Here is a 56,762-nt window from a genome sequence, read left to right as displayed (position 1 = left end):
TCCTCCGCGGACTCAAGTCGGCAGTCCCCGACGCGGACATCACGGTCATCGGCAACACCGGTGACGACATTCACCTGTTCGGGCTCAAGGTGTGCCCCGATCTGGACACGGTGATGTACACCCTCGGCGGTGGCATCAACGAGGACCAGGGCTGGGGCCGTACCGGCGAGTCCTTCACCGTCAAGGAGGAACTCGCGGCCTACGGGGTCGGACCCACCTGGTTCGGCCTCGGCGACCGCGACTTCGCCACGCACATCGTCCGTACGCAGATGATCGGCGCCGGCTACCCCCTGAGCGCCGTCACCGAGGCCCTCTGCGACCGCTGGCAGCCCGGAGTGCGCCTGCTGCCCATGACCGACGACCGGGTCGAGACCCACGTCGCGATCACCGACGCCGAAACGGGCGAGCGCCGCGTCGTCCACTTCCAGGAGTACTGGGTCCGGCTGCGCGCCTCGGTCGACGCGGAGGCCGTCGTCCCCGTCGGGGCCGAACAGGCCAAGCCCGCGCCCGGCGTGCTCGAGGCCATCGCCGCAGCCGACGTGATCCTCTTCCCGCCGTCCAACCCGGTGGTCTCGGTCGGCACGATCCTCGCCGTCCCCGGCATCCGGGAGGCCGTGGCCTCCGCCCCCGCCCCCGTCGTGGGCCTCTCCCCCATCGTCGGGGGCGCGCCCGTGCGCGGAATGGCCGACAAGGTACTGGCCGCGGTCGGCGTCGAGTCCACGGCCGCCGCCGTCGCCCTGCACTACGGGGCCGGGCTGCTCGACGGCTGGCTCGTGGACTCCGCCGATACCGACGCGGTCGCCGGGGTGGAGGCCGCCGGGATCACCTGCCGCGCGGTGCCGCTGATGATGACCGACCTGGAGGCCACCGCGGAGATGGCCCGCGCCGCGCTGGAGCTGGCCGAGGCCTCCCGGTGACGGCCCCCTCGTACGAGGTCCGCGCCGTCGCCGGGATCCCGGAGGTCGGGCCCGGCGACGACCTGGCGGAGCTGATCGCGGCGGCCGCCCCGGACCTGCGGGACGGGGACGTCCTGCTCGTCACCTCGAAGATCGTCTCCAAGTCCGAGGGCCGCATCGTGGAGGCGGACTCCCGCGAGGATGCGATAGACGCGGAGACCGTACGGGTCGTGGCGCGCCGCGGCACCCTGCGCATCGTCGAGAACCGGCAGGGCCTGGTGATGGCCGCGGCCGGGGTCGACGCCTCCAACACGGCCCCCGGAACCGTGCTGCTGCTCCCCGAGGACCCGGACGCCTCGGCCGCCGCGATCCGCGCGGGGATCCGCGACGCCCTCTCCGTGGACGTGGGCGTCGTCGTGACGGACACCTTCGGACGGCCGTGGCGGGCCGGGCTCACGGACGTCGCGATCGGCTCGGCCGGCGTACGGGTCCTGGACGACCTGCGCGGGGGCACCGACGCCCACGGCAATCCGCTGAGCGCGACGGTGGTCGCGACGGCGGACGAGCTGGCCGCCGCGGGCGACCTCGTCAAGGGCAAGGCGGCCGGCCTCCCGGTGGCCGTCGTCCGCGGGCTGGGCCACGTACTGGGCGAGGGCTCCTCGGCCCGGGACCTGGTGCGCCCCCCGGCCGACGACATGTTCCGCCTGGGCACCTCCGAGGCCGTACGGGAAGCCGTGACCCAGCGCCGGACGGTGCGGGCCTTCACCGACGAGCCGGTGGACCCGGGCGCGGTCCGCCGCGCCGTGGCCGCAGCGGTGACCGCCCCGGCTCCGCACCACACCACGCCGTGGCGGTTCGTACTGCTGGAGTCCGCGGAGTCCCGGCTCGAACTGCTGGACGCGATGCGGGACGCGTGGATCGCGGACCTGCGCCGGGACGGCAAGTCCGAGGAGTCCATCGCCAAGCGGGTCCGGCGCGGGGACGTCCTGCGCAAGGCCCCCTACCTGGTGGTGCCGTGCCTGGTGACGGACGGCGCGCACGACTACGGGCACGCGCGGCGGGACGCGGCCGAGCGGGAGATGTTCGTCGTCGCGATGGGCGCGGGCGTGCAGAACCTGCTGGTCGCGCTGGCCGGGGAGCGGCTGGGGTCGGCGTGGGTGTCCTCGACGATGTTCTGCCGGGACGTGGTGCGCAAGGTGCTGGGGCTGCCGGAGGACTGGGACCCGATGGGAGCGGTGGCCGTCGGCCACGCCGCGGCGCCCCCGGCGGTGCGGGCCGGCCGGGACCCGGAGGACTTCATCGAGGTCCGCTGAGGGCGGCTGCTACAGCCGCCCGATGTCGCCGCGGGGCATCTTCGGGGTGCGGCGGGGCGGGGTGTGCCCCGCGAGGAGGATCAGGCGGGCCGCGCGGTGGCGCTGGCCCGCGTACGGGGCGAGGAGCTCCAGCATGACGGCGTCGTCGGCGTCGCGGTCGCCCGCGAGGGCGTAGCCGACGATGCCGGGGAGGTGGAGGTCGCCGGTGGTGACGGCGTCGGGATCGCCGTTGCTGCGCTGGAGCGTCTCGGCAGAGGTCCAGGGGCCGATGCCCGGGACGGCCTCCAGCCGGGCGGCGGCCTGCGGGAGCTCCATGGCGGCGGCCTCCTCCAGGCGGGGCGCGACGCGGGTGGCGCGCAGGACGGTCGAGGAGCGCTTCTGGTCGACCCCGGCCCTGTGCCAGTCCCAGGAGGGGATCCGGGCCCAGATGCGGGCGGGCGGCATGACGTACAGGTCCAGCGCCGCCACGGCCTGCGGGCCGGGGGCGGGCTCGCCGTACTGCCGTACGAGGCGGCGCCAGGCGCGGTAGGCCTCGTCGGTGGTGACCTTCTGCTCCAGGATCACCGGGATCAGCGACTCCAGGACCATGCCGGTGCGGGTCAGGCGCAGGCCCGGGCGGCGGCGGTGGCTGGCGTGCACGAGGCGGTGCCGGGGGACGAACGCGGCCGGGTCGTCGCCGGCGCCGAGGAGCGCGGGCAGCTGTTCGAGCATCCAGTCGGCGCCGGGGCCCCAGGCCTCGGCGTGGATCGCTCCGTCCGCTGCCGCGACCCTGAGGGTGGCGGGGCCCTGCGGGGTCTGGGCGCCCTTCCAGACGGAGCCGTCGGGGGTGGTGCGGAAGGTGGGGTCGGCGGGGCCGCGCCTGAGGGGGCCGAGGGTGAGGCCGAGGTCCACGGGTCCCTCGGGGGTCCACACCCGGGCCTTGGCCGCCCCGGACCCCACCGTCCGGCCCTGCCCTGCGGGGACGTGGGTGCGGCCGCCGCGGACGGCGGTGCGGGTGAGGGGGTCGAAGCGGCCGGCCATGCCTCTGAGCGTAGCCCGCCGCACCGCCGGGGTCGGTCCCCCGCAGCCCGCGCTGACCCCGCCGGGGCCGGGCGCTGTCCCTGCGGGGTCGGGGTGGTGCTGGCGCGTCCCGCGGCCCGCGCTGACCCCGCCGGGGCCGGGTGTGCGGCGGGGTGCCCCCGCAGGGCGTCGAACGCAACCGCCCTCCGCCCTCCGCCCTCCGGCCCCGTGGAAACGTCCGACGGCCGAGGAGGTGCCCCGCCGCGCGCCCGGCCCCGGCGGCCCCTGTGCGTGCGGGCCGCTGCGCGGGGCCTTCCCCCACCCCGCCCCTTCCCGGCGTACCGAATCTGCGGCTCCGCCGCGTGGGGGGCTCCGCCCCCAGACCCCGGTCCTCAAACGCCGGACGGGCTGGAGGGTGCGGCGGGGCTGCGGTCGACCGCCGGGGGCTACGGGCGGCCCTGGAGTTTGGCCGAGGTTGTGCGGGTCGGGGGGAGTTGGTCGTACAGCCGCTTGCCCGGGCATTCCGTGGCGAAGCCGTCCCGGTGGCCCGAGATGACGTTCAGCCTGACCGACTGGCCCTTCGGGAAGCGGTTGCCGCCGCCGGACTTCAGGGTCGTCTTCGCCCGCGGGTCCGCGCCGAAGAGGCCCAGCTTCCAGGCCGTGAGGCCGGCCACCGCGTCGAGGGCGGCCTTCGGCGGGCTCGTGGAGGTGAACGTGCCGATGACGGCGATGCCCATGCTGTCGGTGTTGAAGCCCATGGTGTGCGCGCCCATCACCGGCTTGGACACCCCGCCCGCGCGGCCCTCGTACACCGTGCCGCACTTGTCGACGGCGAAGTTGTAGCCGATGTCGCGCCAGCCGCTGCTGACCACGTGGTAGCGGTACAGGCTGCGCAGCACCGCCGGAGCGTCCTTGCAGGCGTAGTTGTTGCCGGAGGCGCTGTGGTGGACGAAGGCCGCCTTGACGGTGTTCGTGTAGACGAAGCCGGGCTCGCGCAGGCTCTCGTCCGCTCCCCATCCCCTGCGGGTGACGATCCGCGGGCGCGGGCCGACGTAGGCCGCGGCGGCCTCGGACAGGTCGCCGTCGCTGGCGAAGACCGCGTCGGCGGTGGAGTCGGCCTTGTTCAGGGCGGAGATCTCGTTCGCGCCGAGCGGGGCGTGCGGGACGTTCGCGGCGGAGGACTCGGCCATCTCCATCGTCATGCCCGGCACCACCACCTCGCCCTTGTCGTCGCCGGCGGGGCGGCCGTTCTTGCCGTCGGGGCCCGTGCCGGGTGCGGACAGGCCCGGGTCGACCAGTTCGATGCGCAGGCCCGAGGGCAGCCGGGCGCCGGGGGCGCGGGTGGTGGTCCCGGCGCCCGGTTCCGCCTGGACGCGCACCTCCACGCCGTCGGACTCGCCGACCCACAGGGGGGCGGTGGCGCCGCGGATGCGGCCGGATCCGCGCTCGACCGCGTCGGGGTCGGCGGCGTGTTCGCCGTTGTGGGTCTCGACGTCCTGCCAGTCGGACCAGGCAGCGGTGGCCGTGGAGCGGGTGCGGACCTGGACCCGGCCGTGGAGCTGGGTGGTGACGTCGTCCCACACGACGCCGACCAGCGAGAACGTCTTGACGTCGCGTGCGGCCAGGCCACGGGTCTCGGGGAGGCGGGGCGAGGCGCTCATGCCGGGGACACCGGGGCTGCGGTCCGAGGCGGCCGGCCCGATGGGCGCGAGCGGCAGCGACTGGGTGGACCCGGCGGGGGTGACGGGTGCGGCGGCCGCGTCCGGGGACACGGCCGCCAGGGCCGGAGTGGGGAGCACGAGGGGCAGGGCCAGGGCGGCTGCCGTCGCGACGCCGATCGAGGAAGCAAGGAATCCACGCATGAAAAGGATGTTGGGCACGCTCACCATCCGGCGCCATCCGAGAACTGACGCCCCGTCCGATGGGGCTCGTACGGCACTCCCTCGTACGGTGGATCGGGGAACGGCCGTACGGGGGAAGGCCCCGCGTACGCTTCGGTGCGTGAACTCCACTGACCGCACCCCTGCCGACCTGCTGCGATCTGCGCTCGCCGCCGATCCGGGCCGCCCGCTCGTCACGTTCTACGACGACGCCACGGGCGAGCGCGTCGAATTGTCCGTGGCCACCTTCGCCAATTGGGTGGCCAAGACCTCGAATCTGCTCCAGGGCGACCTGGGCGCCGAGCCCGGCGACCGCCTGGCGCTGCTGCTCCCGGCGCACTGGCAGAGCGCCGTGTGGCTGCTCGCCTGTGCGTCGGTCGGTGTCGTCGCCGAGGTCGGGGGCGATCCGGCCGGCGCCGACCTGGTGGTGAGCGGGCCCGACTCGCTGGAGGAGGCGCGGGCCTGTTCCGGCGAGCGCGTGGCCCTGGCGCTGCGGCCGCTGGGCGGGAGGTTCCCGCAGCCGCCGGCCGGGTTCGCCGACTACGCGGTGGAGGTGCCGGGGCAGGGCGACCGGTTCGCGCCGTTCGCCCCCGTCGACGCGGACGGCCCGGGCCTGGTCGTCGGCGGCGAGGAGCTCTCGTACGCGGAGCTGACCGCGCGGGCCCGCGAGGACGCGGTGAAGCTCGGCCTCGGTACGGGTTCGCGGGTGCTGACCGGGCTCGGCTACGACACCTGGGACGGGCTGTCGGCCGGGCTGTACGCGGCGCTGGCCTCGGGCGGGTCCGTGGTGCTGTGCCGGAACCTGGACCGGCTGTCCGAGCAGGCGCTGGCCCAGCGGGTCGAGAGCGAGCGCGTCACCCACACGCTGTAGGCCGTCACCCGCAGGGCGGGACGGCGGCCCCGGGCGATCTGTCACCCACATGGCCCTAGACACGCCCCTGCCCCCAGGCTGCCGAGGCGGCCCGGGGGCAGGATCGGCAGTGGCCGTGCTCACCCGTACGGCTGGTTGTCGCAACGGCGAGGGGACGGACGCCCGTGACGGACAGCGCAGGCATACCGGGCGGGACCGGAGCTTCCGGGAACGGCCCGGAGGCTCCGCAGGGCCGGGGTGCGGGCCGCGGCCCGGGCCGCGGTCGCAGGCGCCGGCTGCTCCGCTGGGCGGGTCTCGGGCTGGTGCTCCTGGTGCTGGCGGGCACGGCCACCGGCTGGTGGCTCTACAACAAGCTCGACGGGAACATCACCGAGGACACCTCGGCCGCCGCCGAGCTGCGGCGCTACGAGCGCGAGCGTCCGGCGCACCTGACGACCGGCTCCCAGAACATCCTGCTGATCGGCTCCGACTCGCGCTCGGGCAAGGACAACGCCCGCTACGGACAGGACCAGGGCACCCAGCGCTCGGACACCACGATCCTGCTGCACCTGCCCGCGGACCGGAAGAGCGCGACCGCGGTGTCGATACCCCGGGACCTGATGACGGACATCCCCGCCTGCCTGACGGCGGACGGCACCCGCACCAGTGAGCAGTTCGCGCAGTTCAACTGGGCCTTCCAATGGGGCGGGGCCGCCTGCACGATCCGTACGGTGGAGAAGCTGACCGGGATCCGCGTCGACCACCACATGGTGATCGACTTCGGCGGGTTCAAGCAGATGGTCGACGCGATCGGCGGGGTGGAGGTCTGCCTCAAGCGCCCGATGGACGACGCCGAGGCCCATCTGAAGCTGCCCGCCGGGCGGCAGACCCTGCGGGGCGAGAAGGCGCTCGGCTACGTCAGGGCCCGCTACAGCCTGGGCAACGGCAGCGACACGGAACGGATGGAGCGGCAGCAGCAGTTCCTCGGCTCGCTGGTCAAGAAGGTGCAGAGCAACGGGGTCCTGCTCAATCCGGCCCGGCTGTACCCGCTGCTGGACGCGGCGACCTCCTCGGTGACCACGGACCCGGGGCTGGCCTCGCTCCGCGGACTGTACGAACTCGTACGGGGCGTACGGGACATACCGACCGATCAGGTCAAGTTCCTGACCGTGCCCCGCCGTCCGTACGCGGCCGATCCGAACCGGGACGAGCTCATCCAGACGGACGCCGCCCGGCTGTTCCAGCAGCTGCGCGCGGACCAGCCGGTGACGATCACCCCTCCGAAGCCGGAGGCCACGGCGGGCACCGGGGACGGGACCGGGAGCAGGGACGGGAACGAGCCTGCGGATGCCGCCGGAAGCCGGTCGGCCACGGAGCCGGCCGACGAGGGAACCGGGGCCGCGCCCACACCCGTCCCCACCTTCACGGGGACGACGGCGGGCACCGCCGACTGCCGGTAAAGCAATCCCAAAAGCCGGTGACCGAACCGAGCGGGATGGGGTTTTCGCCCCGTTATAAGGGCAGTGGAATTCATCACCAGCATGGTTTGCAGTCGAACCTGACGGATAAGGTGAGCGATCCGGTGCCCCGGCCGGACCAGAGGCCGGGCACCTGCAGCCGGACGTTGACCGGGCGCCTTGGGGGAGGCGCCTCGCGAGGCACCGACGGAGGATTCGAGCAACCGTGGATGCGCAAAGCCGTGGGCGGGCCGACGAGATCGACCCCGCAGACCAGTGGGTACTGAACCCCCGCACCGGCCACTACGAACTGCGACCGGGCGACTCCGCACCGCAGCAGCGGACCGGAATCTCCGCCCCCCGCAGATCCCGCACGGCCCCGGCACGCCCCGAGCCCGGCACCTCCCCCTCGGTACCGCAGCCCCGGCGCGGCGACGCTCCCCCCGGGGGCCGGCGCGGCGGCCGCTCCCGCAAGGGAGGCGGCGGAGGCGCTCGCCGCAAGAAGGCCCTGCTCATCACGAGCGGGACGCTGGCGCTGCTGCTGGTCGGCGGCGCCACGGCGGGCTACCTGTACTACAACCACCTGAACGGCAACCTCAACGTCACCGACATCGCGGGTGCCGGCACGGGCGGCTTCAAGAAGGACCAGGCGATCAACATCCTGGTCATCGGCACCGACAAGCGCAGCGGCGCCGGCAACGAGGGCTACGGGGACAAGGACAGCGTCGGCCACGCCGACACCACGATCCTGTTCCACATCGCCAAGGACCGCAGCAACGCCACCGCGCTGTCCATCCCGCGCGACCTGATCACCGACATCCCGAACTGCCCGACGAAGCAGCCCGACGGGACGACCAAGGAGATCCGCGGCACGAAGGGCACGCGCTTCAACACCAGCCTGGGCCAGGAGGGCCGCGACGCGGGCTGCACGATGCGCACGGTGAAGGACCTCACCGGCATAGAGGTCGACAACTTCATGATGGTCGACTTCAACGCCGTGAAGACGCTGAGCACGGCGGTCGGCGGGGTGCCCGTCTGCGTGGAGAAGGCCGTCGACGACAAGGACTCCAAGCTGAAGCTCGACAAGGGCGAGCACCGGCTGCAGGGCGAGGAGGCGCTGGCCTTCGTACGGACCCGGCACGCCTTCGGCAACGAGAGCGACCTGGACCGCATCAAGACCCAGCAGCAGTTCCTCGGCTCGATGATGCGCGAGATGAAGTCGAAGGAAACGCTGACCAGTCCGAAGAAGTTCTTCTCCCTCGCGGAGGCGGCCACCAAGTCGCTGACCGTGGACCAGGGTTTGGGGTCCATCAAGAAACTCACCGACCTCGCGGGCGAGTTGAAGGACATCGACCTCAAGAACATCACCTTCACCACCCTGCCCGTGCTGGACAACCCGGCCGAGAAGGTCAAGGCGACCGTCGTCGTCAACCCGGCCCTGGCCGACCCGTTGTTGCAGATGATCCGGGGGGACGTCTCGCTCACCGAGGTCGAGAAGAAGGAGCAGGCCTCGAAGGAGGCCGCCGACGCGGAGGCGAAGGCCAAGCAGGACGCACTGCTCCAAGGGAACCGGTCGACCGCCGGTGACATCAGAGTGGATGTGTACAACGGTGGCGGACCCAAGGGCGCAGCGTCCACGACGCTGAACTGGCTGCAGAACACGAAGGGCGTGGTCAAGGCGAGCAACGTGGGCAACGCGCCCGCGAAGGTCGGCGCCACGCAGTTGGAGTACGCCCCCAACCAGGCCGACCAGGCCCGGGCGCTGGCGGACATGATGGGGCTGCCCGCCACCGCCATGAAGATGGGCACGGCCGACGCGTCCGCCAGGACGCCGATGAAGCTGACCCTGGGGCCGGACTTCCAGCAGCCGGGCGCACCGCTGGCGCCCGCCGCTCCGCAGCAGCTGCCGGAAGACGTGCAGCAGGCACAGGCCGACAAGGCCGTCTGCGCCAAATAGCGGGCGGTAGCAGGTAGTACCGGCACAACGCCGAGCAATCAGGATCTTCTAGGGGGAACACGTGAGGCAGAGCAGCGTGCGGGGGGAGGGGGCGGCCGCCCAGTCCGCCGGTGACATATCCGGCGGAGGGGCGGGCCCGTCCGGCACGGTGCCCCCACCACGGGGCGGCTCGCGCAGAAACCGCCGTGCGGCCGGCGGCATGGGCTCCAGGCGGGGCCGCCGGCGCGTGCTGCGCTGGGTCTCCTCCGTGCTCGCCTTCCTCATACTCGGGACGGCGGCGGCCGGATACCTGTACTACCGCCACCTCAACGGCAGCATCAGGACCGATGCGCTGAACCTCGGTGAGAACAAGCTGGGCGGCTCCAAGCCGAACGCCTTCGGGCAGACCCCGCTGAACATCCTCCTCATCGGCTCGGACGCCCGCAACGACGAGGCGAACCAGGCCCTCGGCGGGGCCACGGAAACCTTCGGCGGCCCGCCCCTCGCGGACGTGCAGATGCTGCTGCACCTGTCCGCGGACCGCAGCAACATGTCCGTGGTGTCGATGCCGCGCGACACCCTGCTGAAGATGCCCAAGTGCACCGAGCCGAACGGCAAGGTGCACCCGGAGAGCAAGGGGCTCGTCCAGACGAACGAGTCCCTCGGCCGCGGCGGCCCGGGCTGCACCGTCGCAGCCTGGACCGAGCTGACGAAGATACCCATCGATCACTTCATGATGATCGACTTCAAGGGCGTGGTCTCGATGGCCGACGCCATCGGCGGCGTCCCGGTCTGCGTCGAGCAGAACGTGCACTCCCGGACCCGTGACGGCAAGGGATCCGGCCTGAAGCTGCCGAAGGGCACGACGCGGATCCAGGGCGAGCAGGCCCTGCAGTGGCTGCGCACCCGCTACGGGTTCGAGGACGGCACCGACATCGGCCGCACCCACGCCCAGCACCAGTACATGAGCTCGCTGTCCCGGGAGTTCCGCAAGAACGCCAAGCTCAGCAACCCGCTGATGCTCAACAGCCTGGCGAAGGCCGCGATCGACGCCATGATCGTGGACCCGAGCCTGAACAAGATCGACAGACTGTACGACCTCAGCATGGAGCTCAAGAAGGTTCCCCCGAACCGGATCACCATGACCACCATGCCGTGGGTGTACAGCACCCGCGAGGAGGGCCGGGTCGAGCCCGAGCCGGGCGCGGCCGAGGCCGTGTTCAAGATGGTCCGCGACGACGTACCGCTCGACTTCAAGGGCTCCGACGCCCCGGCGGCCGGCGCCGCCCCCTCGCCGGGCGCCTCCGCGGCCCCGACCGCACCCGCCGCCGCGACCACGGCCCCTGCCTCGGCCTCGGCACCCGCGAAGATCGCGGTCTCCGTCCGCAACGCCACCAACGGCAAGGACGGCGCCCAGGCCAAGGTGAAGAACCGGGCGGGCGAGGTCGCCTCGCTGCTGATCCGCAAGGGCTTCACCAAGACCTCCTCCGACACCGCGGCCTCGACCTCGGGCGAGGACACCACCGTGGTCCGCTTCGCCGACGACGCCCAGGCGGCCGACGCCGCAGTCGTCGCCACGGCGCTGGGCCTGCCGGCCTCCTCGGTGGAGAAGTCCGACCAGGTCTCCGGCATCACCCTGTTCGTCGGCAAGGACTGGCGGACCGGTGACGCCCCGGCCCCGCCGCCGCCCGCACCGACCGCACTGCCGACCTCGGCCCACGCCCTCAACGGCGACAACGAGGGCGCCTGCATGCCGATCCAGCCGGGCTTCACCTGGTAGGTCCGTACGCATGGAGAAGGGGGCCGGTGCTGTCGCACCGGACCCCCTCTTCGTGTGCCGGACCGCGCGGACCGCGCCTCAGACCTGCGAGGAGTCCCGCCGGACCGCCGGACGGCGGCTCGCGATGACCTTGTTCGCCAGCGAGCGGGGGCTCGTCAGGAAGCCGAAGCCCCAGCACAGGTGCATCGTCGCCAGGGCGACGGGGATCTGCGCCCGGGCCTTCAGCGACAGGCCCTTGCCCGCCGGGATCGAGCCCGCGACGATCGCCGCGAGGTAGCCGGCGGGCACGGCGAAGCCCAGCGGGTTGACCGCCACGCCCACGACCACGCCCGCGGCCAGGGCGCAGACCAGGGTCGGCGGGGCCAGGTAGCGCGGGTTGATGGAGCCGGCGTGGTACCGGGCCACGACGTGGCGCCAGCGCCCGTAGTCCTTGTACTGCTTGGCCAGCGCCTTGACGGAGCGCCGCGGGCGGTACTGGACCTTCAGCTCCGGGGAGAACCAGATCAGACCCCCGGCCTCGCGGATGCGGAAGTTCAGCTCCCAGTCCTGGGCGCGGATGAACTCCTCGTTGTATCCGCCCTGCTGCTCCAGCGCCTCGCGGCGGAAGACACCCAGGTAGACGGTCTCGGCAGGGCCCGCCTGGCCGCCCGTGTGGAACGGCGCGTTGCCCACGCCGATCTTCGAGGTCATCGCGGCGGCGACGGCGTCTTCCCAGCCGTTCTGGCCCTCGGCGTGCATGATGCCGCCGACGTTCTGCGCACCGGTCTCCTCCAGGAGGCGGACCGCGGTGGCGATGTAGTTCGGCGAGAGCATGCCGTGGCCGTCGACGCGTACCACGATCGGGTGGCGCGAGGCCTTGATGGCGGCGTTGAGCGCCGCCGGGGTCCGTCCGGTGGGGTTGGGGACGGTGTGGACTCGGGGATCCTCGGCGACGAGTTCGGCGGCGATCTCGTCGGTGCGGTCCGTGGACGGCCCGAGGGCGATCACCACCTCCATCTCGCCCGCGTACTCCTGTTCCAGGATGTGGCGGACGGAATCGCGGAGGTAGTGCTCCTCGTTGAGCACCGGCATGATCACCGAGACTGCGGGCTGCTGGGCGGGCATGTGGTCCTTCAAGGTCGGGTATCGGTGTCACGTTACCGCGTACGGGGGAACCGGGTGCGCGCCGAGTGAGCGGTACGGACAGAGGCTGATCGTATGGGCCTACTGTTCTGGCGGATCAGCCGAAGCTTCGACGCCCTAGCCGACCGTTCTCCTGCTGCCTCGCGGAGGTGTCCACCGTGCCCCACCCGCACCGTCCCCCCCGTCCCGCCGGGCCGCGCCCGGCGCAGCGCGCACGGCGCCGGGGCGGCGACCGGCCCCGGTGGGGGGTGCGGGTCGCGGCCGGGCTGGCGGTGGTCGTGCTGGGCTCCGGAGCCGTCGGGCACGCCGTGATGACCGGCCTGGACACCGGGATCGAGCGCGTGGACCCGTTCAAGGACATGAAGAACCGCCCGCAGGCCGGGCACGGCCTGAACTTCCTCCTGGTGGGCACCGACGGCCGGGACAAGATCACCCCCGAGGAGAAGCGCGAGTACCACCTGGGCGGGGCGCCCTGCCACTGCACGGACACGATCATGCTCGTGCACCTCTCGGCGGACCGGGAGCGGGCCAGCGTGATCAGCCTGCCCCGCGACAGCTACGCGGAGGTGCCCGCGCACCGGGACCTGAACAGCGGCAACGACCACAAGGCCCACCCCGTGAAGCTGAACGCGGCCTACGCGGAGGGCGGGCCCCAGCTGACCGTGCGGACCGTCGAGGCCATGACCCGGGTGAAGATCGACCACTACCTGGAGGTCGACTTCACCAGCTTCATGAAGACCGTCGACGCGATGGGCGGCGTGGAGATCTGCACCGCCAAGACCATGCGCGACCCGAACACCGGCCTGGAGCTGCTCCCCGGCACCCACCGGCTCACCGGCGGACAGGCCCTGCAGTACGTGCGCTCGCGCCATGTGGACGGGGCCTCCGACCTCGGCCGGATGCAGCGCCAGCAGCGGTTCATCGCGGCGCTGATCAAGCAGGCGACCGGCGGCGGGGTGCTGCTGAACCCGGTGAAGTTCAAGGAGGTCAGCTCGACCCTGCTCGGCTCCGTCCGGGCCGACAAGGGCTTCGGCTCGGAGCAGATGCTCGCGCTCGGGCAGGCGATGCGGGACTTCACCCCTTCCTCCTCGGAGTTCGCCTCGGTGCCGATCGGCGACGCCTCCTTCCCCGTCAAGGGGATCGGCTCCACCGTGAAGTGGGACGAGCCGAAGGCGGCCAAGCTCTTCGAGGCGCTGCGCGAGGACCGGGCCCTGGCGCCGGCCCGGCCCGGGAAGGCCGCGGGCGCAGGCGCGGCCGCCGCCGACCGGCCGACGACGGTTCCGGTGGACGTGCCGCCGCAGCAGATCCGGGTCCAGGTGGAGAACGGGACCCGGATCGACGGACTGGGCGGACGGGTCGACGCCGCACTGCGCGCCACCGGCTTCGACACCACCGGGGCCCCGGTGGGCGGCGCCAGCCGCGAGGTCCGGCGCACGGTGGTCACGTACGACCCGCGCTGGGACCGCTCCGCCCGGTCGGTCTCCACGGCGCTGCCCGGCAGCGAGCTGCGGGCGGTGCCGGGCCAGGGGCGGACGGTGCTGGTCATCGCGGGCGCGGACTACCGCAAGGTGGTGCCGGTGCGGGCGGAGGACCCGTACCAGGGCGGCGCGGCCGGGGTGGTCACCGGGGACCAGGTGGTCTGCGGGCGATAGCGCGGGGCCGGCGGCCCGGCCCGGTCTCCCGGCCGTGCGGCCGGCCGGGGCCGGTCCGGTCGGCCTCCCGGCCCGGCGGTCAGTCGTCGAAGCCCTGGGCGGCCCGCTCCTCGCGCAGTGCCCGGATCGCCTGGCGGCGGGCCAGCCGGTGGGTGCGGCGGATCTGGGCCTCCTGGTAGCGCCGCTCGTCCTGCTCCGTCTCCGGCAGGACGGGCGGGACCGGCCGGGGCTTGCCCTCGGCGTCCACGGCCGCGAAGACGAGGTAGGCGGTGCCCACCTGGGTGGCGGGGGTGGACTCGTTCCACCGCTCCGCGAGGACCCGTACGCCGATCTCCATGGAGGAGCGGCCGGTCCAGTTGCACTGGGCCTTCACGTGGACGAGGTCGCCGACGCGCACGGGCGCGAGGAAGACCATCTCGTCCATGGAGGCGGTGACGGCCGGCCCGCCGGAGTGGCGGCCGGCCACGGCACCCGCAGCGTCGTCCACCAGCTTCATGATCACTCCACCGTGCACCGTGCCCAGGAGGTTGGTGTCGTTGGCGGTCATGATGTGGCTGAGGGTCGTACGGGAGGCCGCGGTCGGCTTCCCGGGCAGCTCGCCCGGTATCTGAGTCATACGGACACCTTAGATCCGTACCGGAGGCATCAGCTCTGCAACAGCACCGGTACGGAAGGTCCCCCGGGCTGTTGGACGACCCGCCCGAGCAGGCATTCTTGGGCGCATGAATGACTGGCCAGAAGGTCGTGACGGCGGGTACGGACGCGGCAGCGAGCAGCCGCAGCCCGAGGGTGCCCAGCGGATGCGCCACATCCAGCGGCAGCAGCCGCAGCAGCCGCCCCAGCCTCAGCGACCCCCGCAGAGCCCCCCGGCGCCCCGGCGCCCCGCGCAGCCCGTACGTCCCTCCGTGCCCCCGCAGGGGGCGCAGAGCCACGACACGTACGACGGCTACGACAGCGGCTACAACACCGGCCAGGTCTACGGCACCCCTGCGGGCGGCGGCCAGGGCGACTCAGGACGCCCGGGCGGCCCCGGAGGCCCCGGCGGCCCCGGCGGCCCGGGACAGCGGCCTGCGGGTCCCGCGCCGGACTGGCGCAAGCGGATCAAGGTCGGCTCGATCGTGCTGGTCTCCGCTCTGCTGGTGACCGGCGTCTCCACGTACTTCTGGGCCGACTCCAAGGTGCGCCGCGAGGTGGACCTCTCCAAGGTCATCGAGCGCCCCAAGGAGGGCGACTGCACGACCTACCTGATCGTGGGCTCCGACAGCCGCGAGGGCATGTCCGACGAGGAGAAGAAGAAGCTCCACACGGGCTCCGCCGAAGGCAAGCGCACGGACTCGATGATGATCCTGGCGAAGTGCTCCAGCGGGAACACGATGGTCTCGCTGCCCCGCGACTCGGACGTGGAGATCCCCTCCTTCGTCGGCTCGCAGTCCGGCAAGAAGTACGCGGGCACGGGCAAGCGCACCAAGCTGAACGCGGCGTACGCGGAGGACGGACCCGAGCTGCTCGTGCGGACCGTGGAGTTCAACACCGGCCTGCGCATCGACCACTACGCGGAGATCGGCTTCGCCGGCTTCGCGAACATCGTGGACTCGCTCGGCGGCGTCGAGCTCGACATCGAGCAGGGCTTCAAGGACGAGAAGTCGGGCGCCGACTTCAAGGCGGGCAAGCAGACGCTGAACGGCGAGCAGTCCCTGGCCTTCGTCCGGACCCGGTACGCCTTCGCGGAGTCGGACCTCCAGCGGACGAAGAACCAGCAGAAGTTCCTGTCGGCGCTCGCCAACCAGGCGGCGACCCCGACCACGGTCCTCAACCCGTTCAAGCTCTACCCGCTGATGGGCGCGGGCCTGGACACGCTGATCGTGGACAAGGACATGGGCCTGTACGACATGGGCCAGATGTTCTTCGCGATGAAGGGCGTCAACGGCGGCGACGGCGTGTCGATGAACATGCCGATCTCCGGCCAGCGCGGCGGCAACCTCGTCTGGGACAAGGCGAAGGTGCAGCAGCTGGTCAAGCAGATCCAGAACGACGAGAAGGTCACCGTCCGCGGGAACTGAGCGGGCGGCGAGCAGGCGGGCGGGCGGGCGGGCCACTGGCCGGCCCGCCCGCTGCCGTCAGGCGTCCGGGGAGAAGCGGATCGCGGCCGCGGGCAGCCGGGCCCCGCACCACACGCGGGCGCCGGTGCGCAGCTCGTTGTCCGCGCCCACGAGGGCGTCGTCGCCGACGACGGTGCCCTCCAGCACGGTCCGCGCGCCCACGCCGGCGCGGGCGCCGATGAGGCTGGCGTGCACCTGGGCGTCCGCCTCGATGACGGCGCCGTCGAGCACGATGCACCCGTCGACGACCGCGCCGGCCTCGATGCGGGCGCCGGCGCCGACGACGGTGCCTCCCGACAGCTTGGCTCCGGCCGCCACCTGGGCGCCGGGAAGCACGAGGGACTCGCCGCGGCGGCCGGGGACGGCCGGGGAGGGGACGACGCCGCGGACCAGGTCGGCGGAGGCCTGGATGATCGACTCGGGCTTGCCGAGGTCCATCCAGTACGAGTTCTCCGTGACGCCGTGCAGCCTGCTGCCGGAGGCGAGCAGACCGGGGAAGGTCTCGCGCTCGACGGAGACCGGCCGGCCGGCCGGGATGGAGTCGATCACGCTGCGGCGGAAGACGTAGCAGCCGGCGTTGATCTGGTCGGTGATGATCTCTTCGGGCGTCTGCGGCTTCTCGGTGAAGGCCAGCACCCGCCCGTCGGCGTCGGTGGGGACCAGGCCGAAGGCACGGGGGTCCTCCACCCGCACCAGGTGCAGGGAGACGTCGGCGTCGGCCGCCTTGTGCGATTCGACGAGTCCGGCGATGTCCAGGCCCGTGAGGATGTCCCCGTTGAAGACGAGGACGGAGGAGTCCGGGCCGCCCGTGAGCAGCTGCGCCGCGTTGCGGATGGCGCCGCCCGTGCCGAGGGGCTCGTCCTCGACGACGTACTCCAGGTGGATGCCGAAGTCGGATCCGTCGCCGAAGTAGGGCTCGAAGACCTCTGCCAGGTAGCAGGTGGCCATCACGATGTGGGTGACACCGGCGGCGGCAGCCCTGGCTATCTGGTGGGCGAGGAAGGGGACGCCCGCCGTGGGGACCATCGGCTTCGGCGTGTTGACCGTCACCGGGCGCAGCCGCGTCCCCTGCCCCCCGACCAGCAGGATCGCTTCCGTCATTACGTTCTCCCCACCCGATTACTACGTACGAAGGCCCAAATTTAGCCCATCCGAGTCGCACGTCGGTGCGGGAGGAGGGCGGGTCGCGGGAGCGCCTCCACCCGGACAGCCCCCGTGCCCGGCGTGTCATGAAATGGCGGGGCAACCCAGTCGATCTTGGCTCCTACGATCCTTGGCGCGGGTCCGCGGACGCTCTGCGCCGGGGAAGGACCGCCACCACCCTCCGGCACCACGAGAAGGAGTCGTCCGCATGCTCGCTCCGATCGCCTCCCCCCGAAGTCCGCGAAGTCTGCCAGGACTGCAGAGTCTGCGGAGTCTGCGCAGAAGGCTCCGGCCGGCCTGTACGGCGACGGCCGCCGCAGTGGCGCTCGTGGTCGCCGGACCTGGCATGGCCCTGGGGGCACCGGGCGATCTGGACCCGACGTTCGGCGGGGGCGACGGGAAGGTCATCACCGACCTCCCCTACTACGAGGACAGCCCGGACATGGTCCTCCAGCCCGACGGCAAGATCCTCACCGTCGGGACCCTGACACCGGCCGAGGGCGGCGACCCCGCCTTCTCGCTGGTCCGCTACAACCCCGACGGCTCCCCGGACACCGCCTTCGGCGACGGCGGCGCGGTGGCGACGACCATCAGCTCCGGTGACTCGGGGCAGGCGGTGGCCCTCCAGGCCGACGGGAAGATCGTCGTGGCCGGGTCCACCCTCGTCGAGCAGAACGGCACCGCCTGGAGCCAGTTCACGCTGCTGCGCTACCTCCCGAACGGCGCCCTGGACACGGCCTTCGGCAACGCCGGCCGGGTGTTCCCCGACTTCGGCCAGGGCTCCTCGGGGAGCGCGGTGCGGGTGCTGTCCAACGGCAGGATCCTCGCCGCCGGAGCGGGTCAGGGCGGCTTCGCACTGGCGCGCCTGCTGCCCGACGGCAGCCCGGACAACACCTTCGGCGGCGGGGACGGCCGGGTGGCGACCCCGTTCCCGCTCGGCGCATCGGTCCAGGACCTGGCGCTGCAGTCCGACGGGAGGATCGTCGCCGTGGGCACGGCCTCGTACGCGTCCCCCGCCTTCAGCACCGACGTGGCGCTGGCCCGCTACACCCCGGACGGCAGCCCCGACACCAGCTTCGACGGCGACGGGCAGCTGCTCCTCGACTGGGGAACCTCCATCGACGCCGCGAACGGCGTGGTGCTGCAGGCGGACAACAAGATCGTCGTGTCCGGCTACAGCTCGGAGGGGTTCACGACGGCCCGCTTCAACACCAACGGCACCCCGGACACCGCCTTCGGCGGTGACGGCCGGGTGGGCGTCTCCTTCGAGGCGGGCACCGGCATCGCCAACGACGTGGCGCTCCAGCCGGACGGCAGGATCGTCGCCGCGGGAGGCGGGGCCGGGACCGGTGACCCGCACGACTTCGCGGTGGTCCGGTACAACACCGACGGCAGCCTGGACACCACCTTCAGCGGCGACGGCAAGGTGACCACCGACGTGGGCCCCTTCTACGAGGACGACTGGGAGCAGGGCCAGGCCCTCGCCGTCCAGCCGGACGGCAAGCTGGTCGTGGCCGGCGTCACGGAGGACGGCACGGCGCGCGGTGTGGTCCGTTACGAGGTCTCCGGAAGCACCCCGCCCCCGCCCGTGTCGGCGGACCTGTCGGTGACGAAGACGGGCTCCCCCGCCACGGTCGCCCTCGGCGACTCCGCGACGTACACGGTCCGCGTGACCAACAACAGCACCACGACCACCGCGACCGGAGTGCAGCTGACCGACGCCCTCACCGGAACCGGCAACGGCACGGTCCTCTCCGCCACCGCGGGCCAGGGCAGCTGCACCACCACCCCGTCCCAGGCCGTCTGCGCCCTCGGCAGCCTCGCTCCCGGCGCCACGGCCACGGTGACGGTCACCGCCGAACCCTCACGCGTCGGCAGCCTCACCGACACGGCGACGGCGAGCGCCACCACGACCGACCCGAACACCGCGAACAACACGGCGAGCGCCACCACGACCGTCACCAACACGCGGGGCTGCACGATCGTCGGCACCAGCGGCAACGACACCCTGAACGGCGGCTACGGGAACGACGTCATCTGCGCCCTCAGCGGCAACGACACCGTCAACGCCTCCTTCGGCAACGACACCGTCCACGCGGGCCCCGGCAACGACCGCGTCGACGGCGGCTACGGCGACGACAACCTGATCGGCGGCCCCGGCAGCGACAGCCTGACCGGCAACTTCGGCGCCGACCGCCTGAACACCGTCGACGGCGTCTCCGGCAACGACACCGCCAACGGCGGCTACAACACCGACGTCTGCACCACGGACACGGGCGACGTCCGCATCAGCTGCCCCTGACGGGCTCCCGCACGCGCACAGGACCCCCGGCGCCGTGCCGGGGGTCCTGTGCGCGTGCGTTACACCGGACCGTCAGGCCGCGAACGGGTTCGCGTGGCCGGGCAGCTGCTGGCCCGGGCGCAGGAACCGTGCGCGGCCGTGCTCGTCGCGGACCGGGACGAACCCGGCATCGGTCAGCCTCCGCGCGATCCGCTGCCGCCGTACGGCCCCGATCTTGAAGCCCCCGAACACGAACGCGGCCATCGCGGCGCCGCCGTACAGCGCGCCGAGCGGCATTCCGGCGATGAGGAGGACGACCGGCAGGGCCGCGCAGTACCCGGCCGCCATCAGCTGCTGCTTCTTGCCGGCGACCTGGGACATGGCGTCGAACTGGATGCGGTCCTTGGCCCGGGCGACTGCCTCCTCGGCCTCGGGAAGGGGCTTGAGGGAACCGGGCTGCATGCCCGGCACCGCCCCGCCGTTGCCTGCCTGCGGGTGGGCGGCGAGGGTGGCGGCCTCCCGGGCGCGCGCCTCGGGGCGCGGGTCGCGGTACATGAGGACCAGGACGAGCGCGTTCTTGTGCCCGGTCCGGCGCGTTTCGCCGTACTCGTAGCCGTACCGCTCTGCGACGTGGACCAGGGCGGCCGCGCGGCCGACGGAGGTCTCCGGGCCGATCCGGACCACGTCCTGACGGGCGATCTGCCCGAGGGTCTGCGCGACCGATCGTTCTGCGGACATCTTCTCTACCGCCCTGCACCACCGCTCCGACAATCCGACGGCGCACACACTAGCCATGCCGCCGCAACGCCGGAAGGCCCCGGCCGAAGCCGGGGCCTTCCTTATCCGTGCAGGTCAGAGCACGTACCGCCCGTTACGGGAGGTTGCGGGCCATGACGATCCGCTGGACCTGGTTCGTGCCTTCATAAATCTGCGTGATCTTCGCGTCGCGCATCATGCGCTCCACCGGGTAGTCACGGGTGTAGCCGTAGCCGCCGAGGAGCTGGACGGCGTCCGTGGTGACCTCCATGGCCACGTCGGAGGCGAAGCACTTGGCCGCGGCGCCGAGGTAGGTGAGGTCGGCGTCGCCGCGCTCCGAGGCTGCCGCGGCCTGGTAGGTCAGGGCGCGGGCGGCGGAGATCTTCATGGCCATGTCCGCGAGCATGAACTGGATGCCCTGGAAGTCGCCGATCGGCTTGCCGAACTGCTTGCGCTCCCGGACGTAGCCCTTGGCGTAGTCCAGGGCGCCCTGGGCGATGCCGAGGGCCTGGGCGGCGATGGTGATGCGGGTGTGGTCGAGGGTCTTCATCGCGGTGGCGAAGCCGGTGCCCTCGGCGCCGATCATGCGGTCGGCGGGGATGCGGACGTTGTCGAGGTAGACCTCGCGCGTCGGGGAGCCCTTGATGCCGAGCTTCTTCTCCGGGGCGCCGAAGGAGACGCCCTCGTCCGACTTCTCGACGACGAAGGCGCTGATGCCCTTCGAGCGCTTCTCCGGGTCGGTGACGGCCATGACCGTGTAGTACTCGGAGACGCCCGCGTTGGTGATCCAGCGCTTGACGCCGTTGAGGACCCAGAAGTCGCCGTCGCGGACCGCGCGGGTCTTCATGCCGGCCGCGTCCGAGCCGGCGTCCGGCTCGGAGAGGGCGTACGAGAACATCCCGTCGCCCTTGGCCAGCGGGCCGAGGTACTTCTTCTTCAGCTCCTCGGAGCCGGAGAGGATCACCGGCAGCGAGCCGAGCTTGTTGACGGCCGGGATCAGGGAGGAGGACGCGCACACGCGGGCGACCTCTTCGATGACGATCACGGTCGCGAGCGCGTCGGCACCGGCGCCGCCGTAGCTCTCCGGGACGTGGACGGCGTGCAGGTCGTTGGCGACCAGCGCGTCGTGGGCCTCCTGCGGGAAGCGGGACTCCTCGTCGACCGCGGCCGCGAACGGGAGGATCTTCGCCTCGGCGAGCGAGCGGACGGACTCGCGGAGCATGTCGTGCTCCTCGGCCGGACGGTACAGGTCGAAGTCGGCAGAACCCGCCAAGATCTCTCACTCCCCAAGGGTGACGCGTTACGCGGTGCGTGACGTGATGCGTTCGGTATGCGATTCGGTGATGCGATTCGCGATGCTAACTACCGTTAAGTAACCCAAGTTTAGTCGCCGCCGGCGGGGCAGCGGTATGGACGGCCCGCGTGAGCTGCGTGACAGCGGAGGGCCCACTGGGGACCGTCCCCCGCGGCGGGCCCGACTATGCTCAGTGGCCGCACACGGCCCCGCACCTCTGGAGCACCCATGGCCCCCCTCAGGATCACTGTGATCGGCACCGGTTACCTCGGCGCGACCCACGCCGCGGCGATGGCGGAGCTGGGGTTCGAAGTGCTGGGGCTCGACGTGGTGCCCGAGAAGATCGAGATGCTCGCGTCCGGCCGGGTGCCGATGTACGAACCCGGGCTGGAGGAACTGCTCGCCAAGCACGTGGCCGGGCTGCCGGGATCCACCGGGCGGCTGCGGTTCACGACCTCCTGGGAGGAGGTCGGGGAGTTCGGCGACGTCCACTTCGTGTGCGTGAACACCCCGCAGAAGCACGGGGAGTACGCGTGCGACATGTCGTACGTGGACGCGGCGATGGGCTCGCTCGCCCCGCACCTGACGCGGCCCGTGCTGGTGGTCGGCAAGTCGACCGTGCCGGTGGGCTCGGCGCAGCGGCTGGCGGAGAAGCTCGTGGAGCTGGCCCCGGCGGGCGCGGACGTGGAGCTGGCCTGGAACCCGGAGTTCCTGCGGGAGGGCTTCGCCGTGCAGGACACCCTGCACCCCGACCGGATCGTGATCGGCGTACAGGGCGAGCGCGGCGAGAAGGTGCTGCGCGAGGTGTACGCGACGCCCATGGGCGAGGGCAGCCCGCTGGTCGTCACCGACTTCCCGACCGCGGAGCTGGTCAAGACCGCCGCCAATTCCTTCCTCGCGACCAAGATCTCGTTCATCAACGCCATGGCCGAGGTGTGCGAGGCGGCCGGCGGTGACGTGGTCAAGCTGGCGGAGGCCATCGGCTACGACGAGCGGATCGGCGCGAAGTTCCTGCGGGCCGGCATCGGCTTCGGCGGCGGCTGCCTGCCGAAGGACATCCGCGCCTTCATGGCGCGGGCCGGCGAGCTGGGCGCCGACCAGGCGCTGACCTTCCTCCGGGAGGTCGACTCGATCAACATGCGCCGCCGCGGGCACATGGTCGAGCTGGCGCGGGAGGCCGTGGGCGGCTCGTTCCTGGGCAAGCGGGTGGCCGTGCTCGGCGCCACCTTCAAGCCGGACTCGGACGACGTACGGGACTCGCCCGCGCTCAACGTGGCCGGGCAGATCCACCTCCAGGGCGGGCAGGTGACCGTGTACGACCCCAAGGGGATGGAGAACGCCCGCCGCGTGTTCCCGACGCTCGGGTACGCGGACTCCGCGCTGGAGGCGGCGCGCGGGGCGGAGGTCGTACTGCACCTCACGGAGTGGCGCGAGTTCCGCGACCTCGACCCCGCGGAGCTGGGCGGCGTCGTCACGGACCGGCTGATCCTGGACGGCCGCAACGCGCTGGCCCCCGAGCGGTGGCGGGCGGCCGGGTGGACGTACCGGGCGATGGGACGCCCCCGAGCCTGACGCCCTGCGGGCGTGCCCCGCTTGGGTGCGCGCGTGCGGCGCCGTTGCCCTGCGGGCGTGCCCCGCTTGGGTGCGCGCGTGCGGCGCCGTTGCCCTGCGGGCATGCCCCGGGCCCCGCTCCTCAATCGCCGGAGGGGCTGGGGATGCCGCCCGTGGGGGTGGGGGTGCCGCCGGTGGGGGTGGGGGTGCCGCCGGGTTTGCCGGGTGGGGGGTTCGGGTCGCGGGCGCGGTACTTGCGCATTTTTTCGCGGCTGCCGCAGATCGACATCGAGCACCAGCGGCCGCGGCCCGCGGGGCTGCGGTCGTAGTACGCCCAGCGGCAGTCGTCCGCCGCGCAGGCCTTGAGGCGTGCCCAGGTGCCCGCGGCGGCTCCTTCCGCCAGGGCCTCGGCCGTCCGGGCCAGCAGGGTCGGGGCGCCCGTCGGCGCGAGGGACACGGCGCCCGAGGCGTCGATGCGCACGGCCAGCGGGGCCGCGGCGAGGAGGCGGTTCAGGCGGTCCTCGGCCCCGGGTCGCAGTTCGTGTCCCGCGTGCGCCAGCAGCGCGTCGCGCAGGGCCTCCCGCAGTTCCACCGCCTCGGCGAGGGCTTCCCCGGACAGGCCGAACTCTGCCGCGAGGCGGTCGTCGCCCGTGTCCACGCTCAGCGTGTTGACGAGGCTCTCCACCAGCGCGAGACCGCCGGGTGCCGGTGCGCGTCCACTCATGTCCTCGACGTTACCTCTTGGAAGGGAGCAGAGGTAACGCGTAGGCTTGCCGTTACCCGTACAAGGCGTTAACCGGTAACCGCTAGGAGAGACCCATGGCCTTCGCCAAGCTCGGCACCGTCGTCCTCGACTGTCCCGACCCGCTCGCCCTCGCCGCCTTCTACGCCGGCCTGCTCGGCGGCAGCCCCAGCGCCGAGGAGGACGGGAGCTGGGTCGACCTGGAAGGCCACGGGGGCACGCCGCTCGCGTTCCAGCTGGCGCCGGGGCACGTCGCGCCGGCCTGGCCCTCTGCCGAGGGCTCGCAGCAGTTCCACCTGGACCTGACCGTCGAGGACCTCGACGCCGCGGAGGAGCAGATCCTCGCCCTCGGGGCCAAGCCCCTGGACACGGAGGACCGGGGCCGCTCCTGGCGGGTCTACGCCGACCCGGCCGGGCACCCGGTCTGCCTCTGCGCCGGGTAGCTCTCGAGAAGACGGCCTAGTTGCGGCGGTGCTGGGCGGCCCGGGCCGTGAACTCCGCGTCGCGCAGGACCCGCTGGGCGTTGCCCCAGGTCAGCGCCGCGAGGTCGGCTTCCGACCAGCCCCGCTGGAGGAGCTCCGTAAGCAGTTTGGGGTAGCCCGAGGGGTCGGTGAGGCCGGTCGGGCGGGGGCTGCCCGGTTCGGAGCCGAAGCCGGCGCCGAGTCCGACACCGCCCGGGCCGGCGACGGCCCGTACGTGGTCGATGTGGTCGGCCACCGCGTGCAGGGAGTCCCCCGTGCGGGCGGTGTCGAAGGTGACCATGGCCAGGCCGTCGGCCTCCCGCAGGGCGAGCAGGACCTCGTCGGTCACGTTCCCGGGATGCGGGTTCAGTGCGGCCGCCCCCGTGTTGGAGACCACCACCGGGGCCTTGGAGGCTGCCGTGAGCCGGCAGGCCGCCTCGGGCTCGCAGCCGGCGAGGTCCAGCAGGATCGCGAGCCGGTTCGCCTCGCGGACCACCTGGTGGCCGAAGGCCGTCAGCTCCTCCGCCGCCCAGGGCGCTCCTGCGGGCGCGAGGATCCGTACGCCCAGCGTGTGGAAGGCGCGCAGCGCGCCGAGGGAGTCGGTGAGCGTGCTGCCGGGCACGGGGCCGAGGAACGAGGCGATGCGGCCGCGGTTGCGGGCGTCGGCCATGTCGTCGGCGCTGAGTGCGAGGAGCAGGCTGTCGGGGTAGCGGCGCATCAGGGCGAGCGCTACGTCGATCTGCTCCAGGGTCTCGGAGAGCACGGTGGCGGGCGGGCTGGCCGGGGGTACGAGGAGAGACCAGAACTGGGCGCCCACTCCCCCGGCGCGGAGCCTCGGGATGTCGGTGTCGACGCCGGCTTCCGGGGTGTCGATGTCGTGGAACGGGCTCTGGCGCAGGGTCCGGACGAGCGTGTTGCACCCGTCCGCGACGGGATGGACGGCCAGCAGCGCGGTGGCGCGGTCCAGCGCGCCGGCCGCGGGGGTGGTGGCGGGGGCCGGTGGGTCTTCGGCTCCGATGCCGACGGAGTGGGGTTCATCCTGCAGGTCGGCCATGGCGTTCGCTCCGGTCTCGGCGGCAGCAGGGGGAAGTGGTGCCACCGTGACACGCGGGGCGTGTGTGCCGCCCGGCGGGTGTGGCGTTCGGGTGGCCTTTGCCCTGGCCGGGCGGGACGGGGTGCCGCTGCCCTGGCCGGGCGGGTGCGGGGGCCGCTCCCCGCCCCGCCCTTTCTCCGTTTCCCGGGGCTCCGCCCCGGACCCCGCGCCTCGAACGCCGGTGAGGCTGGATTCGGCTGCGGCTGGATTGCCCGCAGGGCAAACCAACCCGTCCGGCGTTTGAGGACCCGGGGTCCGGGGGCGGAGCCCCCGCAGCGGTGCCGCGCCCGACGGCTCGTGCCTACAGCACCGCGTTGGACGGGCCGCGGGTCGTCGACAGGTCGCGGGAGACCGATTCCGCGTCGCGGAGGGCGCGGACCGCGTTCGACCAGGTCAGCTTCGCCAGGTCCGGGCGGGACCAGCCGCGGGTGAGGAGCTCCGCCACCAGGTTCGGGTAGCCCGCCACGTCGTCCAGGCCGGACGGGGTGAAGGCCGTGCCGTCGTAGTCGCCGCCGATGCCGATGTGGTCGATGCCGGCCACCTCGCGCATGTGGTCCAGGTGGTCCGCCACCGTCGCGGCCGTGGCCACCGGGCGGGGGCGGGCCTCCTCGAAGGCCCGGTGCAGGGCCATCGCCTCGGGGGTGGTGTCCAGGTGGTGGAAGCCGTGGGCGCGCAGGTTCTCGTCCGCGGCCTGGGTCCACTCGACCGCCGCCGGGAGGATGAACTTCGGGACGAAGGTCGCCATCGCCACCCCGCCGTTGGCGGGGAGCAGGGCGAGGACGTCGTCCGGGATGTTGCGCGGGTGGTCGCAGACCGCACGCGCGGAGGAGTGCGAGAAGACCACCGGCGCGGCGGAGGCGGCCAGAGCGTCGCGCATCGTCGTCTCGGCGACGTGCGAGAGGTCCACGAGCATGCCGACGCGGTTCATCTCGCGGACGACCTCGCGGCCGAAGTCGGTGAGACCGCCGTGCCGGGGCTCGTCGGTCGCCGAGTCCGCCCAGTCGATGGTGTCGTTGTGCGTGAGCGTCATGTACCGCACGCCCAGCCGGTGCAGGGCCCGCAGCGTGGCGAGGGAGTTGTTGATCGAGTGGCCGCCCTCGGCGCCCATGAGGGAGGCGATGCGTCCGCTCGCGCGGGCGGCCTCCATGTCGTCGGCCGTCAGCGCCCGGACCAGGTCGCCGGGGTAACGGTCGATCAGCTGGCCGACCACGTCGATCTGCTCCAGCGTGGCGCTGACCGCCGTGTCGCCCGCGTAGTCGGAGCGGACGTAGACCGACCAGAACTGCGCACCGACCCCGCCGGCCCGCAGCCGGGGGATGTCGGTGTGCAGGTGGGCGGACTGGTCCCCGGCGATGTCCCGCTTCGCCAGGTCGTAGCGGACCTGCTCGCGCAGCGCCCAGGGGAGGTCGTTGTGGCCGTCGACGACCGGGTGCTCGGCGAGCAGCTCACGCGCCTCGTCCAGGCGCTGCGCCGCGCTCACTTCGCGAACCCGAAGGAGTCCGCGCCCGCGACCTTGGCACGCAGCCGCTTGCCCTTCTCGGTGGCCTGGTCGTTCAGCTCCTGCTGGAAGTCGCGCATGCGCGCCAGCAGGTCGTCGTCGTGTGCGGCGAGGATGCGGGCGGCCAGCAGGCCCGCGTTGCGCGCCCCGGCGACCGAGACGGTGGCGACGGGAACCCCGGCGGGCATCTGGACGATCGACAGCAGGGAGTCCATGCCGTCGAGGTACTTCAGCGGCACCGGCACGCCGATCACGGGGAGCGGGGTGACGGAGGCGAGCATGCCCGGCAGGTGGGCGGCGCCGCCGGCGCCCGCGATGATCGCCTTCAGCCCGCGGTCGGCGGCCTGCTCCCCGTACGTGATCATCTCGCGCGGCATCCGGTGCGCGGAGACGACGTCGACCTCATAGGGGATCTCGAACTCGTCGAGGGCCTGGGCAGCGGCCTCCATGACCGGCCAGTCCGAGTCGGAGCCCATGACGATGCCGATGAGGGGAGCGCTTGCGGAGGTGCTCATTCGGTGACCGTTCCTCTGAGGTAGTCGGCTGCGTGGCGTGCGCGCTCCAGGACATCGTCCAGGTCGTCGCCGTACGTGTTGACGTGGCCGACCTTGCGGCCGTGTTTCACGTCCTTGCCGTACATGTGGATCTTCAGCTGGGGGTCGTGCGCCATGCAGTGCAGGTACGCCGCGTACATGTCGGGGTAGTCCCCGCCCAGCACGTTCGCCATCACGGTCCACTTGGCGCGGGGGCGCGGGTCGCCCAGAGGGAGGTCCAGGACCGCGCGCACGTGGTTGGCGAACTGGGAGGTCACGGCCCCGTCCTGGGTCCAGTGGCCGCTGTTGTGCGGTCGCATCGCCAGTTCGTTGACGAGGATGCGGCCGTCGGTGGTCTCGAACAGCTCCACGGCCAGGTGGCCGGTCACGCCGAGTTCCTTCGCGATGCGCAGGGCGAGCGCCTGGGCCTCGCTCGCGAGCTCCGGGGAGAGGTTCGGGGCGGGGGCGATCACCGTGTCGCAGACGCCGTCGACCTGGACGGACTCCACGACGGGATAGGCCACGGCCTGGCCGTGGGGGGAACGGACGATGTTCGCCGCGAGCTCGCGGACGTAGTCCACCTTCTCTTCGGCGAGGACGGGGACACCGGCCTTGAAGGGCGCTTCCGCGTCCTCCTGGCTGCGTACGAACCACACGCCCTTGCCGTCGTAGCCGCCGCGCACGGTCTTGAGGATGACGGGGAAACCGCCGACCTCCGCCGCGAAGGCCGCCGCGTCCGCCGGATCGCTCACGATCCGGTGGCGGGGGCTCGGTGCGCCGATCTCGTCGAGCTTGGCGCGCATCACCCCCTTGTCCTGGGCGTGCACCAACGCATCGGGCCCCGGGCGGACGGGGATGCCGTCCGCTTCCAGGGCCCGCAGGTGCTCGGTGGGCACGTGCTCGTGATCGAAAGTGATCACGTCGCAGCCGCGCGCGAACGCGCGCAGTGTCTCCAGGTCGCGATAGTCGCCGATGACGACCTCGCTCACGACCTGGGCCGCCGAGTCCTGTGGTGTGTCACTGAGGAGCTTGAATCTGATGCCGAGGGGGATGCCCGCCTCGTGGGTCATGCGGGCGAGCTGTCCGCCGCCGACCATGCCAACTACCGGGAACGTCACCTCTCCAGGGTATCCGGCGGAATTCCGCCATATGGACGCACCCTGGCGCGGAACCGCCGGTGTGCCGTGCGTCGCACGGGGCCGGAAGGCACAGACGGAGCGCAAGGGGGACACTTAGCATGGGTGGGTTGACGGAGTACACCGAACGCCCCTTCCCGGGGCGGTGAACGACAGGACTGACCTACTGATGAGCACGCCGGGGACCGGATCCGTTCTCGAACGCCTACGCGGCCTCGCTCGGGAGGTCGCCAAGTTCGGAGCGGTCGGCGGCCTGGGGGTGCTGGTCAACCTGGGTGTCTTCAACCTGATCCGCAGCACCACCGACCTCCAGGTGGTGCGCGCGAGCGTGATAGCCACCGTGGTGGCGATCACCACGAACTACCTCGGCTTCCGCTACTTCGCCTACCGCGACCGCGCGCAGAGCAACGCCGCCGGGCGCACCCGCGAGCTGGTCCTGTTCGTGGCCTTCAGCGCGATCGGCCTGGTCATCGAGAACGGCGTGCTGTACCTGGCCACGTACGGCTTCGGCTGGGGCGGCCCGGTCGCCAGCAACGTGTTCAAGTTCATCGGCATCGGGACGGCCACCGTGTTCCGCTTCTGGTCCTACCGCACCTGGGTCTTCAAGGCCCTGCCCGCACCCCTCGCCACGACGCCCGCCGAGCCGATGCCCGAGCCGGCGCCCCTGCCCAAGCCCGACCGCAGGCCCGAGCCGCTGCCCGAGCCGGAGCCCGCGAACAACTAGCGCGGCGGCCCGCCGGCAGCCTGCCGGTGCCCGCCGACCACCCGCCGACGCCCTAGCGGACCGTTACCTCGGGCTCGGCCCGCTGGGGCGCCGTGCGGCTGAGGAAGAGCGCGAAGACCGCCGGCTGCGACTGGAGCAGCTCGAGCCGCCCGCCGTCCGCCTCCGCGAGGTCCCGGGCGACGGCGAGGCCGATCCCGGTGGAATTGCGGCCGCTGATGGCCCGCTCGAAGATCCGGTTGCCGAGGTCCGGCGGGACCCCGGGGCCCTCGTCCGTGACCTCCAGCACCGCCTGGTTGCCGACGACCCGGGTACGCAGTGCGACCGTCCCGCCACCGTGCATGAGCGCGTTCTCCACGAGGGTCGCCAGGACCTGCGCGACCGCGCCCGGGGTGCCGACGGCCCGCACGCCCTGCTTGCCGGAGCGCACGATGGCCCGGCCGGCGCTGCGGTAGGCCGGCCGCCACTCCTCCACCTGCTGCTTGACGACCTCGTCCAGGTCGAAGGGGACCGCGGAGCCCGTCCGCGGGTCCCGTGAGTTCGTGAGCAGCCGCTGCACGACGTCCGTGAGCCGCTCCACCTGGGTGAGGGCGATCGACGCCTCCTCCCGGACGGTCTCCAGGTCGTCGGTGACGGTGATCTCCTCGAGCCGCATCGACAGCGCCGTGAGCGGGGTGCGCAGCTGGTGCGAGGCGTCGGCGGCCAGGCGCCGCTCGGCGGTCAGCATCCTGCCGATCCGCTCGGCGCTGGAGTCCAGTACGTCCGCGACCCGGTCCAGCTCGGGCACTCCGTACCTCTTGTGCCGGGGTCTCGGGTCGCCGGAGCCGAGGCGTTCCGCGGTCTCGGCGAGGTCGGTGAGCGGGGAGGCGAGCCGGTTCGCCTGGCGTACGGCGAGCAGTACGGCCGCCACGACGGCGAGCAGCGCCACCGCGCCGACCACGGCCAGGGTCCGCCCGACCTCCTTGGTCACGGTGGAGCGGGAGGCCTCGACGACGACCGTCTCGCCCTGCTCGCCGCGGGCGCTGCCGCGGACGACCTTGCCGGGGATCCGGTCGCCGACCTCCACCGCCGCCCGCCCGGGGACGCTGATCCGGGCGTAGTCGCCGGCGTCGAGCTGCTCGCCGAGCGCGTCGGCGTCGACGGGCGTCTTCTCCAGTGCGTTGGATTCGACGATGCTCAGCAGGCGCAGCGCTTCGGACTCGATCCGGTCCTGGGCGCTGTTGGTGATCGTCCGGGTCTCCACGATCACCAGGGACACCCCGAAGACCGCGATCACGACGAGCACCACGGCGAGCGTGGAGTTGATCAGGCGGCGGCGCATGACTCAGTAGGTACTAGCTCTTCTCGAAACGGAAGCCGACGCCCCGGACGGTGGCGATGTAGCGGGGGTTCGCCGCGTCGTCGCCGAGCTTCTTGCGCAGCCAGGAGATGTGCATGTCGAGGGTCTTGGTGGAGGACCACCAGGTGGTGTCCCAGACCTCGCGCATGAGCTGGTCGCGGGTGACGACCCGGCCCGCGTCGCGGACGAGGACCCGCAGCAGGTCGAATTCCTTGGCGGTGAGCTGGAGCTCCTCCTCCCCCATCCACGCGCGGTGCGATTCGACGTCGATCCGCACGCCGTGGGTGGCGGGGGGCTGGGAGGCCTCGTTGGCGCCGCGCCGGAGCAGGGCCCGGACGCGGGCCAGCAGCTCGGCGAGCCGGAAGGGCTTGGTGACGTAGTCGTCGGCGCCGGCGTCGAGGCCGACCACCGTGTCCACCTCGTCGGCCCGGGCGGTGAGGACCAGGATCGGGAAGCCGTGGCCCTCGGCACGCAGCCGGCGGGCGACTTCCAGACCGTCCATTCCGGGCAGGCCCAGGTCCAGGACGACGAGATCGACGCCGCCCTGCAGTCCCGCGTCCAGGGCGGTGGGGCCGTCCTCCCGGACCTCGACCTCGTACCCCTCCCGGCGCAGGGCGCGGGCCAGGGGTTCCGAGATGGATGCGTCGTCCTCGGCGAGCAGTACACGCGTCATGTGGGTGATGGTAGTCCGCGGTGAGTGAATCGAGGGGCCTGCCGTCACACCCCTGCCGAACTGGCCTTATGGCCTACTACGGACCTTCGAATGTGCTTGATCGGTTCCCGCTTGACCTGTGATCCATCTCTCAAGTCCTTTCATATGCCCCAGTGTCGTGTCGTATGGTGGCGAGACGCCTGATGCACTATCTCAGGGACCTTTGTGCCAAAAAATGCCGAAGGTCTCTATTTCTGTCCTGAACGGACAGGCAGTCTTGTGAGACTCACCTGTCCGGGCTTGATGACAGTGAATGACCTATGGGCCGGGCCCGAAGCGCGAAGGTGCGCGAGCGGGCGTGGATCCCGGTTACGGATGTCCCCTTCGCCCCCAACCGGGGCGAGACCCCTGGGCGTGGGGTGGGGGATCCGCCGCCGGTGCCGGCACTCGTCCCGGGCGCTGTTCCGCTCACGAAGCGAAGCGTCCCGAGCAAGCAAGGATCGACCCATGGCTTCCAGCCTGACGAGGAACCCGGCGGACACCTCCGCCGAGAAGACCTTCCTCGGCCACCCCAGCGGCCTCGCCTTCCTCTTCATGACGGAGATGTGGGAGCGCTACAGCTTCTACGGCATGCGCGCGCTGCTCGTCCTCTACCTGGCCACCAACGTGGCCGACGGTGGTCTGGGGATGAACGACGCGACCGCGGTCGCGATCTACTCCGTCTACAACGCCATGGTCTACCTGCTCGCCCTCCCGGGCGGCTGGCTCGGTGACCGTGTGTGGGGTGCCCGCAAGGCCGTGGCCGTCGCCGGCGTCGTGATCATGACCGGTCACTTCCTGCTGGCGGTGCCCTCGTCCGTCTCGTTCTTCATCGGCCTGGCGCTCATCGCCGCCGGTTCGGGCGTGCTGAAGGCCAACATCTCCACGATGGTCGGCCAGCTCTACCGGGACAAGAACGACCCGCGCCGCGACGGTGGCTTCACGATCTTCTACATGGGCATCAACCTCGGTGCCTTCGTCGCCCCGCTGACCATCGGCTACGTCGGCCAGGAGGTCAACTGGCACCTGGGCTTCGCCATGGCCGGTGTCGGCATGGCCCTGGGCCTCGGCTTCTACTTCTTCGGCTTCCGCCACCTGAACCCGGTCTCGAACACCGTTCCGAGCCCGCTGAGCGCCGCCGAGAAGTCCTCCGTCGTCAAGAAGGGCCTGATCTGGCTCGGCATCGCCGTCGTCGCCTACGCGGCCATCGGCCTGGCCGGCATCTTCACGATCAACTACGCGCTGTGGCCGCTGACCATCGCCGGTCTGATCCTGCCCGCCTGGGCGATCCTGCGGATCAAGCGCGACAAGGACCTCTCCACGGTCGAGCGGTCCCGCATGTCGGCGTACGTCTGGTTCTTCGCGGCCGCCGCGATCTTCTGGGCGATCTACGACCAGACCGGCTCCACGCTGTCCCTGTTCGCGAAGGACAGCACGGACAGCACTCTGTTCGGCTTCAACTTCCCGGAGAGCTGGTTCCAGTCGCTGAACCCGCTGTTCGTGATGGCCCTCGCCCCGCTCTTCGCGATGCTGTGGGTGGCCCTCGCCAAGCGCTCCAAGGAGCCGACCACCCTGGCGAAGTTCTCCTTCGCGCTGGTCATGATCGGTGCCTCCTTCGGCGTCATGATGGTCGCCCAGGGCCTGGCCGGCGGCGACGCGAAGGTCAGCCCGATGTGGCTGGTCGGCGTGTACTTCATCCAGACCGTCGGTGAGCTCACGCTCTCCCCCGTCGGCCTGTCGCTGACCACCAAGCTGGCACCGCAGAAGTACGCCTCCCAGATGATGGGCGTCTTCTTCCTCGCGGTCACCGCCGGTGACTCGGCCATCGCGCTGCTCCAGCTGATCGGCGCCCCGACGGACACCCAGGGCTGGTTCGCCTCCCAGGGCATCCTGGCCGTCCTCGCCGGCATCGCGATCTACATGTACCGCAAGAAGGTCCAGCCGCTCATGGGCGGCGTGCACTGACGCACCCCCCAGCGGTCGAACGGCCCGGCACACCGGAAGGTGTGCCGGGCCGTTCCGTGTCTCCGTCGTGCTCCGTACGGATTACCGCGTGCCGCGCAGGCGGCGCCACGGGGTGAAGGTGAACACCGCGCCGCCGAGGAGGATCACGGTGCCGGCGACCAGGGCGAGGGCCTTGATGCCGCCCTCGTCCTCGGCGCCGGTCTCGGCGAGGTTGCCCGAGGTGGCGCTGCCGGTGGTGGTGGTCGTCGCGGGCGAGCCGGAGCCGCCCGGCTGGGCGGTGGTGTCCAGCTCCAGCGAGACGCCGGTGCTGGTCGCCTTGCAGGGGACGGTGAGCGGTGCGGAGCCCGCGACCATCGTGACGTCGATCGACATGTCGGCGGGGCTGAGGGTGACCTTGCCCGTCTTGCCGGGCTTGTAGGTGCCCGTCATGTCGCTGAGGCTGACGCCGGCCCCCTGGGCGATGGCCTCGGCGTTCGCCGGGCCGGTGACGTTGACGATGCCGCTGTCACCGCCGCCGAGCTTGATCTGCATCGAGGGCTTGAGCGCGCCCTTGGGCAGGGGCACCGGAGCCTTCATGGCGTCCTTGGCGGTCTTGACCGTCAGGTCGAAGTTCCCGCCGTTCTTCCTGGCGCTGACGGTGACCGGGGTGGTGATGCCGCCCGGGACGGTCTCGCCGCAGTCGAACTTCACGTCGACGGGCTTGCCGGGGAAGTCGGTCTGGCCGCCGGATCCGCCGGTGGCGCCGCCGTTGTTCGTGCCTCCGTTGTTCGTGCCTCCGTTGGTGGCGCCTCCGTTCGTGGCGCCTCCATTGGTCGCGCCGCCGTTGGTCGTGCCGCCGCTGGAGCCGGGCGACACGTCGATGGTGGCCCCGACGCCCACGTCCCCGGTCGGCGCGCACTTGGTGACGAACGTGCCGAAGGAGAAGGTGACGGCCACGTCGTACTTGCCGGGCGTCAGCGTGATCTTCCCGGCCTTGGTCAGCTTGAGCTTGCCCTTCATCGCCGACATCTGCATGGGCGCCTTCTTGGGGATCGGCGGGTTCACCTTGTCCCCGACGACCTTGAGCTCGCCCATCCCGCTGCCCAGCGCGATCCAGCCGGTGGGCTGGACCGAGTCCTTCGGGATGTCCATCAGGTCCGTGTTGTTCGATGCCGGCTTGACGGTCTCCCACACCACGTCCACCTCGTCACCGACCTTCGCGGTGGCCGGCGCCGTGACCTTGGCGGTGGTCTCGCCCTCGACCGGGCTGCCACCCCCGGCCGGCGGAACGCACTTGACCTTGAACGTGGTCTCCGCAGCCTGGGCGGGGGAAGCCGCGATGGCGACACCCGCGCCGCCGAGCAGCAGCGCGACCACTGCCGCGCTCACCCTCCGTTGGGTCTTCACGCTTGTCCCTTCGTCGTCGAACGGTTCTCAGACGGTGCGGACGTCTGTGGTGCTGTCTCCGGCGCGCTGTCCGGGGTGAACCACGGCAGGACAGCCGTGGGGGTCTCGGGAGGTTCCACCGCAGGGGCGGGGGCCGGGCGCGCCGGTCCTCGCAGCGCCGCGATCCTGGGCAGGCGGGCCGTCACGGCCGAGGCGGACTCGGGCTGCGCGCCCCGGTGGCGGCCGCCCGCGGGGGTCTCGCGCGGGCGGACCTTGTCGACGACGGCCATGCCGACGCGGAAGACCGCGGCCGGGATCACCAGCAGGAGCAGGCCCCAGAAGAGCAGCACCCCGTACGGGCGGTCCACGCCCCACGGCTGGGTGGCGACCACCGTCTCGCCGTACTTGAGGGAGATCGTGTAGTCCCCGTAGGCGCCGGCCGTGAGGGCCACGTCCAGGGCGATCTCCGCCTTGCCGCCCGGCGGGATGGTCCCCTTCCAGCGGGCTTCCTCCCACAGCGGCGCGAACACGCCGTGGGCGGTGCCGAGCTGGAAGACCGGGTCCTTGACGGCGGCCGAGCCGAGGTTGCCGACGGTGACCTTGAACTTCCGGGTGGGCGGGGCGCCGAACCAGGTCAGCACCCCGTCCTCGCCCTCCAGCCGGACCCCGGTGAGCATCGCGAGGCGGGCCGTCCCGGACTCGGCGGGCAGCTCGGCCACCTCGTGGTCGGTGATCTTCAGCGGGACGGCCACGGTGGACTGGTCCCCGTTGACCGAGGTGACGTTCACGACGCAGGGGCAGGGCTTGGGCGGGGCCACCACGGGCAGCCCGGCGGTGAAGTGCCCGTCGTCGGCCACCGAGACGGCGGTGCCGTCGGCGTTGGCGCAGCTGTTGGTGCCGCCGATCATGTTCTGGCCGCAGACCAGGAGCATCACCAGCGACTTCGCGCGCCAGCCGGTGCCGGTGACGGTGAGTTCGGTGCCCTTGGCCGCCTCCTGGAGCGAGAGCGCGACGCCCGGCTGGGGGTCCGCGGCCGCGGCCGGGGCCGCCGGGACCAGCGCGAGGGCGCATGCGGCCAGTGCCGCCGCGAGGAGCGTGCGGAGGGGGCGGAGGGCGCGGATCGTGCCGCCGGCCTTGGCGCTCACCTGGCTGCTCCCGTCAGTTCGTGTTCCGGTTCGGGTACGTGGAGGGACGTCGCGTCGGACAGGGGGTCCCGGCGGGCCCGCCGGCCTCGTACGAGGTGCAGCGCGGCCGCCGTCGTGCCGCCGAGGGCGAGCAGGGCGCCGCCCAGCCATCCCGCGAGCCGCCAGGGCACGAACCACGCCGAGGTCGCGGCGGTGGCCCGGGCGCCGCCGGGTGCGGTGACGGTGAGGGTGAAGCGGACCCGGTCGAGGACGGGCGCGGCGGGCCACGGCTCGGTCAGCTCGACCCGCTGCCCCGGCAGGAGTTCCACCGGCAGCGTGCGGGCGCCGCGCTCGGTGTCCTCGCCGAAGGGGCCCCGGGCGCGGACCGACAGCTCGGGGGCGAGGGCCACGTTGCCCCGGTTGACCAGGGTGTACGCGATGACGGCGGCCGCGCCCTTGCCGCGTACGGAGACGTCCTCGACGGTGAGGGCGGCCAGGGTGGGGCCGCCGACCCTCAGGTGGACCCGTACGGCCACCTCGTGGCCGCCCTCGGCGGCGACCACGGCGGCGGGGTGGTCGCCGGGCGGGGACGCGGGCGGCACGGTGACGGTGAAGGGCACCACCGCGCGGGCGCGCGGCGGGATCTTCACCGTGGTCGCGGCGCCGAAGCTGATCCACGCTCCGGCGCCGGGGGCGGCGTTCCCGGGGCCGGGGGCGGCCGGGCGCACGGCGAGCGCGCCCTCCGCGGTGTTGTAGGCGTCGGCCCCGCGCAGGGTGACGGTGCGTTCCCCGTCGGTGGTGTTGGTGAGGGCGAGCCGGTCCTCCAGCACGGTTCCGGCGTTGCCCGCGAGGTAGAAGTACGGGCGGGCACCCCCGGGCGCTGCGGCGGCCGTTCCGGCGGCGGGCCCGGCGGTCCAGCCGGGCTCGTCGGCCGCCGCCGGGTGCGCGGGGGCCGCGTACAGTGCGGCGGCCGTCAGGAGCGGGACGCCTGCGCGCTTGAGGGTGTGGAGCACGGGCATGGCCGGGGGTGCTCCGTTCAGGACCGGGCCCGCTGGCCGCGCCGGGTCAGCCAGAGCACGCCGACGGCGCCGCTCAGCAGCACGGTGCCGCCGAGGGTGCCCAGCGCGAGGGCGGAGTCGGTGGGCCCGGTCTGCGGGAGGGTCTCGCCGCCGCCGGAACCGCCGGACTGCGTGCCGCCACCGCCGCCGGCGGCGGCCGTGACGTCCAGTTCCAGGGAGGGCTTGGGGCTGTTGCCCGGGGTGCACGTGGTCGTGGTCCCCAGCGCCTTGATGGTCAGGACGCCGGCGGTGAAGGTGACCTTGCCGCTCTTCTTGGGCTTGTAGGTGCCCGAGAGGTCGGTGATCTTGATGGGCGTGTTGGCGGGGAGCGCCTCGGCGTTGGGCGCTCCGGAGACCGGCACGGAGGCCTTCTCCGCACCGTCGACGAGGATGACGGCGCTGGGGCTCATCGCGCCCTTGCCGAGCTCGACGGGGCTGGAGGAGACGCCCTTCTGGAAGGACATCGTGAGCTTGTAGCCGTCGCCTTCCTTCACGGCCTTGATGTCGATGGGCGATACCGCCGACTTGTCCCCGATCGGGGTCTTGCAGTCGTAGGCCACGTCGATGACGGCGGCCTGCGCCGCAGGGGCGGCCAGCAGGACCGCCGATCCGGCTGCCAGCGCGGAGGCCAGCGCGAGCGCGGTGGAGCGTTTCCGGTCGGACACCTTCGTCTTCCCCTCGAACCTTGGGCCACAAGTTACTGACGACACATCAGATTGGTGGCTCAAGGTACGCCCGGGGTCTTACGGAGGGAAGACAAAGGGCCGTCCGGAATTGACCGCTCGTCAGTAAGCGCGAACGCCCTTCTGCCACACCGCCGAAACCAGCGGAACACCGGGCCGGTAGGCCAGGTGGACGTGGCTCGGGGCGTCCAGGAGCGCCAGGTCCGCGCGCGCCCCGGGGGTGACCGTCCCGATGTCGGTACGGCGCAGGGCGCGGGCGCCGCCCGCCGTGGCGGACCACAGGGCCTCGTCCGGGGTCATCCGCATGTCGCGCACGGCGAGCGCGATGCAGAACGGCATCGAACTCGTGTAGGAGGAGCCCGGGTTGCAGTCCGTGGACAGGGCCACGGTCGCCCCCGCGTCGATCAGCCGCCGTGCGTCGGGCCACTGGGCGCGGGTGGAGAACTCGGCGCCGGGCAGGAGGGTGGCAACGGTGGTGGCGGACGCCTGGGCGAGCGCGTCGACGTCGGCGTCGGTGAGGTGGGTGCAGTGGTCGGCGGAGGCCGCCTCCAGCTCCACGGCGAGCTGCACGCCCGGGCCGTACGAGAGCTGGTTGGCGTGGACGCGCGGGATCAGGCCGGCGGAGGCTCCGGCGGTGAGGATCGCGCGGGCCTGGTCCCCGTCGAAGGCGCCCTTCTCGCAGAAGACGTCCACCCAGCGGGCGTACGGGGCGCAGGCCTCCAGCATCTCGCCGGTGACCAGGGCCACGTAGCCGGCCGGGTCGTCGGCGTAGTCCGGGGAGACGATGTGCGCGCCGAGGTAGGTGACCTCCTCGGTGTGCGCGGCGGCGATCCGCAGGGCGCGGGCCTCGTCGGCGACGGTGAGGCCGTAGCCGGACTTGGTCTCGAAGGTGGTGGTGCCCTGGCGGCGGGCCTCGTCGAGGTGGCGCAGCAGGTTGGCCTCGAGCTCGGCGTCGGTGGCGGCGCGGGTCGCGGCGACGGTGGTGCGGATGCCGCCGGCGGCGTAGCTGCTGCCGGACATGCGCGCGTTGAACTCGGCGGTGCGGTCGCCCGCGAAGACGAGGTGCGAGTGGGAGTCGACGAAGCCGGGGATCACGGCGCGGCCGTTCGCGTTGAACGCGGTGTCGGCGGCGGGAGCCTTGTCGGCGGGGCCGACCCAGGCGATCTTGTCGTCCTCGATGACGACGGCTGCGTCCTGGATGAGGCCGAGGGGGCCTTCGCCCTGGGCGGGGTCGTTCGTGACGAGGCTGCCGATGTTGGTGATCGCGGTGGTGGTCATGGTTCCTCGTGGTCGTCGAGTGGTTGTGTTCCCCCACCCCGCCCCTTCCCGAAACCGGGGGCTCCGCCCCCCACGCGGCGGAGCCGCACATCCAGTACGGCGGGAAGGGGCGGGGTGGGGGAAGGCCCGCCGCAGGCGGCTCGGTCAGGTGCGGAGGGCGCTGATGGATTCGGCCAGGGCGGAGGGGACGTCCGGGACCAGGGTGTGGGCGCCGTCGCGGACGATGTGGCGGCCGGCGACCACCGTGTGCCGGACGTCCGACGCCGTGGCCGCGAAGACGGCGGTCTCGGCGCCGAGCCTCGCCAGCGCACCGGCCGTGCGTACGGAGTCCAGCGCGATCGTGGTGAAGTCGGCCGGCGCGCCCACCGCCAGGGTGCCCGCGTCGGACCAGCCCAGCGCCGCATGCCCGTCCGCCGTGGCCGCACGCAGCAGCGCCGCCGCAGTCCAGTGGCCGCGCGTACGGCTCGCCAGCCGCTCGTTGAGCTCCATCGCCCGGGCTTCTTCCAGCAGGTCGATCACCGCGTGGCTGTCGCTGCCGAGGGAGAGCGGGCTGCCGGCCCGCTGGAGGCGGACCGCCGGGCCGATGCCGTCCGCGAGGTCGCGTTCGGTGGTGGGGCACATGCAGGTGCCCGTGGTGGTGCCGCCGAGGAGGGCGATGTCCGCGTCGGTGAGGTGGGTGTTGTGGACGCCCGTGGTCCGCGGGCCCAGCACGCCGTGGTCGGCGAGGAGCTGGGTGGGGGTGCGGCCGTGGGCGGCCTGGCAGGCGTCGTTCTCCGCGGTCTGCTCGGACAGGTGCACGTGGAGCGGCGCCCGGCGCTCCTGCGCCCACGCGGCCACCGTGGCCAGCTGCGCCTCCGGGACCGCGCGCACCGAGTGGATCGCGGCGCCGATCAGGGCGTGGTCGCGGGGCTTCAGCGCGCCGGCCCGCTCGGCCCACGCCTCGGCGGTGCCGTCGGAGAAGCGCAGCTGGTGCTGGTTCGGCGCCTCGCCGAAGCCCGCCGACAGGTACGCCGTGTCCAGGAGGGTGATGCGGATGCCGGCCTCGGCGGCGGCCGCGATCAGGGCCTCCCCCATCGCGTTGGGGTCCGCGTAGGCGGCGCCGCCGGGGGCGTGGTGGACGTAGTGGAACTCGCCCACGGCCGTGATGCCGGCCAGCGCCATCTCCGCGTACACGGCCCGCGCGAGCGCGAAGTAGGAGTCCGGGGTGAGGTTCTGGGCGATGGAGTACATGATCTCGCGCCAGGTCCAGAAGGTGCCCGAGCCCACCTGGACCGTGCCGCGCAGGGCCCGGTGGAAGGCGTGGGAGTGCGCGTTGGCCAGACCGGGGAGGGTGAGGCCGCGCAGGATCTCCGCACCCGGGGGCGGGCTCCCGGCCCCGGTCCGGACGGCGGCGATCCGCCCGTCGGCGGATACGTCCAGGGCCACGCCCGGCTCGACGAGGGTGTCGAGCCAGGCGTGTTCCAGCCAGTACGTCTTCGTCACCGGCACGCGAGTCCTTCCAGTACGTCGGCGAGGGCGAGGACGCCCGCCACGCAGTCGTCCTCGGCGGCGAACTCCCGCGGGGAGTGGGAGACGCCGGTCGGGTTCCGTACGAACAGCATCGCGGTCGGGACGGCCGCGGAGAGGATCCCCGCGTCGTGTCCCGCACCCGTGCCGAGGACGGGGACGGCCCCGCCCAGGATCCGGTTCATCTCGTCGCGCAGGGCGTGCTCGAACTCGACGACCGGGGTGAAGGACTCCCGGACGATGCCGAGGTCGATGCCGTCGCGGTCGGCGTGCTCGCGGGCGGCCTTCTCGATGGCGGTGACCACGGTGTCGAGGGTGCCCTGGTCGGCGGCCCGCGAGTCGAGCCAGCCGCGCACCAGCGAGGGGATGGCGTTGACCCCGTTGGGCTCGACCGAGATCTTCCCGAAGGTGGCGACGGCCCCGGCGAGGGCCGCCTCCTGGCGGGCGGCCAGCACGGTCGCCGCGTACGTCAGCATCGGGTCGCGCCGGTCCACGAGCCGGGTGGTTCCGGCGTGGTTGGCCTCGCCGCGGAAGTCGAACCGCCAGCGGCCGTGCGGCCAGATCGCGGAGGCGATGCCGACCCGGTCGCCGGAGAGGTCGAGGGCGCGGCCCTGTTCCACGTGCAGCTCGACGAACGCGCCGATGCGGGCCAGGCGTTCGGGGTCGGCGCCGATGGCGTCGGGGTCGTACCCGGCGTCCTCCATGGCCCGGGGCAGGCTGACGCCGTCCGCGTCGCGGAGCTCGTACGCCTTCTCCTTGGTCAGCTGCCCGGCGGTGAGCCGGGAGCCGACGCAGGCGAGACCGAACCGGGCGCCTTCCTCGTCACCGAAGTTGGTGATGGCCAGGGGCCTGGTGAACGCCACGCCCCTCCTGCGGAGTTCGTCCAGGGCCGCGAAGGAGGACACCACGCCGAGGGGGCCGTCGAAGGCCCCGCCGTCGGGGACGGAGTCCAGGTGCGAGCCGGTGACCACGGCGTCCCCCGCGAGGGGGTCGCCGAGCCAGGCCCACTGGTTGCCGTTGCGGTCGGTCTCGTACGTCAGCCCGCGCGCCTCCGCCTGCGCCTGGAACCAGGTCCGGCAGTCGGCGTCGGCGCCGGTCCACGCGTGGCGGCGGTACCCGCCGGTCTCCGCGTGGCGGCCGATGGGACGGAGCTCGTCCCACATGGCGTGGAACGAGGTGGTGGGCAGTCGTTCCGCCGGGGCGAGGGGGGCACCCCCTGTTCGAGCGGAGTCGAGACCCTGGGGGAGGGTGGGCACCACCGGACCCGCACCCGGCGACGGTGCTCCCGCACCCACCGGGCCGAACCCGTCTCCTGCGGAACGATTGCCCGCACTCATTACGCGTCGCCCTCCCGCATGGGAACGCGGACGCCGCGCTCGTCCGCGACGGACTCGGCGATGTCGTAGCCGGCGTCGACGTGGCGGATGACGCCCATGCCCGGGTCGTTGGTCAGGACGCGGCGGATCTTCTCGCCGGCCAGCGCGGTGCCGTCGGCGACCGTGACCTGGCCCGCGTGGATGGAGCGGCCCATGCCGACGCCGCCGCCGTGGTGGATGGAGACCCAGGAGGCGCCGGAGGCCACGTTGACCATGGCGTTGAGCAGCGGCCAGTCGGCGATCGCGTCGGAGCCGTCCAGCATGGCCTCGGTCTCGCGGTACGGGGAGGCCACCGAGCCGCAGTCGAGGTGGTCGCGGCCGATGGCCAGCGGAGCGGCGAGCGTACCGTCCGCCACCATCTCGTTGAAGCGCTCACCGGCCTTGTCGCGCTCGCCGTAGCCGAGCCAGCAGATGCGCGCGGGCAGGCCCTGGAAGTGGACGCGCTCGCCCGCCATCTTGATCCAGCGGTGCAGGGACTCGTTCTCCGGGAAGAGCTCGAGCATCGCCTTGTCGGTCTTGTGGATGTCCGAGGCCTCGCCCGACAGCGCCGCCCAGCGGAAGGGGCCCTTGCCCTCGCAGAACAGCGGGCGGATGTAGGCCGGGACGAAGCCGGGGAAGGCGAAGGCGCGGTCGTAGCCGGCCAGCTGGGCCTCGCCGCGGATGGAGTTGCCGTAGTCGAAGACCTCGGCGCCCGCGTCCATGAAGCCGACCATGGCCTCGACGTGCTTGGCCATCGACTCGCGGGCCCGGGTGGTGAAGCCAGCCGGGTCCTTGGCGGCGTAGGAGGCCATGTCGTCGAAGTCGACGCCCACCGGGAGGTAGGAGAGCGGGTCGTGCGCCGACGTCTGGTCGGTCACGATGTCGATCGGGGCGCCCTCCGCGAGCATCTGCGGGAGCAGCTCCGCGGCGTTGCCGAGCAGGCCGATGGAGAGCGGCTTGCGGGCGTCGCGCGCCTCGACCGCGAGCTGCAGCGCGTGCCGCAGGTCATTGGCCTTCACGTCCAGGTAGCGGTGCTCGATGCGGCGCTCGATGGCGCGCGGGTCGACGTCGATGCAGATCGCGACGCCGTCGTTCATCGTCACGGCCAGCGGCTGGGCGCCGCCCATGCCGCCGAGGCCGGCGGTGAGGGTGATGGTGCCGGCCAGGGTGCCGCCGAACTTCTTCGCGGCGACGGCCGCGAAGGTCTCGTACGTGCCCTGGAGGATGCCCTGGGTACCGATGTAGATCCACGAACCGGCGGTCATCTGGCCGTACATGGTCAGGCCGAGGTGCTCCAGGCGGCGGAACTCCTCCCAGTTGGCCCAGTCGCCGACCAGGTTGGAGTTGGCGAGCAGGACGCGCGGCGCCCACTCGTGCGTCTGCATCACGCCGACCGGGCGGCCCGACTGGACGAGCATCGTCTCGTCCTGCTTGAGGGTCTGCAGGGTGCGGACCATCGCGTCGTACGAGCGCCAGTCGCGGGCGGCCTTGCCGGTGCCGCCGTAGACGACGAGCTTGTCGGGGTGCTCGGCGACCTCGGGGTCGAGGTTGTTCTGGAGCATCCGCAGCGCGGCTTCCTGCTGCCATCCCAGGGCGCTGAGCTCGGTGCCTCGCGCGGCACGTACGGGGCGGGGTCCTGACATGGCGTTGCCTCCTCCGATGTTGGTAAATCCATTCACATACTCTCGCCCTGAATAGATTCAGTCAACAGCTGCGGGGCGCGCCTTCGGATGATGGGATGGCGGGCATGGACAGGGACGTGGTCGTGCGAGCCGCCGTCGAACAGGGCCTCCTGGACTCCGAGCCGGTGGCCTGCCTGCTGGACATCGCCGGGATCAGAGCCTCGGCCGCCGCCCTGACCAGCGCCTTCGCCACCGCACTACCCCCCGGGACGCCCGTCCTGCACGCCTTCGCCGTCAAGGCCGCCCCCCTGGTGCCCGTACTGCGGCTGCTCGCCGACGCCGGGCTCGGCTGCGAGGTCGCCAGCCCCGGCGAACTGGCACTGGCCCGGGCGGCCGGGCTCCCCGCCGACCGGATCGTGCTCGACTCCCCCGCGAAGACCACGGGCGAGCTGCGCGAGGCCCTGGCCCTGGGCATCGCCGTCAACGCCGACAACCCCCAGGAGCTGCAGCGCCTCGACGCACTGATCAGCACCACCCCCGCATCCCCGATCGGGATCCGCATCAACCCGCAGACCGGCGCGGGCACCATCGACGCCCTCTCCACCGCCACGGCGACCTCGAAGTTCGGCATCGCCCTGCGCGATCCGGGCGCGCGCGAATGGCTCGTACGGGCCTGCCTCGACCGCCCTTGGCTCACCCGGCTGCACACCCACTCGGGCTCGCAGGGGGTCCCGCTGCCCCTGATCGCCGAGGGCGTGCGCGAACTGCACGCCCTGGCCGAGGAGATCAACGCGGCCGCCGGGCGCCGCCAGATCGACACCCTCGACATCGGCGGGGGCCTGCCGGTGAACTTCGCCTCGGACGGGACGGCCCCGACGTACGAGGAGTACGTGGCCGCCCTGCGCGGGGCGGCCCCCGGGCTGTTCGACGGCTCGTACGGCCTCGTCACGGAGTTCGGCCGCTCCCTGCTGGCCAAGAACGGCCTGGTCCTGGCGCGGGTCGAGTACACCAAGACCAGCGGGGGCCGCGCGATCGCCCTCACCCACGCGGGCGTCCAGCTGGCGACCCGCACCGCCTACGCGCCCGCCTCCTGGCCGGTCCGGATCCTGCCGTACGACGCGAAGGGCGCGCCGAAGACCGGGGACGCGGTGGCACAGGACGTCGCGGGCCCGGCGTGCTTCGCCGGCGACCTCCTGGCCACGGCCCGGGAGCTCCCGCGCCTCGCCTCGGGCGACGTCATCGCGGTCCCGGACACGGGGGCGTACTTCTTCACCGCGCACTACGGCTACAACAGCCTGCCGCGCCCGGCCGTGCACGGCTTCGCCGTGACCCCGGAGGGGGTCCGCTTCTCCCTGGCCCGCCCGGCGCAGACCCCGGAGGACCTCATCAGAGAAGCGGGCGGCACCCACCCGAACGCCCTCCTCTGACCCGCGGCCCCGGCCGGGGTCGGGTGGGCGCCCCCGCCGGGTTCGGCTCCGCGGGTTTGCCCTGCAGCCCGCGCCGACCCCGCCGGGGCCGGGTGTGCGGCGGGGTGCCCCCGCAGGACGTCGAACGCAGCCACCGCCCTCCCCCTCCGACCCCTGGAAACGTTCGACGGCCGAGGAGGTGCCCCGCCGCGCGCCCGGCCCCGGCGGCCCCTGTGCGTGCGGGCCGCTGCGCGGGGCCTTCCCCCACCCCGCCCCTTCCCGGCGTACCGAATCTGCGGCTCCGCCGCGTGCCGGACGGGCTGGAGGGTGCGCCCGGGCCGGAGGGTGGGGGCGAGCCGGAGAGACCCGGGGCTCCGCCCCGGACCCAGGTCCTCACACGCCGGACGGGCCGGACGGCGCGGGGGCGCAGGGTCCGTTGGGGCGGCGGCGGAGGGGCCGGCCCCGCCGGCCGAGGTGCCGCTAGCGCGGCGACAGGGTGGCCGCCAGAGCCGGGGAGAGGCCGGTGACCACCGCTTCCGGGGACAGGGAGGCGACCCCGGGGAGTTTGAGGAGGTAACGGGTCAGGGCCAGGCCCAGGAGCTGGGCCGCGACCAGGCCTGCCGCCCGCGCGGCCCGCTCCGGCCCGAGGGCCGCCGCCAGCGCCGGAGCCACCTGCACCGCGAACACCTCCCGCATCCGGGCCGCCGCCTGTTCGTTCGTCACCGCGGAGCGCAACAGCACCAGCAGGGCGTCGTCCGCCGGGTCGCCCTCCCACCGCTCCACGAAGTGCCGCACCAGCGCCGCGGGCAGCTCCGCCGCCGGCACCGCGCCCAGATCCGGCAGCCGTAGGTCGATGGCCAGGCTCGCGTCGAAGAGCTGCTCCTTGCTGCCGAAGTACCGCATGACCATCGAGGGGTCGATCTCCGCGTCCGCGGCGATCGCCCGGATCGTCGTGCGCTCGTAGCCCTGCACCGCGAACCGCTCGCGCGCGGCCCGCAGGATCGCCGCCTTGGTGTCGTCGGAGCTGCGTCGTACCGTCATGCCGCCAACCGTAGGCCAACAAACGTTGGCCAACAAGCGTTGACATGCCGCACCACCCGCGGCACGCTTTAGTCAACAGCCGTTGGCCAACAAACGTTGGCCCACCGGAGGAGGCCAGCGATGACCCGCACCAGCCGCCGCACCGGCACCACCCGCACCGGCACCGCCCCGCTCCGGCGGCGCCCGCTCCCCGCCACCACCGACGTCGCCGTCGTCGGCGCCGGGCCCACCGGCCTCGCCCTCGCCGTGACCCTCGCCGAGGCCGGCATCGACTTCGTGCTCCTCGACCGGCAGGCCGAGGGCGCCAACACCTCCCGCGCCGCCGTCGTGCACGCCCGCACCCTGGAAGTCCTCGACGAGCTCGATCCCTCCCGCGCCCTCTCCGCCGAGCTGATCGGCCTCGGCATCCCCGTCGGCACGTTCCGGATCCGCGACGGCGCCCGCCCGCTGGCCGCGATCGGCTTCGCGGGCCTGCCGACCGCCCACCCGTACGCGCTGATGGTCCCCCAGGACCGGACCGAGGCCGTGCTCCTCGCCCGCCTGCGCGCCCTCGGCCGCGATGTCCACCGCCCCTACGAGGTCACCGCGATCACCCAGGACGCGGACGGGGTCACCCTCACCACCGCCACCGGCGAGACCCTGCGCGCCGGCCACGCCGTCGGCGCCGACGGCATGCACAGCGCGGTCCGCACCGCCGCCGGGATCGGCTTCACCGGCAGCGCGTACGAGGAGTCCTTCGTGCTGGCCGACGTCGTCATGGACTGGGACCCGGGCGCGGCCGAGGTCTCGCTCACCCTCGGCGCCGCCGGGCTCACCGTGGTCGCCCCGCTGCCCGGAGGGCACTACCGGGTGGTCGCGAGCGTCGAAGAGGCCCCCGCCGAGCCGGACCTCGCCTTCGTCCAGGGGCTGCTGGACGCCCGCGCGCCCGGCCAGGCCACCGTCCGCGAGCTCGCGTGGTCCTCCCGGTTCCGGATCCACCACCGCGTCGCCGACCGCTACCGGGCCGGCCGGCTGCTCCTCGCCGGGGACGCCGCCCACGTGCACAGCCCGGCCGGCGGCCAGGGCATGAACACCGGCATCCAGGACGCGTACGCCCTCGGCCGCGCCTTCGCCGACGGGAACCTCGACGGCTACGAGGCCCGCCGCCGGCCCGTCGCCCAGCGGGTGGTGGCCCTCACCGACCGGATGACCCGCATCGCGACCACCCGCAACCCGGCCCTGCGCGCCGCGCGCAACACCGTGCTGCCCCTCGCCTCCCGCATCCCCGCACTGCGCCGCCGCCTGGCCACCGAGCTCGCCGAGCTCGACTACCGCTAGGACCTGTCCGGCCTAGGGGGTGTCCGGCGGATCACGGCCGGGCCCGGCCCGCCTGGCACCCCCTAGTCGACGAACAGCCCGCGCGACGCGGCCCGCGCGTCGAAGGCCTCCAGCCGGGCCTGCGCGTCGGGCAGCGCGTCCGCCATCGCCTCGAGCAGCACCCGGCCCAGCAGCATCGGCGCGCACGCCGTGTCGAAGGCCAGGCCGGTGCCGACCGGGGCCGGGATCAGCAGGTCCGAATGGCGGGCCACCGGGGCGAAGGCCGAGTCGGCGACGGTCACCACCGTCAGCCCGGCCCGCCGGGAGCGCTCCAGGGTGTCCACGACCTCCCGCGGATGGCGCGGCAGCGCGAAGCAGAGCAGCGTGCTCGCCCCGGCGGCCACGGCCGCGTCGATGCGGTCGTCCATCATCGAGCCGCCCTCGTCGAGGAGCCGTACGTCCGGGTGCACCTTGGCGGCGAAGTACGCGAACCCGCGCGCCTGCGAGGACGCCGCCCGCAGCCCGAGCACCGGCAGCGGCGTCGAGGCGGCGAGCAGCCGGCCGGCCTCCTGGACCGGCGAGGGATCGGCGAGCATCGCCGACAGCCGGCGCAGGTTCTCGATCTCCCCCTGGACGGCCTGCTGGTACTCGTTGTACGCGTCCTCGTGCTCGGCGGCCGTCCGCTCGGCGGGCGGCGCCACCTCGCGCAGGTGGCGGCGGAGCGCCGGATATCCGTCGAAGCCGAGCGCCACCGCGAACCGGGTCACGGACGGCTGGCTCACCCCGGCCAGCTCGGCGAGTTCCACGCTCGACAGGAACGGCACCTCCGCGGCCCCCCGCACCATGCAGTGCGCGATCCGCCGCTGGGTCGGCGTCAGCCGGTGCCCCTCGAACAGCTTCTGCAGCCGCGCTGCCGGGCTGTCACTCATACCGCCCCCTCCGTCCCGGTGAGATATTCAGTCACGGAGCACTCTGCATGCGGTTATGCACGCGGGCAAGCCGTGCCCGGAATCCGGATACGGGGGCCAGCCCCAGTGCGGGGGCCCGGAGCGGTTCCTAGCGTGGGGGCATGGACGCACACGGCCAAGAGCTGAAGAAGGAACTCGACGCCACCCTGGACGCCCGGCGGGAGCTGGGCCCGGAGTACGAGGCCGCGCTGGTGGACTCGTTCGTCGAGAAGGTCGACACGCAGGTACGGCGACGGCTGGCGGAGGAACGTCTCCTGTCCGCGCGCGGCGACGGCCGCGGCGTGGCGGCCGCCCCCGGGGACGGGAACTTCGGCGAACGCTTCGGCTTCGCCATCGTCACGCTGGTGCTGGCGATCCCGCTGTCGGCCATCGCTGCTGCGCAGGCCCACCTGTCCGGGCTGCTGGTGGCCTGGGGCGGCATCGTGGGCGTCAACTTCATCCACGCGTCCAAGGGACTCCGCCGCCGGGACTGACCCCGCCCGGGAACGAACGTGCGCGGGGACCGCCGCACCCCGGTTGCCCGGGGGCGGGACGACGGCGGTCCCCGCGCAGGACACGGGCCGGGTCAGGGCCGGCCGCGTCCATGGCGTCCACGCGGTCCGGGAGCCGCTCCGGGGTGCGTTCGCGCCGTTCGGTGGTGACAGGCACCACTGTGCCGGAGCCGTGTTAAGCCGGTGCTGCCGCCACGTGTCGGGCCCGTACCGATTCCGCGACTTCCCGGCCTCCGGGCGCGCAGCGCCGAGGAACGGGGACCCGCCCCGGCCCGCCGGACGAGCCGCAGGCTACTTCGCCGTCTTGGCCAGGAACGCCAGCAGGTCCTGGCGGCTCACCACGCCCGTCGGCTTGCCCTCGACCAGGACGATCGCCGCGTCCGCCTCGCCCAGGGCCTCCATCAGGTCGGAGACCGGCTCGCCGGAGCCGACCTGCGGCAGCGGCGCGCTCATGTGCTTCTCCAGCGGGTCGCCCAGCGACGCGCGCTGCGCGAACAGGGCGGCCAGCAGCTCCTTCTCCACGACCGAGCCGATGACCTCGGCGGCCATCACGTCGGGGTGGCCGGCGCCCGGCTTGACGACGGGCATCTGGGAGACGCCGTACTCGCGCAGCACCTCGATCGCCTCGCCCACGGTCTCCTCGGGGTGCATGTGGACCAGGGACGGCATGGCGCCCTCCTTGTCCGCGAGGACGTCGCCGATGCGCGCCGTCGGCCCGCCCTGCTCCAGGAAGCCGTGCCCGGCCATCCACTCGTCCGAGAAGATCTTGCTGAGGTAGCCGCGGCCGCTGTCCGGGAGCAGGACGACGACCACGTCGTCCGGGCCCAGGCCCTCCGCGACGCGCAGCGCGGCCACGACGGCCATGCCGCAGGAGCCGCCGACGAGCAGGCCCTCCTCCTTGGCGAGGCGGCGGGTCATCTGGAAGGAGTCCTTGTCGGACACCGCGATGATCTCGTCGGTCACGTTCGGGTCGTAGGCGGTCGGCCAGAAGTCCTCGCCGACGCCCTCGACGAGGTACGGACGGCCGGAGCCGCCCGAGTACACCGAGCCCTCGGGGTCGGCGCCGATGACCTTGACCTTCCCGCCGCTGACCTCCTTGAGGTAGTTGCCGGTGCCGGAGATCGTGCCGCCCGTGCCGACGCCGGCGACGAAGTGGGTGATCTTCCCGTCCGTCTGCTCCCAGAGCTCGGGGCCGGTGGTCTCGTAGTGCGAACGGGGGTTGTTCGGGTTGCTGTACTGGTCGGGCTTCCAGGCGCCGGGCTCGCGCGCGAGGCGGTCGGACACGTTGTAGTACGAGTCCGGGTGCTCGGGGTCGACGGCGGTCGGGCAGACCACGACCTCGGCGCCGTACGCGCGCATCACGTTGATCTTGTCCATGGACACCTTGTCAGGGCAGACGAAGATGCACTTGTAGCCCTTCTGCTGGGCCACGATGGCGAGTCCCACACCCGTGTTGCCGCTGGTCGGCTCCACGATGGTGCCGCCGGGCTTGAGGGCTCCGCTCTCCTCTGCGGCCTCGATCATGCGCAGGGCGATCCGGTCCTTCACGGAGCCGCCGGGATTGAAGTACTCGACCTTCGCAAGGACGGTGGCCTGGAGGCCTTCGGTCACACGGTTGAGCTTCACCAGCGGGGTGTTGCCGACGAGGCTGATCATCGAGTCGTGGAATTGCACCATGTTCTCCAAGGACGGGACTCCACGGGTTCTCCGGGAGGTTCGGCCAGAGTATGCCGAAAGGGATTGGACGACCGTCCGTACGGGGCAGGAAGGTCAACGAAGCCCCAGTCAGCGAAGCGAGGTGGCCTGAAGGGTGTCCAGGGCGAGAACGGCCCGCCGCATCGCGGCGGGCGCGGCGTACGGCGGTGGCGGGCTCGGGCTGGTCGGGGTCGCCGCGGTGGGGCTCGTACTCGCGGAGATGCAGTTCGCCAAGCGCACGGTGGGGAGCGGGCTGGGCGATCCCCCGCGCGCGGACGGACTGTACGGGAGCGAGTTCAACGGGCCGGAGCTGAGTCCGGGCCCGCTGCGGCTGGCCATGCTGGGCGATTCCACGGCCGCGGGCCTCGGCGTGCGGCGGGCCAGGCAGACCCCGGCGGCCCTGATGGCCTCCGGGCTGGCTGCGGTGGCAGAGCGGCCGGTGGAGCTGCGCAACGTGGCCCTGTCGGGGGCCATGTCGGACGACCTGGACCGCCAGGTCGGGCTGCTGCTGGACGGGGAGCGGCCCCCGCCGGACGTGTGCGTGATCATGATCGGCGCGAACGACGTGACCCGGCGCATGCCGCCCACGCAGTCGGTCCGCCACCTCACCTCGGCGGTGCGGCGGCTGCGCATGGCGGGCGCCGAGGTCGTCGTCGGCACCTGCCCGGACCTGGGCACGATCGAGCCGGTGTACCAGCCGCTGCGGTGGCTGGCCCGGCGGGTCTCGCGGCAGCTCGCGGCCGCGCAGACCATAGGGGTGGTCGCGCTGGGCGCCCGTACGGTCTCGATGGGCGACCTGCTCGGGCCGGAGTTCGCGGCGAACCCCCGCGAGATGTTCGGCCCGGACTCCTACCACCCCTCGGCGGAGGGCTACGCGACCGCGGCGATGGCCGTGCTGCCGACCCTGTGCGCGGCGCTGGCGCTGTGGCCGGAGTCCGACCGCCTGGACGTGTCCCGCAACGAGGACATGCTGCCGGTGGCGAAGGCGGCGTCGGCCGCGGCCGGTCTGGCGGGTACGGAGGTCACGGCCGCGCGTGGTCCCTGGGTGCTGCTCAAACACCGCCGGCGGCGCCGGCTCACCGCCGAGGACCCGGCCGCCACCCCGGCCCCGGCCGACCTGCCGTAGCCCCCGGCGGGCCGGGGCCGCCGCTGCCCGTAGCCCCCGGCGGGCCCGGGCCACCGCTGCGCGGAGCCGTCCCCCACCCGCCCTTCCACCGTTCCCTGGGGCTCTGCCCCGGACCCCGGTCCTCAATCGCCGGACGGGCTGGAATTGCCCTGCGGGCCATCCGGCCGCGCCTGACGGACGGCAGCAGCCAAATCCAGCCCCGCCAGGGGGCACCTCCCAGCGGTAGCTGGGGGAGTTTGAGGCGCGGGGTCCGGGGCAGAGCCCCGGGAGCGGCGCCGCAGGTGCACCGGGCACCACCACCCCCGCGGGAGCGACCGGCATCACACCGCCCGAGCGGTGACCTCGACCGTACGGGGCGGTAACTTCGCATGCGGTCCCGCAACGACGCACGCACCCCCTTGGAGTCCCGATGCCCGAAGCAGTCATCGTTTCCACCGCCCGCTCCCCCATCGGGCGCGCCGGCAAGGGGTCCCTCAAGGACGTCCGGCCGGACGACCTGACCGCCACGATCATCCAGGCCGCCCTCGCCAAGGTCCCCGAGCTGGACCCGCGCCAGATCGACGACCTGATGCTGGGCTGCGGCCTCCCCGGCGGCGAGCAGGGCCACAACCTCGCCCGCATCGTCGCCGTGCAGATGGGCATGGACTTCCTGCCCGGCACCACGATCACCCGGTACTGCTCCTCCTCCCTGCAGACCTCCCGCATGGCCCTGCACGCCATCAAGGCGGGCGAGGGCGACGTCTTCATCTCCGCCGGCGTCGAGACCGTCTCCCGGTTCGCCAAGGGCTCCTCCGACGGCCTGCCGGACACCCACAACCCGCTCTTCGCGGACGCCGAGGCCCGTACGGCCGCCGTCGCGCAGAGCGAGGGCAGCGACTGGCACGACCCGCGTGCGGACGGCCTGATCCCCGACGCGTACATCGCGATGGGGCAGACCGCCGAGAACCTGGCCCGCCTCAAGGGCGTGACCCGCCAGGACATGGACGAGTTCGGCGTGCGCTCGCAGAACCTCGCCGAGGCCGCGATCAAGAACGGCTTCTGGGAGCGGGAGATCACCCCGGTCACCACCCCCGACGGCACCGTGGTCAGCGCGGACGACGGCCCGCGCGCCGGCGTCACCCTGGAGGGCGTGCAGGGCCTCAAGCCCGTCTTCCGCCCCGACGGCCTGGTCACCGCCGCCAACTGCTGCCCGCTGAACGACGGCGCCGCGGCGCTCGTCATCATGAGCGACACCAAGGCCCGCGAGCTGGGTCTGACCCCGCTGGCCCGGATCGTCTCCACCGGCGTCACCGCCCTCTCCCCCGAGATCATGGGCCTCGGCCCGGTCGAGGCCTCGAAGCAGGCGCTGAAGCGGGCCGGCCTGACGGTCGGCGACATCGACCTGTTCGAGATCAACGAGGCGTTCGCGGCCCAGGTCATCCCGTCCTACCGCGACCTGGAGATCCCCCTCGACAAGCTGAACGTCAACGGCGGGGCCATCGCCGTCGGTCACCCGTTCGGGATGACCGGTGCCCGCATCACCGGCACCCTGATCAACAGCCTGCAGTTCCACGACAAGCAGTTCGGTCTGGAGACCATGTGCGTGGGTGGCGGCCAGGGCATGGCCATGGTGATCGAGCGGCTCAGCTGAGCCGTATCCGCAGCTGAGCGGATCAAGAGCGGCCCCAGGCGCCGCAAGGGATCGGGCCTGATCCCCTGCGGCGTACTGACGCCGGATCTAACCCCGTCGCGGCCGACCTGTGACCGAATCTCCCCCAGGATGTGACCTATCTCCTGGGGGCTCGGCATATATGCAGGTCAGGTGCCGTACGGAGGGGCGCATCGGGACGAAAGCCCTGTCCATTTCATGACGTAATGCACTGCACGCCATTCCCAGGTCGGGACACTCTGATGTAGGAAGTCGGGGGATCGAATCACACCGGGAGTTAGTCAGTGAGCGCCATGTCTCTTGCCCTGCTGCTGACCGCGGCCGCTGCCACGGCCGTCGGCGCTGCTGCGCTGCACGCCGTCCACGGCCTGCGCAAGCAGGTCACGGCCCTGCGCAGTGAGCTGGCGGTGCCGCACCCCCGCGGTGCGACCGTCCCCCACGCCCGCAGCGCCGTCGAATCCCCCGCCGCGGAGATACGAGCCGCCGTGGCCGAAGCCCTGGCCGAGGAGCGCGAGCGCGAGCTGGCCGAGGCGCGCGCCTTCTGGGCCGCGCAGGAGGCCCGTGACGCCGCCGACGCGCCCTCCCTGCTGGGCGGCCTGCCGGGCCTCGGCGACGACGGCCCGCACGTCTTCCTGCCCCGGCAGGCCGACATGGTGGGCCTGGACGCGGTCCTCGGCGAGGAGGTCCTCGACGAGAACCCGTACCCGGAGGACTCGGCCGAGCTGGCCGCCGCCCGCCGGCGCCACCCCTCGCACCCCGATTTCGTTCCGGTCCAGGCCTCGCACCCCGGCGCCGACCACGAGCGCACGGTCAGCCGCCTCGAGGAGCTCGCGGAGGCCCGTACGGCCCTCGCGGACGTCCGCCCCGGCCCGCTGGGCACCCTGGACGTGTACGTCTTCACGGACGGCACGACGCTCTGTATGACCCCGGGGCACCGGGAGACCGCGGAGCGCCTCGCCGAGGCCCTGCGCTCGGGCACCGCTCCGGTCCTGCTCGGCGGCTCGGGCATCTCCGGCGCCTACGCGCTGACCTTCTCCTGCGGCGACTCCGAGGACCCGGACAGCAACGTCTACATCCTCGCGGACCGCGTCATCGCATCGCTCTAGCCTCTGCCTGCTCCACCAGCCGCACGGCCTCGTCCAGCACCTCGGACGGGGCCTTCGCGCCGTCCTGGGCCGGTACGCCGCGCAACGCCTCGGCCAGGTCCGCGCCGGCCACGGCCACCTGGTCGCCGACGACGAAGAGCCCCTCGTCCGGCATCTCCCGCACCGCGGCGCCCGTCGCGCCCTCGAGGGTCTGCGCCCTCGCCGAGAGCTCGCGGGCCAGTTCCAGCGCCGCCTCTGCGGCTCCTTGCCGCAAGCGGCTCTGCGGGGCGGCCCGCAGCCGGTCTGCGAAGCGGTCCACGACGGCGGTCAGGGGTGAGGTATCGAGCACCCGGCCGACCTTACGCGCCGTCCGCGCACCATTGCCAACGGGCGAACTCTCCGGCACGGTGACGTGAAGAGAACAGCACGGCAACCTTCCGGAGGCGCCCATGTCCGTAGAGTTCTCCGAGCAGACCCACCGCAACATGATCGACAGAATCCCCCTGACCACCGGTCGTGAAGTGTCCGACTGGCTCCGTACCGTGGACGAAGGCCCCTCCCTCGTCCGGTTCGAGGAGAAGGTCAGCTGGCTGCGCGGCGCGCACGAGCTGTCGTACGGCCAGGCGAAGGCGATCATCCACGAGTACGACCTGCGCAGAGCCGCACGCCGGTTCGGCTGACCCCGAGCTCGTTCGCGGGCTCGTTCCCTACCTCGTCCCCGACCTCGTTCCCGTTCCCCGATTCCGGACCCGAGACGCGGGAAGGCCCCGCGAGCGGTGTGCTCGCGGGGCCTTCCCCGTACAACGGGCGATCCCTGGGGACGCCGGTACGACTAGTCGTCGCCGGAGAGGATCTGGAACAGGCGCAGCAGCTCCAGGTAGATCCACACCAGCGTCAGCGTGAGGCCGAAGGCCGCCAGCCAGGCCTCCTCGCGCGGGGCGCCGTAGGTCACGCCGTCCTCGACCTGCTTGAAGTCCATGGCGAGGAAGGCGGCACCGAGGATGACGCCGATGATGCCGAAGACGATGCCGAGCCCGCCGCTGCGGAAGCCGAGGCCGTCACCGCCGCCGAACACCGCGAAGAGCGAGTTGGCGACCATGAGCAGGACGAAGCCGAGCGCCGCGGCCGTCACGAAGCCGGCGAAGCGCCGGTTGACGCGGATCCAGCCCATCTTGTAGGCGAGGAGCACGGCGGCGAAGACGCACATCGTGCCCATGACGGCCTGGATGACCACGCCGGCACCGAAGTAGGTGCTGGTGGCCGCGCTGATGACGCCGAGGAAGACACCCTCGAGCGCCGCGTAGCCCAGGATCAGCGCCGGGACGGGCTTGCGCTTGAAGGACTGGACCATCGCCAGCACGAACGCGACGAGGGCCGCGCCGATGGCGATGCCGTACGACTTGCCGAGGTTCGCCGGGTCGACCGGCAGGAGGACCCAGGACAGCGTCGCCGTCACGATGAGCGTGCCGAGCGTCATGGCCGTACGGCTCACGACGTCGTCCATCGTCATCGCGTTCGTGCGCGCCGGGGCCTGGGGCATCCCCGTCATCGGGTCGGCCGCGTACGGGTTCGTCGCGTACGGGTTGGTCCCGGCCTGCTGGTGCTGCGCGTCAAAGCCCGCGTAGCCACCGTTGTCGCGGCTGAACCCCCGTCGCGAGAAGACCGGGTTACTGCTCCTCATCTCACTCCTCAGTGGCCACCGAGCGCGGCCTCGCATCAAGAGTAATGCGCTCGCAAAAAAATCACCCTACTGCTGGAGGAGGATCTTAGGAGAAGACAGGGCGAAGCGCAGGGGATAAAACGACCGGGCCTCGGGGGAGCTGAGGAGTGCCCGGAGCCGGACTTGAACCGGCACGACCCGAAGGTCAGCGAGGTTTAAGCTCGCCGTGTCTGCATTCCACCATCCGGGCAGGGCGTGGCGGCCCCCGATATAGCCTTCAGCGCTGCCCCGAGCCTATCCGGAAGACCCCTTGCGCCACCTGGCCCTCTTTCCGATGTTGTCTGATTTTATTGGCGATTGAGGGAGCGTCAGGGCGCAGAACGCACGGTGGGCCCCTTCTCCGGGACGATCACCGCCGACGCGGGAATGACGGGATTTCGATGTCCTGCGCCACCCGTCCCGCCACCTGGCACGCCACCCCGCGCCTCCCCTCCGGCCCCGGCCCGGTCGCGGCCCGGTCCTCCCCCGCGCCTCCCGCCCGCCGCCCCCGGCCGTCCCGGCTCCGGCGCAGGTGGATCAGGGTCGCCGTCATACCAGAGGCGTATGCGGGCGCCCTCGCGGTCAGACTCCAGTGGGCCTGCGAACCGGCACCGCGGCTGATCCCGAGCGCGGCCGGCGCGGAGACGATGGAAAAGTCCCCGCACCGCAGACCGAGGAGCCCTCCCGTGACCACCATGAACCATGCCCCGCGCACCATCCAGGCCGTGGCCGCCCGCGCCACCGGCCTCTCCAAGGTGTACGGCCAGGGCGAGACCCAGGTGGTCGCCCTCGACAACGTCTCCGTGGACTTCGGCCAGGGCCAGTTCACCGCGATCATGGGCCCGTCGGGCTCCGGCAAGTCCACGCTGATGCACTGCGTCGCCGGTCTGGACACCTTCTCCTCCGGGTCCGTGCGCATCGGCGAGACCGAGCTGGGCTCCCTCAAGGACAAGCAGCTCACCCAGTTGCGCCGGGACAAGATCGGCTTCATCTTCCAGGCCTTCAACCTGCTGCCGACCCTGACGGCCCTGGTGAACATCACGCTCCCCATGGACATCGCCGGCCGCAAGGCCGACAAGCAGTGGCTGGACACGGTCATCGAGATGGTCGGCCTCTCCGGCCGCCTCT

48 protein-coding genes and 1 tRNA gene (1 of these 49 running past the window's edge) are annotated in these 56,762 nt (G+C 72.6%); 21 read left to right on the top strand and 28 right to left on the bottom strand.

Annotation, left to right across the window (positions count from 1 at the left end; all coding sequences use genetic code 11):
* Positions 1-917, top strand: the 3' portion of a protein-coding gene (cofD, locus tag ACIGFK_RS38065) for a 2-phospho-L-lactate transferase (RefSeq protein WP_400055510.1). 43 nt of this gene lie to the left of the window's left edge; 917 of the gene's 960 nt are visible here — the last part of the coding sequence; its start codon lies off the left edge, out of view; the stop codon is at positions 915-917.
* On the top strand, positions 914-2,209 hold the full coding sequence (locus ACIGFK_RS38060) for a coenzyme F420-0:L-glutamate ligase (RefSeq protein WP_400055508.1): 1,296 nt from the start codon (positions 914-916) through the stop codon (positions 2,207-2,209). Before cofD ends, ACIGFK_RS38060 begins: the two co-directional genes overlap by 4 nt.
* A gap of 9 nt (positions 2,210-2,218) precedes the next feature.
* Here the strand turns inward: ACIGFK_RS38060 and ACIGFK_RS38055 are convergent, their stop codons facing one another.
* Together ACIGFK_RS38055 and ACIGFK_RS38050 are read right to left on the bottom strand one after the other, a co-directional pair.
* Positions 2,219-3,229 carry a DNA-3-methyladenine glycosylase family protein gene (locus tag ACIGFK_RS38055; RefSeq protein WP_386469890.1) on the bottom strand — a complete coding sequence of 337 codons (1,011 nt, stop codon included), beginning with the start codon at positions 3,227-3,229 and terminating at the stop codon, positions 2,219-2,221.
* A gap of 425 nt (positions 3,230-3,654) precedes the next feature.
* Positions 3,655-5,070: a peptidoglycan recognition protein gene (locus ACIGFK_RS38050; protein ID WP_376658889.1), complete on the bottom strand. Its 1,416-nt coding sequence runs from the start codon at positions 5,068-5,070 to the stop codon at positions 3,655-3,657.
* Between the two features lie 139 nt (positions 5,071-5,209).
* On the opposite strand from ACIGFK_RS38050, the gene ACIGFK_RS38045 reads away from it, so the two are divergent.
* From ACIGFK_RS38045 to ACIGFK_RS38030, 4 genes are all read left to right on the top strand, one after another.
* The gene (locus ACIGFK_RS38045) at positions 5,210-5,959 is read left to right on the top strand and encodes a TIGR03089 family protein (RefSeq protein ID WP_386469889.1); all 750 of its coding nucleotides are present in this window, start codon (positions 5,210-5,212) and stop codon (positions 5,957-5,959) included.
* A gap of 164 nt (positions 5,960-6,123) precedes the next feature.
* A complete protein-coding gene (locus ACIGFK_RS38040; RefSeq protein ID WP_376658887.1) occupies positions 6,124-7,398 on the top strand; it encodes an LCP family protein in 1,275 nt (424 codons plus the stop codon).
* A gap of 223 nt (positions 7,399-7,621) precedes the next feature.
* Complete coding sequence (locus tag ACIGFK_RS38035; protein ID WP_376658886.1) at positions 7,622-9,352, top strand: LCP family protein; 1,731 nt, start codon at positions 7,622-7,624, stop codon at positions 9,350-9,352.
* A gap of 61 nt (positions 9,353-9,413) precedes the next feature.
* Entirely contained in the window at positions 9,414-11,111 is a 1,698-nt protein-coding gene (locus ACIGFK_RS38030) for an LCP family protein (protein WP_376658885.1), read from the top strand.
* A gap of 78 nt (positions 11,112-11,189) precedes the next feature.
* On the opposite strand, the gene ACIGFK_RS38025 is transcribed toward ACIGFK_RS38030, so the two are convergent.
* The gene (locus ACIGFK_RS38025; protein ID WP_376661856.1) at positions 11,190-12,215 is read right to left on the bottom strand and encodes a glycosyltransferase family 2 protein; all 1,026 of its coding nucleotides are present in this window, start codon (positions 12,213-12,215) and stop codon (positions 11,190-11,192) included.
* 266 nt (positions 12,216-12,481) lie between these two features.
* Between ACIGFK_RS38025 and ACIGFK_RS38020 the strand changes: the two genes are divergently transcribed.
* Entirely contained in the window at positions 12,482-13,885 is a 1,404-nt protein-coding gene (locus tag ACIGFK_RS38020; protein WP_376661861.1) for an LCP family protein, read from the top strand.
* 79 nt (positions 13,886-13,964) lie between these two features.
* On the opposite strand, the gene ACIGFK_RS38015 is transcribed toward ACIGFK_RS38020, so the two are convergent.
* Positions 13,965-14,501, bottom strand: a complete 537-nt coding sequence (locus ACIGFK_RS38015) for an acyl-CoA thioesterase (protein ID WP_376661857.1) — start codon at positions 14,499-14,501, stop codon at positions 13,965-13,967.
* A gap of 106 nt (positions 14,502-14,607) precedes the next feature.
* On the opposite strand from ACIGFK_RS38015, the gene ACIGFK_RS38010 reads away from it, so the two are divergent.
* Entirely contained in the window at positions 14,608-15,945 is a 1,338-nt protein-coding gene (locus ACIGFK_RS38010) for an LCP family protein (RefSeq protein WP_376661858.1), read from the top strand.
* A 57-nt stretch (positions 15,946-16,002) separates the two neighbouring features.
* Here ACIGFK_RS38010 and ACIGFK_RS38005 read toward each other — a convergent pair whose 3' ends face one another.
* A complete protein-coding gene (locus ACIGFK_RS38005) occupies positions 16,003-17,085 on the bottom strand; it encodes a sugar phosphate nucleotidyltransferase (protein ID WP_376661859.1) in 1,083 nt (360 codons plus the stop codon).
* A 370-nt stretch (positions 17,086-17,455) separates the two neighbouring features.
* Here ACIGFK_RS38005 and ACIGFK_RS38000 point away from each other — a divergent pair, with 370 nt between their 5' ends.
* Entirely contained in the window at positions 17,456-19,429 is a 1,974-nt protein-coding gene (locus ACIGFK_RS38000) for a calcium-binding protein (RefSeq protein WP_400055503.1), read from the top strand.
* 72 nt (positions 19,430-19,501) lie between these two features.
* Here the strand turns inward: ACIGFK_RS38000 and ACIGFK_RS37995 are convergent, their stop codons facing one another.
* Together ACIGFK_RS37995 and ACIGFK_RS37990 are read right to left on the bottom strand one after the other, a co-directional pair.
* Positions 19,502-20,146, bottom strand: a complete 645-nt coding sequence (locus tag ACIGFK_RS37995) for a hypothetical protein (RefSeq protein WP_400055502.1) — start codon at positions 20,144-20,146, stop codon at positions 19,502-19,504.
* Between the two features lie 133 nt (positions 20,147-20,279).
* Positions 20,280-21,437, bottom strand: a complete 1,158-nt coding sequence (locus tag ACIGFK_RS37990) for an acyl-CoA dehydrogenase family protein (RefSeq protein WP_376661073.1) — start codon at positions 21,435-21,437, stop codon at positions 20,280-20,282.
* 249 nt (positions 21,438-21,686) lie between these two features.
* On the opposite strand from ACIGFK_RS37990, the gene ACIGFK_RS37985 reads away from it, so the two are divergent.
* Positions 21,687-23,030, top strand: coding sequence for a UDP-glucose dehydrogenase family protein (locus ACIGFK_RS37985; RefSeq protein ID WP_376661074.1), 1,344 nt, complete (start codon positions 21,687-21,689; stop codon positions 23,028-23,030).
* A 121-nt stretch (positions 23,031-23,151) separates the two neighbouring features.
* Here ACIGFK_RS37985 and ACIGFK_RS37980 read toward each other — a convergent pair whose 3' ends face one another.
* Positions 23,152-23,733 carry a CGNR zinc finger domain-containing protein gene (locus ACIGFK_RS37980; RefSeq protein WP_376661075.1) on the bottom strand — a complete coding sequence of 194 codons (582 nt, stop codon included), beginning with the start codon at positions 23,731-23,733 and terminating at the stop codon, positions 23,152-23,154.
* Between the two features lie 95 nt (positions 23,734-23,828).
* Between ACIGFK_RS37980 and ACIGFK_RS37975 the strand changes: the two genes are divergently transcribed.
* A complete protein-coding gene (locus ACIGFK_RS37975; RefSeq protein ID WP_376661076.1) occupies positions 23,829-24,194 on the top strand; it encodes a VOC family protein in 366 nt (121 codons plus the stop codon).
* A gap of 16 nt (positions 24,195-24,210) precedes the next feature.
* Here ACIGFK_RS37975 and ACIGFK_RS37970 read toward each other — a convergent pair whose 3' ends face one another.
* From ACIGFK_RS37970 to ACIGFK_RS37955, 4 genes are all read right to left on the bottom strand, one after another.
* Positions 24,211-25,266 (bottom strand): membrane dipeptidase, encoded by a 1,056-nt coding sequence (locus ACIGFK_RS37970; protein ID WP_376661077.1) that lies wholly within the window; start codon positions 25,264-25,266, stop codon positions 24,211-24,213.
* A 340-nt stretch (positions 25,267-25,606) separates the two neighbouring features.
* A complete protein-coding gene (locus ACIGFK_RS37965) occupies positions 25,607-26,785 on the bottom strand; it encodes a dipeptidase (RefSeq protein ID WP_376661078.1) in 1,179 nt (392 codons plus the stop codon).
* A complete protein-coding gene (gene purE, locus ACIGFK_RS37960; RefSeq protein ID WP_376661079.1) occupies positions 26,782-27,318 on the bottom strand; it encodes a 5-(carboxyamino)imidazole ribonucleotide mutase in 537 nt (178 codons plus the stop codon). The genes ACIGFK_RS37965 and purE overlap by 4 nt, the downstream gene beginning before the upstream one ends.
* Complete coding sequence (locus ACIGFK_RS37955; RefSeq protein WP_400055526.1) at positions 27,315-28,487, bottom strand: 5-(carboxyamino)imidazole ribonucleotide synthase; 1,173 nt, start codon at positions 28,485-28,487, stop codon at positions 27,315-27,317. The genes purE and ACIGFK_RS37955 overlap by 4 nt, the downstream gene beginning before the upstream one ends.
* 154 nt (positions 28,488-28,641) lie before the next feature.
* On the opposite strand from ACIGFK_RS37955, the gene ACIGFK_RS37950 reads away from it, so the two are divergent.
* Positions 28,642-29,196 carry a GtrA family protein gene (locus ACIGFK_RS37950; protein ID WP_376661080.1) on the top strand — a complete coding sequence of 185 codons (555 nt, stop codon included), beginning with the start codon at positions 28,642-28,644 and terminating at the stop codon, positions 29,194-29,196.
* Between the two features lie 52 nt (positions 29,197-29,248).
* On the opposite strand, the gene ACIGFK_RS37945 is transcribed toward ACIGFK_RS37950, so the two are convergent.
* Positions 29,249-30,514 carry an ATP-binding protein gene (locus ACIGFK_RS37945; protein ID WP_376661081.1) on the bottom strand — a complete coding sequence of 422 codons (1,266 nt, stop codon included), beginning with the start codon at positions 30,512-30,514 and terminating at the stop codon, positions 29,249-29,251.
* Positions 30,515-30,527: 13 nt separating this feature from the next.
* Entirely contained in the window at positions 30,528-31,205 is a 678-nt protein-coding gene (locus tag ACIGFK_RS37940) for a response regulator transcription factor (protein WP_215035026.1), read from the bottom strand.
* A gap of 486 nt (positions 31,206-31,691) precedes the next feature.
* Between ACIGFK_RS37940 and ACIGFK_RS37935 the strand changes: the two genes are divergently transcribed.
* Complete coding sequence (locus ACIGFK_RS37935) at positions 31,692-33,188, top strand: peptide MFS transporter (RefSeq protein WP_376661082.1); 1,497 nt, start codon at positions 31,692-31,694, stop codon at positions 33,186-33,188.
* An 81-nt stretch (positions 33,189-33,269) separates the two neighbouring features.
* Here ACIGFK_RS37935 and ACIGFK_RS37930 read toward each other — a convergent pair whose 3' ends face one another.
* From ACIGFK_RS37930 to hutU, 8 genes are all read right to left on the bottom strand, one after another.
* Positions 33,270-34,556 (bottom strand): hypothetical protein, encoded by a 1,287-nt coding sequence (locus ACIGFK_RS37930; protein WP_400055497.1) that lies wholly within the window; start codon positions 34,554-34,556, stop codon positions 33,270-33,272.
* A gap of 14 nt (positions 34,557-34,570) precedes the next feature.
* Complete coding sequence (locus ACIGFK_RS37925; RefSeq protein ID WP_376661363.1) at positions 34,571-35,698, bottom strand: hypothetical protein; 1,128 nt, start codon at positions 35,696-35,698, stop codon at positions 34,571-34,573.
* Entirely contained in the window at positions 35,695-36,696 is a 1,002-nt protein-coding gene (locus ACIGFK_RS37920; RefSeq protein WP_400055495.1) for a hypothetical protein, read from the bottom strand. The genes ACIGFK_RS37925 and ACIGFK_RS37920 overlap by 4 nt, the downstream gene beginning before the upstream one ends.
* A 17-nt stretch (positions 36,697-36,713) precedes the next feature.
* Positions 36,714-37,400 (bottom strand): LPXTG cell wall anchor domain-containing protein, encoded by a 687-nt coding sequence (locus ACIGFK_RS37915; protein WP_376661361.1) that lies wholly within the window; start codon positions 37,398-37,400, stop codon positions 36,714-36,716.
* A gap of 120 nt (positions 37,401-37,520) precedes the next feature.
* Entirely contained in the window at positions 37,521-38,696 is a 1,176-nt protein-coding gene (gene hutI / locus ACIGFK_RS37910; RefSeq protein WP_386469866.1) for an imidazolonepropionase, read from the bottom strand.
* Between the two features lie 144 nt (positions 38,697-38,840).
* Positions 38,841-40,178 carry a formimidoylglutamate deiminase gene (locus ACIGFK_RS37905; RefSeq protein ID WP_386469863.1) on the bottom strand — a complete coding sequence of 446 codons (1,338 nt, stop codon included), beginning with the start codon at positions 40,176-40,178 and terminating at the stop codon, positions 38,841-38,843.
* Complete coding sequence (locus tag ACIGFK_RS37900) at positions 40,175-41,365, bottom strand: allantoate amidohydrolase (protein WP_376661365.1); 1,191 nt, start codon at positions 41,363-41,365, stop codon at positions 40,175-40,177. Before ACIGFK_RS37900 ends, ACIGFK_RS37905 begins: the two co-directional genes overlap by 4 nt.
* A 173-nt stretch (positions 41,366-41,538) precedes the next feature.
* Positions 41,539-43,200: a urocanate hydratase gene (gene hutU / locus ACIGFK_RS37895; protein WP_376661358.1), complete on the bottom strand. Its 1,662-nt coding sequence runs from the start codon at positions 43,198-43,200 to the stop codon at positions 41,539-41,541.
* A 95-nt stretch (positions 43,201-43,295) separates the two neighbouring features.
* Here hutU and ACIGFK_RS37890 point away from each other — a divergent pair, with 95 nt between their 5' ends.
* Positions 43,296-44,606: a diaminopimelate decarboxylase gene (locus ACIGFK_RS37890; RefSeq protein ID WP_376661357.1), complete on the top strand. Its 1,311-nt coding sequence runs from the start codon at positions 43,296-43,298 to the stop codon at positions 44,604-44,606.
* A gap of 459 nt (positions 44,607-45,065) precedes the next feature.
* Here ACIGFK_RS37890 and ACIGFK_RS37885 read toward each other — a convergent pair whose 3' ends face one another.
* Positions 45,066-45,626, bottom strand: a complete 561-nt coding sequence (locus ACIGFK_RS37885) for a TetR family transcriptional regulator (RefSeq protein ID WP_376661653.1) — start codon at positions 45,624-45,626, stop codon at positions 45,066-45,068.
* 120 nt (positions 45,627-45,746) lie between these two features.
* Between ACIGFK_RS37885 and ACIGFK_RS37880 the strand changes: the two genes are divergently transcribed.
* Entirely contained in the window at positions 45,747-46,943 is a 1,197-nt protein-coding gene (locus ACIGFK_RS37880; RefSeq protein ID WP_400055493.1) for an FAD-dependent oxidoreductase, read from the top strand.
* Positions 46,944-47,005: 62 nt separating this feature from the next.
* On the opposite strand, the gene ACIGFK_RS37875 is transcribed toward ACIGFK_RS37880, so the two are convergent.
* Complete coding sequence (locus tag ACIGFK_RS37875) at positions 47,006-47,851, bottom strand: MurR/RpiR family transcriptional regulator (protein WP_376661655.1); 846 nt, start codon at positions 47,849-47,851, stop codon at positions 47,006-47,008.
* A gap of 140 nt (positions 47,852-47,991) precedes the next feature.
* On the opposite strand from ACIGFK_RS37875, the gene ACIGFK_RS37870 reads away from it, so the two are divergent.
* Complete coding sequence (locus ACIGFK_RS37870; protein ID WP_376661656.1) at positions 47,992-48,363, top strand: hypothetical protein; 372 nt, start codon at positions 47,992-47,994, stop codon at positions 48,361-48,363.
* Positions 48,364-48,672: 309 nt separating this feature from the next.
* On the opposite strand, the gene ACIGFK_RS37865 is transcribed toward ACIGFK_RS37870, so the two are convergent.
* Entirely contained in the window at positions 48,673-50,055 is a 1,383-nt protein-coding gene (locus ACIGFK_RS37865; RefSeq protein ID WP_376661660.1) for a cystathionine beta-synthase, read from the bottom strand.
* 136 nt (positions 50,056-50,191) lie between these two features.
* On the opposite strand from ACIGFK_RS37865, the gene ACIGFK_RS37860 reads away from it, so the two are divergent.
* From ACIGFK_RS37860 to ACIGFK_RS37850, 3 genes are all read left to right on the top strand, one after another.
* Positions 50,192-51,202, top strand: coding sequence for an SGNH/GDSL hydrolase family protein (locus tag ACIGFK_RS37860; protein ID WP_376661657.1), 1,011 nt, complete (start codon positions 50,192-50,194; stop codon positions 51,200-51,202).
* A 409-nt stretch (positions 51,203-51,611) separates the two neighbouring features.
* Positions 51,612-52,832: an acetyl-CoA C-acetyltransferase gene (locus tag ACIGFK_RS37855; RefSeq protein ID WP_376661658.1), complete on the top strand. Its 1,221-nt coding sequence runs from the start codon at positions 51,612-51,614 to the stop codon at positions 52,830-52,832.
* Positions 52,833-53,143: 311 nt separating this feature from the next.
* On the top strand, positions 53,144-53,956 hold the full coding sequence (locus ACIGFK_RS37850; RefSeq protein ID WP_376661661.1) for a hypothetical protein: 813 nt from the start codon (positions 53,144-53,146) through the stop codon (positions 53,954-53,956).
* On the opposite strand, the gene ACIGFK_RS37845 is transcribed toward ACIGFK_RS37850, so the two are convergent.
* Complete coding sequence (locus ACIGFK_RS37845; protein WP_400055491.1) at positions 53,940-54,284, bottom strand: hypothetical protein; 345 nt, start codon at positions 54,282-54,284, stop codon at positions 53,940-53,942. The two genes, ACIGFK_RS37850 and ACIGFK_RS37845, sit on opposite strands and share 17 nt — an antisense overlap.
* 100 nt (positions 54,285-54,384) lie before the next feature.
* Here ACIGFK_RS37845 and ACIGFK_RS37840 point away from each other — a divergent pair, with 100 nt between their 5' ends.
* Positions 54,385-54,615: a DUF4287 domain-containing protein gene (locus tag ACIGFK_RS37840; RefSeq protein ID WP_030036969.1), complete on the top strand. Its 231-nt coding sequence runs from the start codon at positions 54,385-54,387 to the stop codon at positions 54,613-54,615.
* A gap of 152 nt (positions 54,616-54,767) precedes the next feature.
* On the opposite strand, the gene ACIGFK_RS37835 is transcribed toward ACIGFK_RS37840, so the two are convergent.
* Together ACIGFK_RS37835 and ACIGFK_RS37830 are read right to left on the bottom strand one after the other, a co-directional pair.
* On the bottom strand, positions 54,768-55,616 hold the full coding sequence (locus ACIGFK_RS37835; protein ID WP_376662043.1) for a Bax inhibitor-1/YccA family protein: 849 nt from the start codon (positions 55,614-55,616) through the stop codon (positions 54,768-54,770).
* A 147-nt stretch (positions 55,617-55,763) separates the two neighbouring features.
* Positions 55,764-55,845: transfer RNA gene (locus tag ACIGFK_RS37830), tRNA-Leu, on the bottom strand.
* Between the two features lie 475 nt (positions 55,846-56,320).
* Here ACIGFK_RS37830 and ACIGFK_RS37825 point away from each other — a divergent pair.
* The coding region (locus ACIGFK_RS37825) for an ABC transporter ATP-binding protein (RefSeq protein ID WP_400055490.1) at positions 56,321-56,762 on the top strand (442 nt) is incomplete at its 3' end.

The sequence above is a fragment of the Streptomyces sp. NPDC085524 genome, assembly GCF_044541755.1.
Classification (GTDB): Bacteria; Actinomycetota; Actinomycetes; order Streptomycetales; family Streptomycetaceae; genus Streptomyces.
This window is presented reverse-complemented; position numbering and strand designations above follow the sequence as displayed.

Bases quoted from the DNA above. Each gene is read 5' to 3' on its own strand.
- ACIGFK_RS38055 (WP_386469890.1), bottom strand. From the start codon at position 3,229: ATGGCCGGCCGCTTCGACCCCCTCACCCGCACCGCCGTCCGCGGCGGC.
- ACIGFK_RS38050 (WP_376658889.1), bottom strand. From the start codon at position 5,070: ATGCGTGGATTCCTTGCTTCCTCGATCGGCGTCGCGACGGCAGCCGCC.
- ACIGFK_RS38025 (WP_376661856.1), bottom strand. From the start codon at position 12,215: ATGCCCGCCCAGCAGCCCGCAGTCTCGGTGATCATGCCGGTGCTCAAC.
- ACIGFK_RS38015 (WP_376661857.1), bottom strand. From the start codon at position 14,501: ATGACTCAGATACCGGGCGAGCTGCCCGGGAAGCCGACCGCGGCCTCC.
- ACIGFK_RS38010 (WP_376661858.1), top strand. From the start codon at position 14,608: ATGAATGACTGGCCAGAAGGTCGTGACGGCGGGTACGGACGCGGCAGC.
- ACIGFK_RS38005 (WP_376661859.1), bottom strand. From the start codon at position 17,085: ATGACGGAAGCGATCCTGCTGGTCGGGGGGCAGGGGACGCGGCTGCGC.
- ACIGFK_RS37995 (WP_400055502.1), bottom strand. From the start codon at position 20,146: ATGTCCGCAGAACGATCGGTCGCGCAGACCCTCGGGCAGATCGCCCGT.
- ACIGFK_RS37985 (WP_376661074.1), top strand. From the start codon at position 21,687: ATGGCCCCCCTCAGGATCACTGTGATCGGCACCGGTTACCTCGGCGCG.
- ACIGFK_RS37980 (WP_376661075.1), bottom strand. From the start codon at position 23,733: ATGAGTGGACGCGCACCGGCACCCGGCGGTCTCGCGCTGGTGGAGAGC.
- ACIGFK_RS37975 (WP_376661076.1), top strand. From the start codon at position 23,829: ATGGCCTTCGCCAAGCTCGGCACCGTCGTCCTCGACTGTCCCGACCCG.
- ACIGFK_RS37970 (WP_376661077.1), bottom strand. From the start codon at position 25,266: ATGGCCGACCTGCAGGATGAACCCCACTCCGTCGGCATCGGAGCCGAA.
- purE (WP_376661079.1), bottom strand. From the start codon at position 27,318: ATGAGCACCTCCGCAAGCGCTCCCCTCATCGGCATCGTCATGGGCTCC.
- ACIGFK_RS37950 (WP_376661080.1), top strand. From the start codon at position 28,642: ATGAGCACGCCGGGGACCGGATCCGTTCTCGAACGCCTACGCGGCCTC.
- ACIGFK_RS37945 (WP_376661081.1), bottom strand. From the start codon at position 30,514: ATGCGCCGCCGCCTGATCAACTCCACGCTCGCCGTGGTGCTCGTCGTG.
- ACIGFK_RS37940 (WP_215035026.1), bottom strand. From the start codon at position 31,205: ATGACGCGTGTACTGCTCGCCGAGGACGACGCATCCATCTCGGAACCC.
- ACIGFK_RS37935 (WP_376661082.1), top strand. From the start codon at position 31,692: ATGGCTTCCAGCCTGACGAGGAACCCGGCGGACACCTCCGCCGAGAAG.
- ACIGFK_RS37920 (WP_400055495.1), bottom strand. From the start codon at position 36,696: ATGCCCGTGCTCCACACCCTCAAGCGCGCAGGCGTCCCGCTCCTGACG.
- hutI (WP_386469866.1), bottom strand. From the start codon at position 38,696: ATGACCACCACCGCGATCACCAACATCGGCAGCCTCGTCACGAACGAC.
- ACIGFK_RS37900 (WP_376661365.1), bottom strand. From the start codon at position 41,365: ATGTGGGACGAGCTCCGTCCCATCGGCCGCCACGCGGAGACCGGCGGG.
- hutU (WP_376661358.1), bottom strand. From the start codon at position 43,200: ATGTCAGGACCCCGCCCCGTACGTGCCGCGCGAGGCACCGAGCTCAGC.
- ACIGFK_RS37890 (WP_376661357.1), top strand. From the start codon at position 43,296: ATGGCGGGCATGGACAGGGACGTGGTCGTGCGAGCCGCCGTCGAACAG.
- ACIGFK_RS37885 (WP_376661653.1), bottom strand. From the start codon at position 45,626: ATGACGGTACGACGCAGCTCCGACGACACCAAGGCGGCGATCCTGCGG.
- ACIGFK_RS37880 (WP_400055493.1), top strand. From the start codon at position 45,747: ATGACCCGCACCAGCCGCCGCACCGGCACCACCCGCACCGGCACCGCC.
- ACIGFK_RS37875 (WP_376661655.1), bottom strand. From the start codon at position 47,851: ATGAGTGACAGCCCGGCAGCGCGGCTGCAGAAGCTGTTCGAGGGGCAC.
- ACIGFK_RS37870 (WP_376661656.1), top strand. From the start codon at position 47,992: ATGGACGCACACGGCCAAGAGCTGAAGAAGGAACTCGACGCCACCCTG.
- ACIGFK_RS37855 (WP_376661658.1), top strand. From the start codon at position 51,612: ATGCCCGAAGCAGTCATCGTTTCCACCGCCCGCTCCCCCATCGGGCGC.
- ACIGFK_RS37850 (WP_376661661.1), top strand. From the start codon at position 53,144: ATGTCTCTTGCCCTGCTGCTGACCGCGGCCGCTGCCACGGCCGTCGGC.
- ACIGFK_RS37840 (WP_030036969.1), top strand. From the start codon at position 54,385: ATGTCCGTAGAGTTCTCCGAGCAGACCCACCGCAACATGATCGACAGA.
- ACIGFK_RS37835 (WP_376662043.1), bottom strand. From the start codon at position 55,616: ATGAGGAGCAGTAACCCGGTCTTCTCGCGACGGGGGTTCAGCCGCGAC.